Below are 52355 nucleotides of genomic sequence, written 5' to 3' on the forward strand. Positions count from 1 at the left end.
CACCTCATTGACGGACGTGACCCCATTTTCCGGTCAAAATGTCGGTATGCGGGCGGTAATGCCCTAAGGGGGCCTGTTATGCCTGTTATGCCTTAGTGATGCCATCAACCTGACCCTTTCCATCGGTTACACGGGTGATACCCACCCACTATCGATAGGCTTAGCCAGCCATTCGAACTCACAAATCTATGGATGTATCAGCTGAAACCCTGCCTTAGTGGGCCTCAGGTTGCTCAGGAGGATGAAGTCCACGATCGACCACATATCCATCCAGATCAGCCAACGTTGTTTGAAGGGACTAGGGATTTCCTTCTTGGTGGTTGAGCGCTTCCGACTCCCCTCTTCGACAATCCTGGTAGGACGATGTGGCACCCAGCTTTCCAGGCAGTAGGTGATCGGATCGGGAAGGTTGAACAGGGGTTTCTTCACTTGAATCCTGGGGCTGATCGGTAAGCCCTGCTCCAGTGGATCTAGCCGGGCGTTGTCATATTTGCGCATCTTCTTAAGGTTATCGATCGCTTTGATCTTCTCACCGACCACGATGCCGTGGACATGGAAGTCGATGACACCTCCGTAGCGGTTAGCGTCAAAGTCAGCATCCAGGCCGAAGAAACCAAAGCCAGGAGCTGCCGTTATGCCTTGCCTGTTAAAGTCGTTCTGGACCCGCTTCAGCAGATCGGCGGGCCTTACCGAGAAGAGGTCGTCTGCCCGATACAGCATCCCCTGGGGCCGCAGCGTTACAAAGCCCTGGGGCTGGTCTTGGTGCTCTTCGATCAACTTCCACCAGCTACTCAGGATCGGCATCCTGGCCTCACGGTGGTAAACTGCAGACGCTAAAGTCTCGGCTGGAATGCCGGTCTCGTTGGCCCTTTGTAGGCGTTCTTGCAGATCCCTTGCTCGTTCTGCCTCCCAGATGGTCAGCTGGGATGTGTCCTCAAGGAGCTTGGCCCGGCGGATGTCCCGCTTAATATTGGTCTCACGGTCGCGGAATCTGACAATGCCATCCTCGTGACGGGTGTCCTTGTCGAGCCGGTGCGGCTTCTTAGGCTTCGGCAAATCGGAATAGCTTGGGCCTGCCATCATCGGCCACCCTGTTCGATCAGCGCCCGGATCGACTCCATTGTTACGAGAGTCTTTCGGCCGATCTTGATGCGGCGAAGACCGCCATCCTGGTTCAACAGGGCGAAGAGCTTGGTGCGTTTCACCGATAGAAGGAGGCATGCCGTTGGCACGTCCGCGAGGATTGGCTGAATCGGTTCCACTTGGGCTCTCCATGATCTCGAGAACCGACTCAATTAGACCTAAAATCGCTCGGGTCGAGCGAACTATTTGCATTGCTTGGGATTTTTACTATTTTCCGGGACGCAAAAAACATGGCACTTTGTGGCTGTGACAACCGAGGCCGCGCATTGGATCGAAACCTTCGAGTTCGAAAGGCTCGGCCGGTCTAACTTCGTCCTGGATTTCGCTGATGATGATGAGGCGCAATCGGCTGTTGATCGGATGGCGGATGCCGTCATCGACGAGTTTCGCATTCGCAAGGCGCTCTCAAGATTTGACCCTTGCTATGAGGCTCCACTCAAGTGGCTGAGGCCAGTTTGCTACCATGCAATTTTGCACTGTCTGCACGCCGACCTCTTCGAGTTTCTTGAGGCGCGCCTGGAGCACCATGGCCGTTTGGTTCGCGGTCCCAAGTGCGAACGATCGGTATTTATGGTCGGGATAGTAGGGATACTGGCTGATGATAAACCAAGCATCGGGCCCGATGGGAAGCTAGTGAAGCAGCTTACCGACGAAAAGGACCGAATGCGCCTTGCTGACCAGATGTGGTGGGCGTTCAGGCACTATGCGCAGCCAAAGGAGATCTTGAAGTTCAACCGACGGTACCCATTGCATCGCCAAGCCTCAAGGCCGCCCAAAGACTTCCTTTTCCGGGAGCTGTACCAACAGATCATAGCTCGTCGCGGTGATGTCGAAGACGAGAGTCGGAGCATAACATTCGCGCGCGGCGCTTACCCAGATGAAATCAATCTAGCGCTTGCCGATCGCGAAGAGAAAAGACGTCTCGAATGGGAGAACAGCGATTCTGACGTCAATTGGGACGCAGACGACCTCAACTGGGATTGATCCCCCAAAAAGGGTTGCTCGGTTACTGGCAAGGTCAAGGCCCGCCATCCATCTCCTTGGCGGCTTCATCTGCAGCCCTCGCTGCCTCATCGCTTGCTTCTTGGACTGCATCGGCTGCTTGCCTGGCCGTATCAGAGCCCGTTGAACCCGCTTCGTTGGGAGGCGAATTGGCCTCTGCTCCACCTGGGCTAGGTTGTTCGACTTGCGTTTGGGGCTGCGCAGCCTGCTGCTGCTGGAGGTATTCCGCCTGGGGCATACCGTTCACGAACACCGTCCGGAAGAACGACGCCTTGTTCGGGATCAGATAGTAATCCTCGGTGCCGAGATCGGTCGTGCCATTGTTGTAGTGGATCGTGAACTCGACGTTGCGGAACTCAACTGGGGTGTTGTCCTTGGCCGAATTGACGGTTGCGAGATCGACCGTGCAGTGCACCTCGTAGATCTTCTGATCCGCCATCGGGCTATCTGCCACCTTGGGATTCTCAATCGTCGCCCGCGATTTGAAGTCCTCGCTCACAGCAGCAAAGACTTCGGGTCCGCCGAACATCGCAACCAACCCGCCCGCCTTGCTCACGAACGCATTGGCGACCTCGGTCAGGATTTTGTCCTTGACGTCCGCGCGCTTGCAGGCGTCGAGTGCTGTCATGTTGGGCGAGGCTGAGTTGGGCTTGCACGCGACTAGCAAGGCCACCGCGAACAGCATTGTGGCAAATTGAAGCTTCATGTCTTCGTCTCCTAACCCTTGTAGTTCTCGAGGAAGACTGTGCGCTTGATCGTTTCGTCGAGAATGCAGCTTGCGTAGACGACGCCCGACAACGAGCCGCCGCCTGCATCATTCGAAGCGCGAGAGCACCGGGCGTCGCGTTGGCGTATCCAGCTACGCTGAAGGCCGCGAAGTTGGTCCTTCTTGGCGCGTGATAGTGGCCGCATGACCATGACATAGGCTTGGTTTAGGCGGGCATCCTGCCGGTCGATCTCGGCACCGATGCAATCCATCATGTCTACGGTCACACCTTCGGCCGCGTCCATGCACTGGTTGTAGTCGCGGGTGTAGCGCTTCTCGATCTGCGATTGCGTTTGTGCTGCCGTCGGTGTGACAGAAAAGGCTGCGATCAATAGGCCAGCGAAGATTTGTCCGACTTTACTGCGCATCGTTGCCCCCACTTCAATTGGAGGCACCGGGCGAAGCCGGGTGTTTACAACCCTGCGCACGCACAAGGCGCCGCCGCCTTTAGGCGAGCCCTGGACATACGCGACGGCCACCCGGCCGAGAAATCTCGACCGGCGCGTGCGGTTTGAGGTTGTAAAGCCTCCGCTGCGGGACTGACCGCAGCTAAAGATTGTATGCGGCGATAGAGGGCTTTGATCAAGCGCTTGCTGCGAAGAAGTTTGGTGATTCATCATGTTCACCAGTCGCTTGAAAGAAGCACAGTCAGAACTCTTTGAGTGGCCTCCGCGTCGGCAGGATCATCTGATCCAAATTCCATGCGCGAATCATAATAATCGATCTTAAACAGCAGGTTATGGCCGAAAAGCGTCAGATCGCCGAAGTCCCGTTCACCATGCGGATCGTTGTCTGAATCGAACTCATCGTAGTTTGCCAGTGCAGCCGCGAGGGTCACGGCATCAAAGCCACTGATCCGCAAAACGTTCTGGGTAATCACAATGGTGCCACCCATTCCTGTCTTGCGGAGTTGATCGTTCAAGCGAGCAATCGCTTCTGCGCGCGGCACCTCGTTGCACGTTGCTGTTCCGTGGTCGGTCATGATAATTTCATTCCATTGTTGTGAGCAGCCGCCATCCCCTCGCACCAAGTTGCGCAAGCGGGATGGTCGGCGATGTTGTTGGGTTGGACGAAGCTTCCGATTACTTCTTCTTGGCCTCATCGCGGATGCGGTTGATCAGCGCGTCGAGGTCTGCTATGGCTGCGATGGCAGCGGCCACGGCCTGGCTGACCGGCTTCAGAGCTTCATCGAAATCGTTCATTTCGAACGCCTGGGCGACGAGTTCTTTCAGCAGATCAACGGGCTGGAAGAGGCGCGCTTCCTGCTCGTCGCGTGTCCAGCCGCCGAGTTTGAAGAAGCCCGCAACAGCCTTGTCATCTCGAATGACCTTGTCGGCAGCATCGCTCAGTCCCGCTCTGACCTTCAATTCCACACACATCAGAGTGCCGCCGGTCTTGAGGGCCGCTTCGAGCCAGCTGTGATCGTAGTCGTCAGTGGTGATCTCGCTTAGTTCGAGCCAGGCATCGCCAATTCCGCCGACGCCCTTGGTCATTTTCCACTCCGATGCCATCAGGATTGCGGTGCCGTTGGCCTCGCTGGCTATCCAAGGTTCGACTGCGGCCTTGGTGAACTTGCGGACGATTTCGCCCATCAGGCGGTCGCTGATCGGCCCACTGGCAAGTTGATAATCGGGCGCAATGTTGCCCAGTTGGCGGATGATCCGTCCGGCCTCGACCGGATCGAGTTGCTGGGCGGCGATGATCTGTTCGTCGGTATTCATGTAGCGCATCCTTTGCCTAGAAGGAGGACCGCTAAGGGGACCTCCTCCGGCAAAGGCCGGTCTTGCCAGATCAACACTTGCAGCTGATGGGGCAACAGCCCCGATCGCTAGGCGCAAGCGTTCTCTCAGCCAGGAACATCCTGACCTATCCCCTTCGCGGAACTCGTTTGCGAAAGTGCCTCAAGCCCTCTGAAGCTGGTCAAATCGGGCTTAACGCACTGCAATTATTAGCGGATTCTGTCAGAAAAAGCAAAAATGGCTCAAATGCTGCGGTGAGCTTCGATGCCAACTGCCAGCGGCTATGCTGGCCTTAGGAGGTGCCAGGCCGATTCGATTTGAACTTGTCACGCAACCCTTGCTTGCCGCAAAATGCCGCCCAAGCGGCCATCAATTCGCGGCGCTTTTCGACTGCTGTTCCGCGTCGGTAGGCGGCCTCGACTTCGGAGGTCAATGCGTGTGCCAGGGCCATCTCGACCACTTCACGCTCAAAATGGGTCTGCTCGCCGACCCAGTCACGGAACGTCGAACGGAAGCCATGGACTGTGATATCGCTATGGCCCATGCGCTTGAGCTGCTGCGACAAGGCCATATCGGACAGCGGTCCACCGCGCGGCGCTGCAAACACAATATCTTCGGGCTTGGCTGCCTCCGGCCTTACGGTGCGAAGGACTGCAAGAGCAGCGTCACTCAGCGGTACTTTGTGCTCCCTCTTCGCCTTCATGCGTTCCTTTGGTACGGTCCAAAGCTTCGCTTCGAGGTCCACTTCAGACCAGCACATACCGCGCACTTCTCCTGATCGTGCGGCTGTCAGAATGGCGAACTCGAGTGCGCGGGCTGTGCCGCCTGGCCGTTTCCGCAACCCGGTCATGAATGCCGTGATTTCCGAGAAGGGAAGGGCGGCATGATGCTTGACCGCCGATTTGTCACGCCTCAGCAGTGTCTTGTCGAGGTGCCCCTTCCACCGCGCCGGATTGTCGCCTGACCATAGGCCTTTGACCTTGGCAGCATCCAGAATGCGTTCGATGCGCCCCCTCAGCCGCGAAGCGGTTTCCGGCTTGCTCAGCCAGATCGGCTCAAGGACTGCCAGGACATCCGACGTTGATATCTGGTCAATCGGCTTGTTCAGCAAAGGTGCGGCATGGGTATCGACGGTATTGCGCCATTGCTGCCGATGTTTGGGGTTGCGGAACCCGTCCTCGATGCCAGCGATCCATTCCTTGGCGAAGGTGCCGAACGTCACAACAGGAACTGGCTTGGCTCGAGCTTTGGCGCGTTCGATCCGAGGATCAATGCCGTCTAGCAGCTGACCCCGTATCTTTTCGGCCCGCTCGCGTGCCTTTGCGAGCGTAATGTCCAAGTCCGATCCCAAGCCAAGCTCTATCCGCCTTCCACTCATGGTTCCGATGTAAAACCAAGATCTTCCGCTTGGGCGGACCCGCAGGTAGAGACCGCCGCCATCGGACAGCAGCCCTGGTCCGGCGAAGCCAGCGACCTCCTTAACAGTGAGCTTGTTACGCGCGCGCGAGGACATGATTCTCGCAAACTAGCGGGTCTCCGCCATCATGTCAGCCATAATATCAGCCATAAGTTCGGCTCGCGGCTTGTGGCGATCCAGCGCGAACGAATGCGAACGTCAAATCTGTATAATAGCGCAAGAAACCTCAGTTTTATGAGGCTTCTCTGAGTTTGCGATGATGAGTGAAAGGGCGGGTAATGGCGGAGCGGGAGGGATTCGAACCCTCGATACGCTTTTGACGTATACTCACTTTCCAGGCGAGCGCCTTCGACCACTCGGCCACCGCTCCGCATGCACTGGATTGGCGCGCCCTAGCGGCATGGCCGGGATCGTGCAAGCGTTGCAGGCGCGGGCGGAGCGCCTATCTTGGCGGGCATGACCCGCACCTTTGGCCTCGCGCCCAGCCTTTCCGAAATCGAAGCCCTGGCCTGCGCCGCGCTGGCGCAGATGCCGGAGCCGTTTGCGGCGCACCTTGCCGGGGTGCGGCTGGTGGTGGAGGACTTTGCCGACGCGGAAACGCTGGCGGCGATGGGGATCGAGGATGCCTTCGAGCTGACCGGGATCTACGAGGGCTGGCCGGTGGGTGAGAAGCATTCGGCGCCTTCGGGTGCGCTGCCCGACCGGATCCGGCTGTTCCGCCAACCGATCCTCGACGAATGGATCGCGCGCGGGGACGAGAGCCTGGAGCATCTGGTCGCCCATGTGGTGATCCACGAAGTCGGGCACCATTTCGGGCTGAGCGATGCCGATATCGATGCGCTGGAGGCGCAGGGCTGAGCGCGGTTTGACAAAGGGCGCGGCGGTGGCACTGTGGGGCGATGAGAATACTGCTCCCCACGGCTGCGCTGCTCGCGCTGGCCGCTTCGCCCGTCTATCCGCAGGCCTCGGCCAATCTGGCGGCCGGCAAGACCCAGCCTTCGCCGCTCGCACCCAGCGAGATCGTCGCTCAGGCACCCAAGGCGGACTGGACGGCGATTGCCGCGTCGGACCTGCTGGTGATGGACCTGGCCCCTGATGCCAAGGGCAAGCCTCGCCGGGTGGTGATCCAGCTGATGCCGCCGCCGTTCTCGCAAGGCTGGATCGGCAATATCCGCAAGCTGACGGTGGCGAGGTTCTGGGACGGGACTGCGGTCAACCGGGTGCAGGACAATTACGTCGTGCAATGGGGCGATCCCGATGCCGAGGACAAGGTCAAGGCGAAGAAGCTGCCCGAGGGTTTGGCGGTGATGCCAGAGAGTGAGTACGAAACGTCTTTAGAGGATCCATACAAAGCCAAGCCGAAACCGGTCTTTGCGGGCGAACGCGGCCGAGGCTTTGATGCCTATTCACGAACTAACTATCTGTATCGAGGTTGGCCTGTTGCAATGGATTACATCCAGTATGTTCCAATAAAGGATGCAACCACGGGTAGGCCCATTCCGGCGCCAACGACCCGGGCAGCCTGGCCTGTCCACTGCTACGGCATGGTCGGCGTCGGCCGCGACCTGTCCCCCAACACCGGCAACGGCGCGGAGCTCTACGTGGTGATCGGCCACGCCCCGCGCCATCTTGATCGCAATATTGCGCTGGTCGGGCGGGTGATCGAGGGGATCGAGCACTTGTCCTCGCTGCCGCGCGGGCATGGGGCGCTGGGGTTCTATGATCTGGCGCAAGGCGACGAGCGAACCGGGATCCGCTCGATCCGGCTGGGCACCGAGGTGAAGGACCTGCCGGCTTACGAATACCTCTCGACCGAAAGCCAAAGCTTCGCCCAATACGCCGATGCCCGCGCCAACCGCCGCGATGCGTTTTTCATCCGCCCGGCTGGCGGGGCGGACATCTGCAACATCCCGGTCCCGGTGCGGCGGGTGAAGTGAAAGTTTTTTCTCTCGCAATGGCGCAAAGGCGCGAAGCTGCTGTTTCTGGCCGCAGGCCGGCCCGCATTCGCTTGTTTGGTCTCTGCGGCAGTATTCCAAACAAAACCCGGCTGCGCCGGAAGCAGTGCAGCTTCGCGCCTTTGCGCCTTTGCGAGCGCAATCCGTGACCGAACGTGTGACCCACACCGGCCCGCTCTGGCGCTGGACCAGTTCGACCGGCACGGGAAGCTGGCATTTCCTGACGATTGATGGCGAAGCGGGTGAGGCGCTTTCGGGGACAGCGCTGATGCGGCGGCTGGAGAAGAGCATCGGCGGATTCGGCTCGCTCAAGGTCGTGGCAACGATCGGCGACAGCACGTTCAAGACCTCGCTGTTTCCGAGCAAGAGCGCGGGCTGGATGCTGCCGGTCAAGGCCAGCGTGCGCAAGGCCGAGGGGATCGGTGAGGGAGACGTGGTGGAGGTGATGCTGGAGGTTTGAAGAAGAAGGGTGGTTCACGCAGAGGCGCAGAGAAGAAAAAGGGGAGGCGCAGAGGCGTTGCGCTTGCGGCGAAGCCGCTCTCATTTTCCGACTTCGCGATTGCCAATACGAGTTGGAAAAAAGGCGGCTTTGCCGCAAACCTGACTTCTCTGCGGCCTCTGCGTGAACCCCTTTAACCCTGGATCAGCTCGATCCGGTTGCCGAAGGGATCGTCGGCGTACCCGCGTCGGGTACCGTCCTGCGCACCGTCGGGGGTGAAGCCATGCCCTGCCGCTTGGAGCAGGGCCGCCATTGCTTCGAGATCATCGACCAGCAGTGCCGGATGCGCCTTCCGCGCTGGGCGGAAATCCGCCTCGACGCCGAGGTGCAGTTTCACGCGGTCGCTTTCGAACCAGCATCCGCCGCGCGCGGCGAGGTTCGCGGGCTTCGGCACTTCGGGCAGGCCGAGCAGTCCCGCATAGAACGCCCGAGCCAGCGCCTCTCCACCCGCAGGCATCGCCAGTTGCACATGGTCGATGCCCAGAATCGCGACCATCGGTTCAGATCCGCTCCGCCTCGGCCACTGCATCGCTGGCACGCAGCGCGCTGACGATGCGGGTCAGGTGGGCAAGGTCGTTGACTTCGATTTCCACCTCGTAGGTCGAGAACAGGTCGTCGCGGGCGATGTTTTCCAGCGCGGCAATGTTGGCGCGGTTGCCGGCGAAGATCCCGGCGGCTTCGGCCAGGGTGCCAGGGCGGTTGTAGAGGACGATCCGGATCCGCCCGACCGCGCCGGTGGTGGTGTCGCCCCACGACAGGTCGAGCCAGTCGGCATCGACCCCGCTGGCCAGTGTCAGGCAGTCGATGGCGTGGACTTCCACCCCCTTGCCGGTCTGGCGCAGCCCGACGATCCGGTCCCCCGGCACCGGGTGGCAGCATTCGGCAAGGTGAAAGGCCATGCCGGCGGTCAGCCCCTTGATCGAGATCGCGCGTTCCTGCTTGGGCCAGTGCTCGGGCTCGGACAGGTGCTTGGTGCTGCCCGGCACCAGTGCTTCCATCACCGCGCGGTCTTCCAGCTTGGCTGTGCCTATCGCGACCATCAGGTCTTCTTCGTCGATCAGGCCCAGCCGCTTGACCGCGTCCTTGACCGCCTTCTTGCCGATCTTGCTGGGTAGCCGTTCGGTGATCTGTTCGTAGAGCTTGCGCCCGATCATCGCCACTTCGGCGCGTTCCTTGGCGCGGACCGCGCGGCGAATCGCGGCACGGGCCTTGCCGGTCACGACGAAGCCCAGCCACGACAATTGCGGACTGGCGCTCTTGCTTTTGATGATCTCCACCACGTCGCCGTTGGACAGCACGGTGCGGAGCGGCATGTGCCGGCCGTTGATCTTCGCCCCGACCGCGAAGTTACCGAGATCGGAGTGGACCGAATAGGCCAAGTCGACGGGGGTCGAGCCCTTGGGCAGCTGGTGCAACGCGCCCTTGGGGGTGAAGGCGAAGATCCGGTCCTGATAGATCGCCAGCTTGGTATGCTCGAGCAGTTCCTCGGCATCGTGGCTGGCATCGACGATCTCGATCAGGTCGCGCAGCCAGCCGACCTGCCCGTCGGGGCGTTCATGGCTTTTGTAGGCCCAGTGCGCGGCCAGTCCGAACTCGTTGGTGCGGTGCATCTCCTGCGATCGGATCTGCACCTCCATCCGCATCGAATTCTCGAAGATCAGGCTGGTGTGGAGCGAGCGGTAGGCGTTGGACTTGGGGGTTGAGATGTAGTCCTTGAAGCGCCCGGGGATCATCTGCCAGGTGCTGTGCAGCACGCCGAGCGCGCGGTAGCAGTCTTCCGGTGTCTCGGTCAGCACGCGGAAGGCCATGATGTCGGTAATCTGTTCGAAGCTGACATGGCGTTCGGCCATCTTCTTCCAGATCGAATAGGGATGCTTCTCGCGCCCCGAGACCTCGACCTTCAGCCCGGCTTCGGCCAGCGCCTGCTTGATCGACAGCGCGATCGAATCGACCTGCCCGCCTTCGCTCGAGCGGATCTGCGCCAGCCGCCCGGTGATCGTGGCATAGGCTTCGGGCTCCAGTTGCTCGAATGCCAGCAGCTGCATCTCGCGCATATATTCGTACATGCCCACCCGCTCGGCCAGCGGAGCGTAGATATCCATCGTCTCGCGGGCGATCCGGCGGCGCTTTTCCTCGCTGCGGATGAAGTGCAGCGTGCGCATGTTGTGGAGCCGGTCGGCCAGCTTGACCAGCAGGACGCGGATGTCCTCGCTCATCGCCAGGAAGAACTTGCGCAGGTTCTCGGCAGCGCGCTCGTTCTCGCCCATCGCCTCGATCTTGCTGAGCTTGGTCACCCCGTCGACCAGCCGCGCGACTTCGGGTCCGAACAGCTTCTCGATTTCTTCGGTGGTGGCCAGGGTATCCTCCACGGTGTCGTGGAGCAGGGCAGTGATGATCGTTTCCTGATCGAGCTTGAGCTCGGTCATCAAGCCCGCGACCTCAACCGGATGGCTGAAGTAGGGATCGCCGGAAGCGCGCTTTTGCGAGCCATGTTTTTGTATGGTGTAGACATAGGCACGGTTGAGCATGGCCTCGTCCGCATCGGGATCGTAACCGAGAACACGTTCGACAAGTTCGTACTGGCGCAGCATCTTTGCCTAGATGGGGGGCAAAGGGGGCGCAGGGCAAGCGCAAAAAGGGGGCCTTGCGGCCCCCTTTCCGTGTTCCGGTCAGGTGATTGACGCCTAGCGGTTGACGATCCGAGCCTGAGCGAACTGTGCCAGCACCGCCTTGCGCCCTTCGGCCGAGGTGGTTTGCGGGATCATGGTTACGCCGACCGCGAGGTGCCGGGCATCGAGATTGCGGATCACCACGACGATGTCGACCACCGGGCCACCGGCGCTCATGGTCGAATGGAAGGCTTCGGCCGGGCCGCCCGCGAACTGGGTGGCTTCGCGCTTGGTAAAGGGCTTTGCGCCCGCCGCGCCGAGGATCAGCTCTGCGATTGCGGAATTCTCGGGAATGGCCTCGCCCTCACCGGCCTCGATCGTACGGAACAACAGCCCGCCCGACTTGTCTTCCGCGAAAAAGGTGAGGTTGCCGTAATCGTCGTACTTCTCGGTCCAGCCGGCCTGTTTGGCGACCTCGATCGCCGGCACGCCTTCGGCCGGAATGCGGAAGGACTGCGCATGGGCCGAAGCCGCGGTAAGAGCAATGGCAGCAAGCGGCAGGAGCAGGCGTGAGGCAAAAGACATGGAATTATCCCCTGTTGGTATGAGGCCTTCCTATCGCGCCTTGCAGATTGCGCAAAGCTTAATGGCGTCGTCCTAGCTCCAGGTCGCCTCGGGCGGCAGGCTCATCAGGATTGCGTCGACATTGCCGCCGGTCTTGAGCCCGAACAGCGTGCCGCGATCGTAGACCAGGTTGAATTCGGCATAACGCCCGCGCCATTCGAGCTGGCGCAGCTTGTCCTCGGGCGAGAACTCCAGGCCCATCCGGCGGCGCACCAGCCGGGGGAAGACATCAAGAAAGGCCTCGCCGACATCGCGGGTGAAGGCGAAGTTTGCCTCGAAGGCGGCCTGATCGGCGCAGTCGAGGTGATCGTAGAAGATCCCGCCGACTCCACGGTGGACGCCGCGGTGCGGGATGAAGAAGTATTCGTCGGCCCAGGCCTTGAAGCGCGCGTAATAGTCCGGGCCGTGCTTGTCGCAGGCGGCCTGGAAGGCGGCGTGGAACTCGGCGGTGTCTTGCGGGTAGGGGATCGGCGGGTTGAGATCGCCGCCGCCGCCGAACCAGGCCTTGCTGGTGGTCAGGAACCGGGTGTTCATGTGCACCGCCGGCACGTGCGGATTGGCCATGTGCGCGACCAGGCTGATGCCCGTCGCGGTGAAGCCGGGGCTTTCTTCCCCCGCGCCATGGATGGTCTTGGCGAATTCGGGGGCGAAGGTGCCGTGGACGGTCGAGACATTGACCCCGACCTTTTCGAATACCCGGCCCTTCATTACCCCGCGGGTGCCGCCACCGGGATTGTCGTTGCCGGCTTCTTCGCGGTGCCAGGTCAGATATTCGAACCGGGCCGGGCTGCCGGCCTCGGCCTCGATCTGTTCGAAGGCGGCGCAGATCCGGTCGCGCAGGCTTTCGAACCAGGTGCGGGCACGGGCGGTCTCTTGAGTCCAGTCTTGCATCACGCGCCCTTGCCAAGCGAATCCGCATCCGGCAAGGGAAAGCCATGGTTCCCTTTTCGTTCGCAGGTGAAGAACTGGCGCTGGCCGAAGGGCTGGCGCTGTACTGGCCGCGCGAACGGGCCTTGCTGGTCGCCGACCTCCACCTGGAAAAGGCCAGCTTCTATGCCCGCTTCGGGCAGATGCTGCCGCCCTATGACAGCCGCGAGACGCTGGGCCGGCTGGCCGATGCGCTGCGCCAGACCGATGCGCGGCGGGTGTTCTGCCTGGGCGACAATTTCCACGATGCTGCCGGGGCTGACCGGCTGGAATCGCACGCCGCAGGCATGCTCGATGCGCTGACCCGCGCGACCGACTGGGTCTGGGTTTCGGGCAACCACGATCAGGGCCGGGTTCCTTCGGGTACCGCGGTCGACGAGATCGAGGTGAGCGGGCTCATGCTGCGCCATGAAGCGGTGCCGGGCGATCTGCGGCCCGAACTGTCGGGCCATTTCCATCCCAAGCTCAAGGTCACGGCGCGCGGCCGCCGGGTGGTGCGGCCCTGCGCGGTGGCGAGCGAGCGCAAGCTGATCCTGCCCGCGTTCGGCGCGCTGACCGGCGGAATGGACGCGGCTGATCCGGCGATCATCGCCGCGCTGCAACCGGCGCGCGCGGTCGATGCTCTGCTCGGCGTGCAGGGGCGGCTGGTGCAATATCCGTTGTGGCGGGCTGCTGCCTGAATTGGCACGGAAAAGGTCCCGGCTTGGGACGGTGCCAAATTCGCAGTTGCAGCACGCCCCATCCCGGCGCAGGCGCGGCCCATGCTTGGGCGCATTGCAACCCCGATTCTCGTCGTCCTGATCGGCGCAACGCCTGCCCTGGCGCAGAGCACCAGCTGGGTCGTGCCAGAGCCATCGGGCCTGGCGCTGCTGGGCATCGGCCTGGCCGGGGTCGCGGCAGGCCGGATCCTGTCGCGCAAACCCCCGCAGAACTGAACACGCCGCCCCTTGACCTTGCCCGCCCTGCGCCGCATGGCCGCAGGCATGGATACGCTGTCCCGCCTCGCCGCCACGATCGCCGCGCGCCGCGGTGCCGACCCGGAAACCAGCTGGGTCGCCAAGCTTCATGCCCGCGGTGTTCCGGTGATCGCCCGCAAGCTGGGTGAGGAAGCGATCGAAACGGTGATCGCGGCGCTGTCCGGCAGCCGCGAGGAACTGGTCGGCGAGGCAGCCGACACGCTGTTTCACCTGCTGGTCCTGCTCGACGCCAAGGGCGTAAGCCTGAACGAGGTCCTGGCCGAGCTTGAGCGCCGCGAAGGCACCAGCGGGATCGCCGAAAAAGCCGCACGAGGTCAGTAATGCCGATCGACGCCACCCAGCCCTATGATGACCAGAATATCTTCGCGAGGATCCTGCGCGGGGAAATTCCGAACAAGACCGTCTATGAAGACGAATGGGCGCTGGCCTTTCACGACATCAACCCGCAGGCCCCGCTTCACGTGCTGGTGATCCCCAAGGGACCCTATGTAAGCTGGGACGATTTTTCGGCCCGGGCCCCGGCAGATGAGATCGCCGGCTTCATCCGCGCCGTCGGCCATGTCGCGCGCGAGGCCGGACTGGTCGAACCGGGCTACCGCCTGCTCGCCAATATTGGCGGCCACGGCCACCAGGAAGTGCCGCACCTGCACGTTCACCTGTTCGGCGGGCGGCCGCTCGGACCGATGCTGGCGCGCTGATCCGCAGCACCACCCGCGAGTGACGAACGGTGGGATGTTTGGGTCAGGCTGAACGCATTCCCTTGCCCTGCGACTCGTGCCGTTGCTAAGGCCTTGGCGGCATGACGTCTTACCCGCCCTTTCCTGCCGGCCTGATCGAAGGCACGGTCCACCGCTTCGCGGTGCGGGCCTATTTCGAGGATACCGACCTGTCGGGGGTGGTCTATCATGCCAACTACCTGCGCTGGTTCGAGCGCGCCCGGTCCGACTTTGTCCGGCTGCTGGGGATCGACCAGCGCACGGTCAATGAAGCCGGCGAGGGTGCCTTTGCCGTGGCCGACCTGACGATCCGCTATCTCGCCCCGGCCCGGCTGGACGACGGAGTGCGGATCGAGACGACCTGCACCGACCTGCGCGCCGCTTCGTGCCGGATGCATCAGAAGGCATTCCGCGAGGATGGCCTGCTCCTGACCGAGGCCTCATTCCGGGTTGGCTTCGTCGCCCCCGACGGCCGCCCGCGCCGCATGCCCGATGGCTGGCGCGCGGCCTTTGCCCCGATCGTTTCCGAAGGAAAACCATGACCGACCTCAACCTGCTTGCCGCCGCTGCCGCCGAAGCGCCCCGGCACCTCAACCCGGTGAAGCTGTTCCTTGATGCCGATATCGTGGTCCAGATCGTGATGGCCGGGCTGGTGCTGGCTTCGCTGTGGGTCTGGACGATCATCGTCGCCTTCAGCCTGCGCTATGGCCGCCTGAGCAAGGCGAGCGAGGCTTATGAGCGCGATTTCTGGAAGGCTTCCGACATCGATGCCTTTCAGACCGAACGGGGCAAGGGCGAAATTCCCTCCGCGCAGGTCGCCGCTGCCGGCATTGCCGAATGGCGCCGCTCGACCGGCGGCAAGGCCCTGGACCGCGAAGGCACCCGCCAGCGGCTGTCGCTGGCGATGGACAGTGCGATTGCGAACGAAGCGGACAAGCTTTCGGAACGGCTCAACTTCCTCGCCACGGTCGGCTCGGTCGCGCCATTCGTCGGGCTGTTCGGCACGGTCTGGGGGATCATGAACTCGTTCTTCCAGATCGGGCAGCAGCAGAATTCATCACTCGCGGTGGTCGCGCCGGGGATTTCCGAGGCGCTGTTCGCCACCGCGATCGGCCTCTTCGCGGCCATCCCGGCGGTGATCGCCTACAACCGCTTCTCGCACCGGGTGAACCAGCTTGAGGCGCGGCTGCAGCGCTTTGCCGACCGCTTTCACGCCAGCCTCAGCCGGGAACTGGAGGCGCAGTAATGGCGATGGGCCCAGCCCCCTCCCGCCGCTCCCGCCGGGGCCGCGCGCCGATGGCGGAGATCAACGTCACCCCGCTGGTCGACGTGATGCTGGTGCTGTTGATCATCTTCATGGTCACTGCCCCGCTGCTCAGCGCCGGGGTGCCGGTCAACCTGCCCGATGCCAATGCCAAGCCATTGAACCAGAACCCCGAAGAGATCAGCCTGACGATCGCTGCGGATGGCGTGATCTATCTGGGAGACGCCGCGCTGGAGCCGGGCGCGCTCGCGCAGAAGCTGGCAGAGGTGCCGCCCGCACCCGATGGCAAGCCTCCGCAGGTCACACTGCGCGCCGACCGCAATCTGGGTTACGGCCGGGTCATGGCGGTGATGGGCGAGCTTAACCGCGCCGGGTTCACCGCAATCGCGCTGGTCACCACCGGTTCAGTTCCCAGCCCATAGCCAGAGACCATGGAAGCGCGCGCGCTCAACAACGAGGAAATCATCGGCCTGATGCTGGCGGCGATGGCCCATGCCGGGCTGCTGCTCGCGCTGGTCCTTGCCCGGCCCGCAGCGCCTCCGTCGCCGCCCGAGCGGATCAGCGTGACGCTCAGCGACCAGACCGGCGCAGTCTCAACCTCGCCCAATCCGCAAGCCGATCCCCTGGCCGATAAGGGCCCGGAACTGGGCGAGCCCGCACCGGCCCCGGTTCCCCTGCCCCAACCAGAGGCAAAGCCCGAACCCGCCCCGCAGCCCAAGGCCAGCGCCGCGCCCGCTCCCAAAGCTGTGCCCAAGCCGCCGCAGCAGGCGCAGAAGCCGCCCAGCAAGTGGCCCTTCGCCCCGCCCTCCAAGGCACCCCCGGCCAAAACCGCCCCCCCGGCGAAGGCGGGCGCGAGCAGTTTCGATCAGGCTTTCTCCAAGGGCATCCCGGGCGGCAGCGCCAAGGGCAGGGACCTGACTCCGCCGGCGGCGGTTGCCTCGGCGCAGCAGGTTTCCTCATGGTCCTCTCTGATCGGATCCAAGGTGCGCGGGCCGTGGAACGGCTGCCCGGTCAGCGGGCTCGACGTCGGCAAACTGCGCGCGACGGTGCGCTTCACGCTTGACCCGTCGGGGCGGATCCAGTCGATCGAGCCGTTCGAGGTGACCGGGGTGACCGATGCCAATCGCCCGCAAGTCAAGCCGTTCAAGGACTGCGCGGTTCGTGCGATCCGCCTCGCCGCGCCGTTCAGCGGCCTGCCCGCGGAATTCCACGATCAGTGGAAGAGCCGCCGGCTCAATTTCAGGAAAGAGTAGGAAGAATGCCCGTGATGAAGCTCATCCCCTTCCTGTTGGCGGCGATCCTGCCGGCCTCCGCGCTACTGGCACAGGAAGCTGCGCCTGCGCCCACCGCAACCCCGACCGAGGTCGAGGAGGACGTGGTCGGCAGCCTCGACAACGATGCCAAAATCGCCATCCCGGCCTTTGCCACCAATGCCGACGTGCCGACCCAGACCAGCGCGGGCAGCACCTCGACGCTGGGTTTCGCGGTTTCCAACGTGATCTTTGCCGATCTGCGCAACAACGGGCTGTTCAAGCCGACCGGCCCCTCGGCGCTGCCGCGCCCCGCGCTCGCGCAGGTCCAGGCGCCTGACTATCCCGGCTGGCAGGGCCGCGGGGCGGACATGCTGGTCCAGGGCTATGTCCGGGCCGAGGCCGGCGGCAACATCACCGTCGGCTGCTATCTCTACGACGTTGCGCTCGGCCAGCAGAAGGCCAAGGCCGGCTGGACGGTTGCCCCGGGCGAATGGCGCCGCGCCGCGCACAAATGCGCCGACATGGTCTATTCGCAGCTGTCGGGCGAGAACCCGTTCTTCGACAGCCGGATCGCCTATATTGCCGAGACCGGCCCCAAGGATCGCCGGATGAAGCGGCTGGCGATCATGGATTCGGACGGGGCCAACCACACCTTCCTGACCACCGGGCAGACCATCGCGCTGACCCCGCGCTATTCGCCCGATTACAGGTCGATCCTTTACCTCAGCTATTACAATGGCCAGCCCCGGATCTATATCATCGACCCGGTCAGCAAGGCCCAGCGCCTGTTGCTGAGTTCAAAGAACCCGCTGTTCGCGCCGCGCTGGTCGCCGGACGGGCGCTGGATCCTCTATTCGATGGCGACGGGCGGTAATACCGACATCTACAAGATCCCGGCGGCGGGCGGAAATCCGGTCAAGCTTACCGACGCGCCCGGGATCGACATCGGCGGCTCGTTCAGCCCCGATGGCAGCCGGATCGTGTTCGAAAGCGACCGCTCGGGCAGCCAGCAGGTCTATGTGATGAATGCCGATGGCACCGGGCAGAAGCGGATCAGCTTCTTCGGTGGCCGCGCCGCAACGCCCGAATGGAGCCCGCGCGGCGATCAGATCGCCTTCACCCATATCGCGGGCAATTTCCGCGTGGCGGTGATGGACCCGGCGGGAGCCAACCTGCGCTATCTGACCGACAGCTGGCAGGATGAGGCCCCGACCTGGGCACCCAACGGCCGCGTGATCCAGTTCTTCCGCACCGCGCGCGGCAGCGGCAAGACCGGGATCTGGCAGGTCGACCTGACCGGTCGGAACGAGCGCAAGCTCGATACCCCGGTCGATGGCAGCGATCCCGCCTGGGGACCGCTTCGTCCCTGATCTGCATTGACAGGGCGATCAAACACATCAAGCTGAAGGCAAAGGAGAAGCCGATGAACAAGCGCCTTACCCTGACCGTGCTGCTGGCCGCAGGCCTCGGCCTGTCCGCTTGCGCCAAGAAGGCCCCGCAGATTCTGCCCCCCGATCCGGGCGGTGCGCCCAGCCAGTCCGCCGGCACAGATAGCGGCGCGCCGACCCCCGGCAGCCAGGCCGATTTCGCCGCGACGCTGATGGGCCAGGACACGATCTATTTCGATACTGACCGCTACAACATCGACGCGACCGATCAGCAAGCCCTGGCCGCGCAGGCGCAGTGGCTGCTCAAATATCCGGCCAAGCGGCTGACGATCGAAGGCCACGCCGACGAACGCGGCACCCGCGAATACAACCTTGCCCTGGGCGAACGCCGCGCCAATGCGGCCAAGAACTATCTCGCCAGTCTGGGCGTCGATCCGGGACGGATCACCACGGTGTCCTATGGCAAGGAACGCCCGGTGGCGCTGGGCAGCGACGAGGAAAGCTGGTCGAAGAACCGGCGAGCGGTGACGGTCACGGTTGATTGATCGATGCGCTGATCGCTTCCGCGATCAGCTAGCAACACCGGCCCGCTCCCCCGGCCCAACCACCCGTTTGAGGTTACCCTGTGGGTGGTTGGGCCGGGGGAGCGGGCCGGTGTTGCAAAGGACAAGGCGGATGCCTTGTCCGCACCGCCGCAAGGCGGACAACACCCCCTCAATTCGAAATCGGGAAAATCCGCGGCAGGCTGGGCACCGGGGCATAGTCAGCGCTGAGCGGAATGCTTGCCCGGGCATCGCGGGCAAGCTGCACACCCGCTTGCTGACCCAGCAGCGCGAAGCTGACCATGGCCAGTACCGATACGGCGATCGACAGGGCTAACTGCTTGCTCATGGTGCCTTTCCTTCGCTGCGCCATATGGTTGCGCGCCGCGCGCATGACAATATGTCAGTTGGGACACGCTTTCCACTGCTTTTCCGCACTTGCGAAAGCAGGGGCCTTGCGCCTATCCGGGTCCGATGGGCCGAGCGACACGATCCGATAACTGGGGATTCCCGCGCTGGGGCGGCTATGGCGGCAGCCGCGAGGCGACGCAGGTCCGGTTGTGCGATCGGCACGGCTGCAGCGAACCGGGCAATTGCCCCGCGCCGAAAAGCCCCAACAGCCCGGAACGGTGGATGTTCTGCCAGAAGCACGCGGCCGAATACAATGCCGGGTGGGACTATTTCGCCGGGCTCGACGCCGAGGAAGCGGCCCAGCGCGAGGCTGACGAAACCCGCGACAATTCCGGCTATCATGAGGCGGCGCACTATGGCTGGGCCGGATCGGGCGACGGCAGCCGCAGCCGCGACGAACTGCGCGCGCTCGAACTGCTCGAACTGACGCCCGACGCCGATTTCGAGGCGATCAAGAAAAGCTACCGGGCCAAGGCCAAGCTGGTCCACCCCGATCTGCGTCCTGGCGACGAGGACGCCGCCAAGGCGTTCCAGGCGCTGCAGCTGGCTTACGAAGTGCTCCGCCAGGGCGAAGAACGTCGCGAGTGGAAGGGAGCATGATTAATCGGCGCCGGCTGCTGGAGCTTGGCGGGCTGGGTTTGACGCTTGCGGGTGCAATCGGCGCTTCCCGTTTCCTGGCGGCAAATGAGGCTCAAACGGAGGACAATTTGGGCTATCACATGCCGCCGGAAAGCGCCCCGCACGAGCGCACATTCATGCAGTGGCCGGTTTCTGTAGCGGCCTATGGCAAGGCCGATCTCGAAGCCGTGCAGGGTGCGATTGTCGCCCTGGCCAACGCCATCGCCGAGTTCGAGCCAGTGGTTATGCTTGGCGCTGTCGGGCGCAGCGATCACCATCTGCACAGGCTCGATCCCGAGATCGAGCGATGGGACATCCCGACCGACGATCTGTGGTGCCGCGATTCAGGCCCGACTTTTGTGGTGGGCCCGAGCGGCCAGCTGGCCATCGCGCATCTGCGCTTCAACGGCTGGGGCAACAAGCAGCCTCATCCCAATGATGGGCTGATTGCTCAGCGGGTCGCGCAGCGGCTGGGCCTGCCCTTGCTGGAAAGCGGGCTGGTCGGCGAGCAAGGGGGGATGGAGCACGATGGGGCGGGTACGATCCTCGCCCATGCCAGCAGCTGGGTAAATCCCAACCGCAACAACCTGTCGCAAGCCGAGATTGGCAAGCGGCTGCTCTCCGCGCTTGGCGGAACCAACATGATCTGGGCACCGGGCGTCAAAGATGCCGACATCACTGACTATCACATCGACGCCCTGGCCCGGTTTGTCGGCCCGGGCCACGTGTTGATCCAGATCGATGAAGAGGAAGACCCCGATGACCCCTGGTCGCGGGCAGCGCATCAAACATTCGCTGTGCTCAAACAGGCCCGCGATGCCCGGGGCAAGCCGCTGCGGATCACCACTTTGCCCGAAGCAGGTTCAGTCCGTTCTCGCCGCGGCGATTTCGTGGCCAGCTATATCAACTACTACGTCTGCAACGGCGCGGTTGTGGCTTCGCAGTTCGGCGATCGCCGCAGCGATGAAACCGCGCGTGCGACCTTGCAACAGCTCTATCCGGACCGCAAGGTCGTCATGCTCAACGTCGATCCGATCGGCGAATCGGGGGGCGGGATCCATTGCGCCACCCAGCAGCAACCCAAAATCTAAAGCAGCAACGCCGCGCCCAGCCCGACAAAGCAGCATGCGATACTCAGCAGGTAGAGCCGCAAGGTCAGCCGATAGCGGTGGCCGGGCTCGGGCCGAATGCGATTGTCGAGCAGGCGGTAAAGCGTAATTGCGAAGCCCAGCATCGCCAGAGCCAAAGTTCCCGCTACCGCGAAATCTGCGCCGGTCTCAAGCGCGCTCTCGCCATCTGAATCGATTGCCCAGTTGGCCATGAAGGCCAGAACGAAGCCCATCAGGATACCGATCGAGGTAACCATCGGCTGACGGTAGCCGGCAATTTCGTTGTCGAATTGAATTTGTTCGCGCTCGATCATGGTCGATCAGCCCCTTTTTTTCAGTTTCTTGATCGTCGCCGAAAAGGTCAGCACTGGGCGGCCATCGTCGTCGATCGTCCCGCGCACGAAAATGATCGAGAAGCCGGCGCGGACGATTTCGCCGCGCCCGGTCAGCATCCGTCCCGGCTCGGCCGCGCCGATGAATTCGCTGTTCATTGTCAGTGTGACGCCGTGGAGATCAGGATCGGCCCCCAGTGCGGTCATGAACAGCACATAGTCGGCAAAGGTCATCAGCGCCCCGCCGTGGATATTGCCGCCACCGTTGCGGTTCTTGGCATCGGGCATGAAGCCGCAGAGCATTCCGCCGTCCGCTTCGGTCTTGCAATAGAACGGGCCGGAATGCTCCTCGAAATCGTCGACCGGCTCCCAGTGCTGCCAGCCGGCCCACGGCCCCTTGGTGATCGTCACCAGGCGCGAATTGCCGGGGGTATCGGCGTCGGAGGTCAGCTTGTCGTGCGGTTCGTGGCTCATGGCAGCGGCAAAGCAGAACCGGGACTGCGGGGCAAGTGCCGCCTTTGTGCGCGCGGTCAGAATGGTTCACGCAGAGGCGCAGAGGAAGAAGGTGAGGCGCAGAGAAATCGTGTGAGCGGCGAAGCCGCCTTGAAGCTCCAGACTTGGCCTAAACCGGGCATCTGATCAGCAAAGAGCCTACGGCTCGGCGCGAATCCTCTGCGCCTCTATCTTCTTCTCTGCGCCTCTGCGTGAACCCCTCTGCCTTTTTCAAACCGCGGCCAGCGCCTGCTCAAAATCGGCGATCAGATCGTCGGCGTCCTCGATCCCGATCGAGACCCGCACCAGATTGTCCGTGATCCCCAGCTGCGCCTTGCGCGCGTCAGGGACCGACAGGTGCGTCATAGCCGCGGGCAGGCTGGCGAGGGTTTCGGTGCCGCCCAGGCTGACCGCCAGTTTGGCGATCTTGAGGTTGTCGAGGAAGCGGAACGCCTCGGCCTCGCCGCCCTTGATGTAGAGCGAAAAGGTGCTGCCCGCGCCGCTGCAGTGACGGTCGAAGATGTCCTGCTGGCGCGGATCGTCGATCGTGCCGAGGTAGCCGAGTCGTTCGACCTTGGGGTGCCGGGCCAGCCAGGCGCAGACCTTGGCGGCGTTCTCACCGGCACGGCTCATCCGCAATTCGACCGTTTCGAGGCTGCGCATCAGCATCCAGGCGGTGTTGGGATCGGCGATCCCGCCCATGGTGTTGCGCAGCATCCGCACCGGGGTGAGCCACTTGGTCGCGCCGGATACCGATCCTGCAACCAGATCCGAATGCCCGCCGACATACTTGGTCAGCGAATAGACCACGATATCGGCGCCGTGATCGAGCGGGCGCGACCACAGCGGGCCGAGGAAGGTGTTGTCGATCGCGATCGGGCAGTCCGCACCCAGCGCCGCATCGCGGGCATCGCGCACGGCTTCGACATCGACCAGGGCATTGGTCGGATTGGCCGGGCTTTCGAGATAGACCATCGCCACCTTGCCGCCCTGCGCCGCCGCCTGGGCCTTGGCCCGCGCCATCACCGCATCAAGCTCTTCGCGGGTCGCGCCGGCCGGGAAATCGACATAGGTCACGCCGAACCGGCTCAGCGTCTTGGCGATGAAGCCTTCGCTGGCGGCATAGAGCGGGCCGGAATGGACGATCACGTCGCCGGCCGAGGCAAAGGCCATGAACAGCACGCAGATCGCGGTCATCCCGCTCGAAAAGCACAGCGCTTCCTCGGCACCATCCCACAGCGCCAGACGGCCTTCGAGGATCTGCTGGTTGGGGCCGTTGAAGCGCGAATAGACCAGCCCCTCGGTGCCGCCCGGAACCTTGCCGGTGATCCCTTCGAAGAACCGCTTGCCTTCGGCGGCGCTGGGAAAGGCGAAAGTGCTGGTCAGAAAGATCGGGGCCTTGAGGCTGCCTTCGGACAGCACCGGATCATAGCCGTGACCCATCATCAAGGTGGCCGGGGAAAGCTGGTGGTTGCCGATCGCGGTGATCGACGGCTTGGGCTTGCGCGCGGGGGTATCTGCCATGATCGGCATCCTTCCTGAACTACGCTCCGAGGAAGGCCGGAGCCGGGCGGGCCGGGGGCGCTGGCGCGCCTAACCTCCGCAGGCGCGCATCTCCATCCCGGCCGGGACGGAGCCATCAATAGCCAGTGGTCAAACTGATTTCAACTGCAACCGGATCAGAGGATCGCGGCGACGGTCCAGACCACGGCCACCATCAGGAACACGCCGGCCAGATCGAGCAGCAACCCGGCCTTGAGCACGCGCGGCATGGCGATGTGGCCGGTCGACCAGGCCAGCGCGTTCGGCCCGGTTCCGGCCGGCAGCATGAAACCCCAGCTTGCGGCGAGCGCGGCGGGCAGCGCGAGCAGGATCGGATCGGCGCCCAGCGCCAGTACCAGGGCGCCGACCACCGGCATGATCCCGCTGGCGGCGGCGATGTTGCTGGCGAATTCGGTGACGATCACCACGAAGCCGACCAGCACCAGCGCGACGATCGGCAGCGGCACCGCGCGCAGCGGCAGCAGCATCTGGCCCAGCCAATTGGCGAGGCCGCTTTCGGTCATCCCCATGGCCAGCGCGAGGCCGCCGCCGAACATCAGGATCACCCCCCAGGGGGCGCGGTTGGCTTCGTCCCAGTTGAGCAGGGGGCGGCCGGTTCCGTCGGGCAGGAAGAACAGCGTCAGCCCGGCAATCGCGGCGATCGTGCCATCGTCGAGCCCGCCGACCGGGAACAGCGGCTTGAGCAGCGGCATCGAAACCCAGGCGATCACGGTGGCGACAAACACCGGGGCGAGCCGCTTTTCGGGCGTGGTCCAGGCCGGGGGCAGGTGGATCGCGGCGCGGGCGGCGGCGGGATCGAAGCTGTCCTCGTTGATCCGCTGGACCTTGGCGATGATCAACGCGGCCAGCGGCACGCCCAGCAGCACCACCGGCACGCCATAGGCGCTCCATTCGAGGAAGGTGATCTCCACCCCCAGGCTCTTGTTGAGCAAGGCCACCGCGATCGCATTGGTCGGTGTGCCGACGATCGTACCGAACCCGCCCAAAGTCGCGGCAAAGGCCACCCCCATCGGCAGAGCCCCGGCGATCCCCCCGGTCTCACCCTTGGCGATCCCGCCCGAGGCCAGCATGGCCAGCGCCATCGGCATCATGATCAGCGCGGTAGAAGTGTTGGAAATGAACATCGAGATTGTCGCGGTCGCCGCCATCACCGCCAGCAGCAGCTGCCAGTTGGAGTGCCCCGCGCGGGACAGGATCGCCAATGCGAGCCGCCGGTGCAGCCCGGTCCGCTCGATCGCCAAGGCCAGGAACGCCCCGCCGAGAAACAGGAACATGGTGGGCGAATAATAGGCTGCAGCCGTCTTGTTGGCATCGCTGACCCCGATCAGCGGCAGAATGATGAACGGCAGCAGGGCAGTAACCGACAGCGGCATCGCCTCGCTCATCCACCAGGCCGCCATCCACCAGACCAGCCCGGCGGCGGGCCAGGCGAGCTCGGGCATGCCCTGCGGCACCGCGGTCAGCAGCGTGAACAGGAAACCGATCGGCCCCAGCCAGAAGCAGACGCGCTGCGCAGTCATCGTTTCCCCCTCTTCAGCGCCGGACGAGCAAATCGACCTGGCGGCGGCAATCATGTCGGGCGATAACAGGCACATCCGACATTGCGATTGCAGGCTTAGGCAATCCGGCTCAGCTTGGCGAGAGTGGTCCGCCAAATCCGGTGGACGGGGGGAGATAAGGCATGGGTGACAACAATCGGCTGCTGGGCCTGGCCCTGACGGCCTTCGGGGTGATTTTCTGCCTGGTCTATCCGCTGGCGATGGTCTGGCCATCGGGCTGGGCCTGGCACGAAGGGCACCCCGCAGCGAACAGCTATTTCGTGATGATCGTCGGGGTCTATGCGACGCTGGGCGTGTTTCTGGTCCGTGCGGCGAAGAATCCGGCGGCCAATGCCTCGCTGATCTGGTTCACAGTCTGGTCCAGCCTGGTTCATGCGCTGGTCATGGCGGTGCAGTCGCTGCAGGACCCGATGCAGCATGGCCATCTTTAAGGCGATGTGCCGGCGCTGCTGCTGGTGGCGGTGGTGCTGGGGCTGCTGATGAAGCGGCAACCTGCCGCCGGGTAAAAGCCGATCGGGCCCGGCGCATCGCACCGGGCCCGATAGCTTACTTGGGCGAGATCACCATCAGCATCTGGCGGCCTTCCATGCGGGGATAGGCCTCGATCTTGGCGATTTCGTTGGTGTCGTCCTGAACCCGCTTGAGCAGGTTCATGCCGAGCTGCTGGTGCGACAGCTCGCGGCCGCGGAAGCGCAGGGTGACCTTGACCTTGTCGCCTTCGCCGATGAACTTGTGGATCGCCTTCATCTTCGTATCATAATCATGATCGTCGATGTTCGGACGCATCTTGATCTCCTTGATCTCCTGCGTCTTCTGGTTCTTGCGCGCGGCGTTGGCCTTTTTCTGGGCCTCGTAGCGGAACTTGCCGACATCGAGGAACTTTGCCACCGGCGGATCGGCGTTGGGCGAGATTTCGACCAGATCGAGGCCGACATCGGCCGCCTGCTCGATCGCTTCCTTGGTGTACATGACGCCCAGATTCTCGCCGTTCTCGTCAATGACGCGAACCTTGTCGGAAACAATCATCTGGTTGTAGCGTGGTCCGCTCTTCACGGGGGGCGTCATCGCGCGCCGGGGTGGGGGTGCTATAGTAGTGTCTCCTGTTGCAGCCTTTGCTCGGCCGGGTCCTTAAAGCGAATCGAAAACTTAAGCAATCGGCCCAATTGCTAGCCCCTTGCCGGGATTCCCGCAGCGCGCAGCGCGGCATGGGCCTCGGCAATCGTGTGGGTGCCGAAATGGAAGATCGAGGCGGCCAAGACCGCGCTGGCATGGCCCATGGTCACGCCTTCGACCAGGTGATCCAGCGTGCCGACCCCGCCGCTGGCGATCACCGGCACCGACACCGCATCGGCGATCGTCCGGGTCAGTTCCAGGTCATAGCCGCGCTGCGTGCCGTCGCCGTCCATCGAGGTGACCAGCAGCTCGCCCGCACCCAGATCGGCCAGCCGCAGGGCATGCTCGACCGCGTCGATCCCGGTCGCCTTGCGCCCGCCGTGCGTGAAGATCTCCCAGTTGCCGCGCGGGGTGCGCCGGGCATCGACCGAGGCGACCACGCACTGGCTGCCCATCTTCTGGGCGATATCGGCGACCACTTCGGGGCGGGAAACCGCCGCGGAATTGACCGCGACCTTGTCGGCACCGGCCAGCAGCAGCGCGCGGGCATCCTCAACCGCGCGGACCCCGCCGCCCACGGTCAGCGGCATGAAGCAGACTTCGGCGGTGCGGCGCACCACATCGAGCAAGGTCCCGCGCCCTTCATGGCTGGCGCTGATGTCGAGGAAGCACAGCTCGTCCGCCCCGGCCGCGTCATAGGCCCGTGCCTGCTCGACCGGATCGCCGGCATCCTTCAGGTCGACGAAGTTGACGCCCTTGACCACGCGCCCATCGCGGACATCGAGACAGGGGATGACGCGAATGCGGACGGTCAAAGGAACAAACGCCTGATCAAGCTTGCACAATAGAGGATTAACCCAATCAAAAGCAGCACTTCGATCGCCATCATTGCCCAAAAGCCTGACGGTTGGTCCTCGCGCGAGAACTGAAAGTTGAACCAACCCGATCGCCGTTTCCGAAGAGAAGCTACCACTACGTTGGTTTGGCCTGCAATCAGCACGACGGCCAAGAATGTGATTACAAGCGAGACTATCATGACCGTCCTCCGATCGCGATTGCTGCGGCCAGATCGAGCCGCCCTTCGTACAGTGCCCGCCCCGTAATCACGCCTTCGATCCCCTCGTGTGCGTGGAGCGCCAGGATGTGGATGTCGTCCAGCCCCTTGACCCCGCCGCTGGCGATCACCGGAATGTCGACCCGGCGCGCCAGGTCCACGGTCGCGTCGATGTTGACCCCCTTGAGCAGCCCGTCGCGGCCGATGTCGGTGAACAGCAATGAGGCGACCCCGGCATCCTCGAACCGGCGGGCGAGGTCGACCACTGCGACGTCCGAAACATCGGCCCAGCCTTCGGTCGCGACCATGCCGTCCTTGGCGTCGACCGCGACGACGATCCCGCCCGGGAACTCTTTCGCCATGTCACGGACGAATTCGGGGTCTTTGAGCGCCGCTGAACCCATCACCACGCGGCTGACCCCCAGATCGAACCAGCCTTCGACCGCCTCGCGGGTGCGGATCCCGCCGCCGAGCTGGACGTGGCCGGGAAAGGCCTCAAGAATGCTCTCCACCGCGGCACGGTTCTCGGCCCGGCCGGCGAAGGAGCCGTCCAGATCGACCACGTGGAGGAACTGCGATCCGGCCTCGGCGAACAGCAGCGCCTGCGCCGCCGGATTGTCGCCGTACACGGTCGCGCGGTCCATATCGCCTTCGGCCAGGCGCACGACCTGTCCGGCCTTGAGGTCGATTGCGGGGAAGATTATCAAGGCTTCCACTCCAGGAAACGGGCGAGGAGCGCCAGCCCATAGGCCTGGCTTTTCTCGGGATGGAACTGCACCCCCACGACATTGTCCCGCGCCACTGCGGCGACCAGTCCGCCGCCATGGTCGGTCATCGCCACAATGGTACGGCCATCTTCGGGGACGAAGTGATAGGAATGGAGGAAATAGGCCTCGCCCGCTTCGACCAGCGCCGCATGCGGGGTCAGTTCGACATCGTTCCAGCCCATGTGCGGGATCTTGATCGCCGGATCGCTGGGTTCGATCAGCCGCACTTCGCCGCCGATCCAGCCGAGCCCGGGGGTGACGCCGTGCTCAACCCCGCGATCCGCGAGCAGCTGCATGCCAACGCAGATGCCAAGGAACGGCGCCCCGCCGATCAGCACGCGTTCGCGCAGGCAATCCTCCAGGTGGGGGATCGCCCGCAGTCCCTCGGCGCAGGCCTTGAAACTGCCGACGCCGGGCAGGACGATCCGGTCGGCCGCGCGAATCACGTCGGGATCGGCGGTAACGGTAACACTCTCCGCTCCCGCCGCCTTGAGCGCGTTGGCGACCGAGTGAAGATTGCCCGCGCCGTAATCGACGAGGGCCAGGACTTCAGCCACCGAGCTGGCCCTTCGTCGATGGAATGGCCCCCGCCTTGCGCGGATCGAGCTCCACCGCCTGCCGCATCGCCCGGGCAAAGCCCTTGTAGATGCCTTCGCAGATGTGGTGGTTGTTCTGCCCGTAAAGCAGTTCGATGTGCAGCGTGATCCCCACCGCCTGGGCGATCGACTGGAACCAGTGTTCGAACAGCTCGGTATCCATCTCGCCCAGCCGTTCCTGGGTAAACTTCGCGTTCCAGACCAGCCAGGGCCGGCCCGAAATATCGAGCGCGACGCGGGCCAGTGCTTCATCCATCGGGCTGTAGGCGGTGCCGTAACGCCCGATCCCGGCCTTGTCGCCCAAGGCCTGGGAAATCGCCTGGCCGATCGCGATCGCGCTGTCCTCGGTGGTGTGATGCTGGTCGACGTGGAGGTCGCCCTTGATCCGGCACTTGATGTCGATCAGCGAATGGCGGCTGAACTGTTCGATCATGTGATCGAGGAAGCCGATCCCGGTCGAGACCTCATAGGCCCCGGTGCCGTCGAGGTTCACTTCGACGGCGATATCGGTTTCGTGCGTTTTGCGAGCGATTCTGGCGGTACGCATGGCGCCGCTATAGGCGGGAAAGTGACAGGCGCAAGCGCTTTGCCCTTGACCCTGCGCGGTCGCAACGCCACTTGTCCCCTCATGAGCGACACCGCCCCCGACAGCCTGATCCCCTATGACGAAATCGTGCAGGAGGCGCTGCGCGCCGTGGTCGGCCGGGTGCTGGGCCAGGTCGTCGCTTCGGGCGGAACGCTGCCCGGCAGCCATCACTTCTACATCACCTTCAAGACGGAGGCCCCGGGGGTCGAAATTCCCGCGCATCTGCACGAGCGCTTTCCTGACGAGATGACCATCGTGCTGCAGAACAAGTTCTGGGACCTGGTGGTCGAACCCGAACAGTTCTCGGTCGGGCTGTCGTTCAACCAGATGCCGGCCAAGCTGGTAATTCCGTTCTCGGCGATCACCGCCTTCGTCGATCCGGCGGTCGATTTCGGTCTGCAGTTCCAGGCCGTGGTGGCCGAGGAAGATGCCCCCGAACACGACGAGGCGGAGAATGACGGGCCGCCGGTCGGTGCCGACGACGGCTCCAACGTCGTCAGCGTGGATTTCGGCCGGAAAAAGTAATGGCCGACAACCGCCTGATTGCGCGGATCGTGCGCCAGAATGGCGGCAAGCTGCTTAATGCCGCGATCGATACCCTGTTACCGGTCGATGCCGCAGCGGTTGGCAAGAAGTCGCTGCTGGGCGGCGTCATCGGGGCCGTTGCGGTCCGGGTCGCTACCCGCTCGGTGCCCGGCGCGATCGTGGTCGGCGGGGCGGTGATCGCCAAGCGGCTCTATGACAAGCGCCGCGCTGCACCTGCCAAGAGTGCGCAAAAGCGCAAGTCCAAGGCTTGATTTGTCCCCCCGCGATGCGGCATCAGCGCGCATGGCCGAAACTAGCAAGCATACAGGCGACCAGCTCCATCGCCGCGGGCTGATGCTCATCCTCTCTTCGCCCTCGGGCGCGGGCAAGACCACGATCAGCCGGATGCTGCTTGATCGGGATGCCGAGATCGCCCTGTCGGTATCCGCCACCACCCGGCCCAAGCGCGCGGGCGAGGTTGACGGGGTCCACTATCACTTCGTCGAACAGGCCGAGTTTGACCGGATGGTCGAGGCCGACGAGTTCTACGAATGGGCCCGGGTCTTCGGCCATTGCTATGGCACCCCCAAGGCCCAGATCCGCGCTGGACTGAAAGAGGGGCAGGACTTCCTGTTCGACATCGACTGGCAGGGCACCCAGCAGCTTTATCAGAAGGACCAGCAGGACGTGGTCCGGGTCTTCATCCTGCCCCCCAGCCTGGACGAACTGCAGCGCCGCCTGACCGGCCGCGGCACCGACAGCGCCGAAGTGATCGCCGCGCGGATGGACCGCGCCCGCGCCGAAATCAGCCACTGGGACGGCTACGACTATGTCGTGGTCAACGACGATGTCGAACTGTGCTTCGAAAAGGTTCGCGCCATCCTCCACGCCGAGCGGATGAAACGCGCGCGCCAGACCGGCCTGATCGGCTTCGTGCGGGAACTGATGCGGGATTAGGGCCAGCCGGCCCGCGCCGTATCCACCTCAACCACCAGCACCTTGCCGAGCGGTGCCTTGGCCGCTTCGGTGGCATCGCTGCTCGGTGCGACCAGCATGAACAGGTGTTTGCCGTCCGGTCCGCCCAGCATGCAGGCGAAACAGGGCAAGCCGGTTTCGATCAAGTCCAGCACTTCGCCGCCGGGCGCGATCAGCGCGCATTCGGGGGCGAGCGGATTGGCGATCCAGACCGCGCCGCTGGCATCCAGGCAGATCCCGTCGGGCACGCGCGGCCAGGTCGGGGCGAAGAGGCGGCGGCCGGTCAGCGTGCCGTCGGCGCCGATGTCGAACAGGCTGAGCCGCCCGCCCAGCGTTTCGGCCACCACCATGGTCAGCCCGTCAGGCTTGATCACCATGCCGTTGGGAAAGCTGAAGCGTTCGCCCGGCGCCGCATCGCTGACGCTGCCATCCGCCTGGACCAGCGCGAGGCAGGTCTGCGGATGGTCGGCGATCACGCTTTCCGGCCCGCGGGCATGCAATTCGGCGTCGAGATCGAACCCGAAGTTGCCGACATAGGCGCGGCCCTGCCCGTCAACCACCATGTCGTTGCAGAGGAAGGCGGAATGGCCGGTCAGGTCGGCATGGCGTTCGAACCGGCCGTCCGGCCAGCGCCGCCAGACTTCGCGCAGTTCCATCCGCACCACCAGCAGCGAACCGTCGGGCATCCAGCCCAGGCCCGATGGGCGGCCTTCCAGTTCGAGCTCGGTGCGCAGGTCGCCGTCCAGCGAGACCGAGCAGACCCGGCTTGAATAGAAGTCCGAAAGCCACAGCCGCCCGTCATGCCAGCGCGGCCCTTCGCCGAAATGAATACCTTCAGCGACGGTGCGGACCGCGCGGCTCATCTCAATGCCCCGAAGGATCGTTGAACACTTCCGGGATCCAGGCGTTGACGATCCCGCCGTCGATCGGGATCGTGGTGCCGACAACATAATCGCCGGCCCGGCTGGCGAGATAGATCGCGCCGCCGGCGATATCCTCGGCCACGCCGATCCGCTTGTAGGGGATACCCTTGGCGCTGCCTTCGGGGTTCTTGGCAGCGGCCTTGTTCATCTCGCTGGGGTAGGCCCCGGGGGCGATGCAGGTGACCACGATGTTATCCTTGATCAGCCGTGCCGCCATCCGCTTGGTCAGGTGGATCACGGCTGCCTTGGAGGCCTGATAGCTGTAGGTTTCCCACGGATTGGGGCGCAGCCCGTCGATCGAGGCGATGTTGATCACCTTGGCCGGGCGGTCAAAGCTGGCGGCGGCATTCAGCAGCGGGTGCAGCTTTTGCGTGAGGAAGAACAGCGACTTGACGTTAAGGTCCATGACCTTGTCCCAGCCCGCTTCGGGGAACTCGTCGAACTCCGCGCCCCAGGCCGCGCCAGCATTGTTGACCAGTACGTCGAGCCGGGTTTCGCGCTCGGTGAGCGCGTCGGCGACACGCTTGATCTCGTCCATCTGGGAAAGATCGCCGGGCAAGCCGATCACCTTGCCGGGGTATTCGGCCTCGAACTCGGCCAGCGTCTCGGCGATCTGTTCGCGCTTGCGGGCGGTGATGTAGACCTTCTCGCAGCCGGCGGCGAGGAAGCCTTCGAGCAGCATCTTGCCGATCCCGCGGCTGCCGCCGGTGATCAGCGCGATCTTGCCTTCAAGGCTGAACAGTTTGGTGAAATCCATTGTTTCTCTCCTACTCCCCTCCCGCTTGCGGGAGGGGGATTGCGGACTAATACCCGCTCAGTTGCGCAACCTTGTCGGCGTGATAGTACAGGTCGCCCATGAACTCCGCCAGCGCGCGGTCGCGCTTCATGTAGAGGCCGATGTCGTATTCGTCGGTCATGCCGATCCCGCCGTGCATCTGCACGCCTTCCTTGACCGCCAGCCCGGCCGCCTTGCCGGCCTTGGCCTTGGCGACCGAGACCATCAGTTCGGCCTTCTCGCTGCCGGCATCGAGCAGCTGCTGGGCCTTGATCACCGTGGCGCGGGCAATCTCGAGTTCGGAATAGAGGTGCGCCGCACGGTGCTGCAGCGCCTGGAATTCGCCGATCAGCTTGCCGAACTGCTTGCGCTGCTTGAGGTAGGTGGTGGTCATTTCGAAGCTGCCCATGGCAACCCCGACGCTTTCCGCCGCCGCGCCGACCCGGCCGGCATTGAGCACGCGATTGAGCACCGCGCGCCCGCCATCGACCTCGCCGATCACCGCATCGGCATCGAGCTGGACCGCGTCGAGCTTCACATGCGCGCCCTGCGACGAATCGACCAGCCGGACCACGTCCATGCTCAGGCCCGCCGCATCCTTCGGCACCGCGAACAGGGTGACGCCGTCCTGGTCATCGTCCGCTCCGGCCGTGCGCGCGGCGACCACCAGCATGTCGGCGCTGCCACCCTGGACCACGAAGGCCTTGGAGCCTGACAGCTTGAAGCCGTTGCCTGACCGTTCGGCCCGGGTGGCGATCCGCTCGGGCCGGTGCTTCGGCCCTTCGTCGATCGCCACGGCGAAGACGCTGTCGCCGGCCAGCAATCCGGGCAGATAACGGCCCTTGAGATCGTCCGAGGCGGCGGCCAGCGCCGTCGCGGCCATAACCGAGCTGGTCAGGAACGGCGAGGGGGTAAGATTGCGGCCGATCTCCTCGAGCACGATCCCGGCCTCGACATTGCCCATGCCGAGCCCGCCATCGGCCTCGCCCACGAGGATCCCGGTAAAGCCCATTTCGGCGAACTGCTTCCACAAGGCGTGGCCGAAACCGTCCTTGCAATTGATGTCGCGGAAATGGCGCAGCTGCTTGGCGATATTGCCTTCATCGGCCATGAAACCGCGCGCGGTATCGGCCAGCATCGCCTGATCTTCGGTGTGGTAGAGCGGCATTTTGGTCTCTCCAGTCCCCCTCCCGCAGGCGAGAGGGGTTAGGGGTGGGTCTGTGAAGGGGTGTGCGTCGGCTGACTGGCCCACCCCCGACCCCTCCCGCATGCGGGAGGGGAGAATGCGGTCACGCTCCCGGCAGATCGAGAATGCGTTTGGAAATCACGTTGAGCATCACCTCGCTGGTGCCGCCCTCGATCGAATTGGCCTTGGTCCGCAGCCACGAACGCGCCTTGCCGCCGTGGTTGGAACTTTCGCTTTCCCATTCGAGCGCGGCCGAGCCGCCGGCCGCCATCAGCAGTTCGTGGCGGCGCTTGTTGAGTTCGGTTCCGGCGTATTTCATCATGTTCGGCTGGGCGGGGTGCGCCTTGCCGACCTTGATTTCATCGAGGAACTTTTCGCCCATCGCGCTGAAGGCCAGCGCATCGACATCGAACATCGCGAGTTCCGCGCGCAGCAGCGGGTCTTCGAGGCCATTGCGCTTGGCAAAGGCGCCGATGGTGTTGAGCCGGTCGTTGCCGCCCGCGCCCGAAATCATCTCACGCTCATGGCCGAGCAGGTACTTGGCGACGTCCCAGCCGCGGCCCACCTCGCCGACGATCTGGTGCTTGGGCACCGAGACATTGTCGAAGAAGGTTTCGCAGAACGGCGAATTGCCGCTGATCAGCAGGATCGGCTTGGTCGAGACGCCGGGGCTTTCCATGTCGAACAGCAGGAACGAGATGCCCTGGTACTTGTTGGCCTTGTCAGTCCGGACCAGACAGAAGATCCAGTCAGCCTTGTCGGCGTAGCTTGTCCAGATCTTCTGGCCGTTGACCACCCAGTGGTCGCCCTTGTCTTCGCCGAAAGTCTGCAAGCTGACGAGGTCCGAGCCCGAGCCGGGTTCCGAATAGCCCTGGCACCAGCGAATTTCGCCGCGGGCGATCTGGTTCAGGTAGTGGACCTTCTGCTCTTCGCTGCCGAACTTGAGCAGCGCCGGGCCGAGCATCCAGATCCCGAACGAGGACAGCGGCGGACGCGCGCCGATCCGGTTCATTTCCTCGCGCCAGACCTTGGCCTGGGCCGGATCGAGACCCGCGCCGCCATAGGGCTTGGGCCAGTCGGGCACGGTGTAGCCCTTGGCCGCGCAGCGCTCCAGCCAGAGCTTCTGGGCTTCGTTCTTGAACTTGAACTTGCGGCCGCCCCAGCACACGTCGTCATCGTCGCGGACCGGCTCGCGCATTTCGGGCGGGCAGTTTTCTTCAAGCCAGGCGCGAATTTCCGCGCGGAAGGCATCAAGGTCTGACATGGATCAAGACTCCTCTCTTAATCGAGAGGTTAAAGGGACTCGGGGCCAGCGTGCAAGCGCGGATTTCTGCGCCCCGCTTGCCGTAGCGTAAAGGCGAAGAGCGTTGACCGGGACGCTTGCCGTCCTAAGCTGGACGCAAACAAGGGATAAGGAGAGGCCATGCGATTCTCGGGCAAATGCGTCGTCATCACCGGTGCGGCGTCGGGTATCGGCCGGGCGGCGACGCTGCTGTTTTCGCGCGAGGGTGCCACGGTTTTTGCCGCCGACCTCAACCTGGCCGGAGCCGAAGCCGTAGCGCGCGAGGGCGAGAATATTATCCCTGCTTCCTGCGATGTCTGCGACGTGGTCCAGATCAAGTCGCTGATGGACCATGCCGCCGGAACCTGCGGCGGAATCGATGTGGTATTCAACAATGCCGCTGCGGGCGGAGCCCGCGGAACGATCGAAGAAGTCGATGCCGAGGGGTGGGATCGCACCATGGATTTGGTGCTGCGCTCGGTAGCGATGGGGATTCACCATGCCGTGCCGCATATGAAGCACCGCAAAGGGGCCTCGATAATCAATACCAGTTCGGTTGCGGCGATCAGCCCGGGCTTTTCGCCGACTGCCTATGCCGTGGCCAAGGCCGGGGTCTTGCACCTGACCAAGTGTGCGGCGGCTGATTTGGCCAAGCATGGAATCCGCGTGAACGCGGTCCAGCCCGGCTTCATCAATACCAACATCTTCACCTCAGCGCTCGAAATGCCGGCTGAAATGGTCGAACAGGCAAGGGCGATGATCCTGCAGATGACCTCAAATGCCCAGCCGGTTGCCCGGCCCGGCATGCCCGATGACATTGCCAATGCAGTCGCCTTCCTGGCCAGCGATGCCGCTGGTTTCATGACAGGCGTTTCATTGGTCGTCGATGGCGGGATGACGGTCGGCCCCAGGCATAGCTGGGATCCGGAAGCGCCCAGACTGTTCGATGCCTTGCAGGGCATGGCCGAAGCCGCCGGGGTGGCCCCGGCCCAGTGACCGCAACCCACTTTGTCCCCGCAGCCGAGCGGCTGCCGCTGCGCATCAAGCTGGGCAATGGCCTGGGCTCGATGGCCTATGGCGTAAAGGACAACGGTTTCGCCACGCTGCTGCTGCTGTTTTACAGTCAGGTTCTGGGGCTGGATGCGCAGCTGGTCGGGCTGATCCTGCTGGTTGCCTTGCTGCTCGATGCGATGATCGATCCGCTGGTCGGCTATTGGAGTGACAAGACCCACAGCAAATGGGGCAAGCGCCATCCGTGGATGTATGGCGCGATCCTGCCGATGGCGGGCGCATGGGTCATGCTTTGGCATCCGCCCACTACCAGCGCCGGCTGGCTCTATGGCTACCTTCTGCTGTTTGCTTTCCTGATGCGCGCCGCGGTGTCGTGCTACGAGATCCCGGCGCTGTCGGTGGTTCCCGGCCTGACCAGCGACTACGACGAGCGAACTTCGATTACGCGCTGGCGCTTTATTTTTGCCTGGGCCGGAGGCCTTGCCATGCTGATGCTGGCCTTCGGCGTGTTCCTGGTGCCATCGGCGCGCTATCCGGTCGGCCAGCTCAACCTTGATGGATACGGCTATTACGGCTGGACCGGAGCGGGCATCATGGTCTTCGCGGCGCTGATTGCGGCGCTTTCCACTCACCGCCGGATTGCTCGGCTCGATAGCGAGCCGCCGGTCCATCTGCCGCTGGGCAAGACCGTCCGCAAGATCGGCCGAACCCTGGCCAACCATGCCTTTCTGGTCCTGCTGGCAACGACTTTGTTTGGCTACATCAACCTCGGCATGGCCTATTCGACCGCCACCTATATCCTGACCTATTATTGGGAAATGCCGCAGGCCGGGTTCCTGGTATACTCGGTCTCGCTGTTCGTGGGGGTAATCGGCGCGTTCCTGCTGATCGGGTTCCTGCAAAGCCGGATCGAGAAGCGCACTGGCGGCGTTGTCTGCTTGCTGCTTTCGCTGGCCTTTGGGCTTTCGCCGTACCTGCTCCGCTTTGCCGGATTTTTCCCTGAGAACGGGCATGCAGCCTTGATCCCGGTGCTGTTCACACTGGTGACCGTGTCCAACGGTCTGGCAGTGGCGGCCGGGATGCTGATCCAGTCGATGGGGGCGGACATCATCGAGGCCTCGCAGGAACGGACCGGAGAGCGGACCGAGGGCCTGTTCTTCTCGGCCTATTTCTTCACCCAGAAATGCGCGACCGGGGTCGGGATTTTCCTGGCCGGAAGTATCGTCAGCGGTTCGGGGTTCCCGGCCCAGGCGCGACCGGGGGAAGTGTCTGCCGCCGTGCTCGACCAGTTCGCGATCTATTTCGTGATCGCCTATGCCGTGCTGACCGTGCTGGGTATCGCAGCGATCTCGCGGTTTCCGATCTCACGGGCCGATCATGAACGCCGGATCGCAAACCTCGCTACAGCAAGGTCGGCCAGTGACAATTCGACTTAACCGAACGATTAATTCGTCCTTGGCGCGGCCCTCGGGTCGTGGCAGGGAAGCCACCGAGACTCGACAGTATCAGGAAAGGATGACCGATGGATTTTGATCCCACCGAACGCCAAGTCTACTGGCGCGACCGCGTCCGTGATTTCATCGAGGCGCATGTCCGTCCGCGCGTGAGCGACTACAAGCGCGAGGATGCGCAGGGCGAGCGCTGGAAGGTGCTGCAGGTCGTCGAAGAGGAAAAGGCCAGGGCCAAGGCCCAGGGCATCTGGAACCTGTTCATGCCGCCGCAGATGGGCCGCAGCCATGTCGACGATACCTTCGAATTCGAAGGCCCGGGCCTGACCAACCTCGAATATGCGCTCTGCGCCGAGGAAATGGGCCGGGTCGGCTTTGCCAGCGAAGTGTTCAACTGCTCGGCCCCCGACACCGGCAACATGGAAGTGTTCCATCGTTACGGCACGCGCGAGCAGAAGGAACAGTGGCTCAAGCCCCTGATGAACGGCGAGATCCGTTCGGCCTTCCTGATGACCGAGCCGCAGGTTGCTTCGTCAGACGCGACCAACATCGAATGCTCGATCAAGCGCGAGGGCGATGAATACGTGCTCAACGGCACCAAATGGTGGTCGTCGGGCGCCGGCGATCCGCGCTGCAAGATCGCGATCGTGATGGGCAAGACCGATTTCGAGGCCAAGAAGCACGCCCAGCAATCGATGGTGCTGATGGAACTCGATTCCCCCGGCGTCGAAATCGTCCGCCACCTGCCGGTGTTCGGCTATGACGATGCGCCCCACGGGCACATGGAAATCAAGCTCAACAACGTCCGCATCCCCGCTTCGAACATGCTGCTGGGCGAAGGCCGCGGGTTCGAGATCGCGCAAGGGCGCCTCGGGCCGGGCCGCATCCACCACTGCATGCGCACCATCGGTGTCGCCGAAGAAGCGCTGGAGCGGATGGTTCGCCGGCTTTCGAGCCGTGTCGCTTTCGGCAAGCCGATCTCGACCCACTCGATCTGGGAACAGCGCATCGCCGAAGCCCGGATCGAGATCGAATGCTCGCGGCTGCTCTGCCTCAAGGCCGCCGACATGATGGACAAGGTCGGCAACAAGGCCGCCCAGGCCGAAATCGCGATGATCAAGGTCAAGGCGCCCAACATGGCGCTCAAGATCATCGACGATGCGATCCAGGCCCACGGCGGCGGCGGTGTCTCGGAAGACTTCGGTCTCGCCAAGATGTACGCCGGCCAGCGCACGCTGCGCATCGCCGACGGTCCGGACGAGGTCCACAACCGCTCGATCGCGCGGCTGGAAATGGGCAAGTATGCGCCGCAGGCACCCTCGGGCCCGAGCTCGGGTGATCTTGGGGTTGCGCGGTAAGCAAATGTAGCGTGCGGGGTTGACGTTCGGTCGCCTTCGGCCCGACAGGCTCAGCCGGAGCGGGTGTGGTGCTGAACTCCATTTCCCGCTCAGCCTGAGCCTGTCGAAGGCCCCTCGTTTTACGAATGGGAGTTGAAGTGATGAAAGCCGCAGTCCTGGTCGAACCGAACAAGCCGCTCGAGATCGAGCAGCTGCAGATCAGCAAGCCCGGCCCGCACGAGGTGCTGATCCGCACTGCGGCCTGCGGCCTGTGCCATTCGGACCTGCATTTCATCGAAGGGACCTATCCGCACCCGCTTCCGGCCGTGCCGGGCCACGAAGCAGCCGGGATCGTCGAGGCGGTCGGCAGCGAAGTGCGCACGGTCAAGGTCGGCGATGCGGTGGTCACCTGCCTTTCGGCCTTCTGCGGGCACTGCGAATTCTGCGTCACGGGCCGCATGTCGCTGTGCCTGGGTGCTGACACCCGCCGCGCGCCCGGCAGCGAGCCGCGCCTCAGCCGCCCTGATGGCAGCCCGGTCGGGCAGATGCTCAACCTTTCGGCCTTTGCCGAAATGATGCTGATCCACGAACACGCCTGCACCCGGATCGACCCGGAAATGCCGCTCGATCGCGCTTCGGTGATCGGCTGCGCGGTGACCACCGGGGCCGGTACGATCTTCAACGCCTGCAAGGTGACGCCGGGTGAAACCGTGGCCGTGGTCGGCTGCGGCGGGGTTGGCCTCGCCGCGATCAACGCCGCCAAGATTGCCGGAGCGGGCAAGATCATCGCCGCCGATCCGATTGCCGAGAAGCGCGATCTGGCGATCAAGCTGGGAGCGACTCACACCGTCGATGCCCTGGCCGATGATGCCGCCGCGCAGATCATTGAACTGACCAAAGGCGGGGTCGATTATGCGATCGAAGCCGTCGGCCGTCCCGCCTCGGGCGAGCTGGCGGTCAAGTCGCTGCGCCGCGGCGGCACCGCGACGATCCTCGGCATGATGCCGCTCGGCCATTCGGTCGGCCTCAGCGCGATGGACCTCTTGTCGGGCAAGAAGCTGCAAGGCGCGATCATGGGGATGAACCACTTCCCGGTCGACATGCCGCGGCTGGTTGATTTCTACATGCGCGGGCTGCTTGACCTCGACACCCTGATTGCCGAGCGGATCCCGCTTGAGCGGATCAACGAAGGCTTCGAAACGATGAAATCGGCCACGGCCGCGCGCAGCGTGATCGTGTTTGACCAGTAAGCGAGGCAGCGATGACTGAAGCGATCAACGCCGACGAGGCCTTTGTCGGCACGGTCGAGCCCGAAGGCGCCGACAAGCTCGACGAAGGCAAGCTGACAGAATGGATGCAGGCCAATGTCGCGGGCTTCGAAGGCCCGTTGCACCTGACCAAGTTCAAGGGCGGGCAATCGAACCCGACCTACAAGGTCGAAGCGAAGAGCGGCAATTACGTGCTGCGGCGCAAGCCGTTCGGCCCCTTGCTGCCCAGCGCCCACGCGGTTGACCGCGAATACAAGGTCCAGAACGCGCTCAACAAGGCGGGCTTTCCGGCGGCGAAGCAATATGGCCTGTGCACTGACGACAGCGTGGTCGGATCGTGGTTCTACATCATGGACATGGTCGACGGGAAAACGATCTGGGACGGTGCCATGCCCGGCGCCGATCCGGCCTATCGCCGGGCGACCTATTTCGCGATGATCGACACGCTGGCGCAGCTTCACAGCGTCGATGTCGAAGCCGCCAGCCTGGCCGATTTCGGCAAGCCCGGCAATTATTTCGGCCGCCAGGTCGATCGCTGGACCAAGCAGTACAAGCTCTCCGAAACCGAGCACATGCCCGACATGGAGCGGCTGATCGAGTGGCTGCCCGCGACCCTGCCCGAGCAGACCCGGACCTCGGTGGTCCACGGCGATTATCGGATCGACAACATGATCTGGGCCAGGGACGAGCCCAAGGTTCTGGCGGTGCTGGACTGGGAGCTTTCGACCCTGGGCGATCCGCTCGGCGATTTCTCCTACGTCTGCATGGCCTATGTCACCGAGAACGGTGGGCGCTCGGGCGTGCAGGATCTCGATCGCAAGGCGCTCGGCATTCCGGAGCTGGAGGAAGTGGTCGAACGCTATTGCGCCGCTACCGGCCGCAGCAGCGTGCCTGACATGAACTGGCTGTTCGCCTACAACTTCTTCCGCCTTGCCGGGATTCTGCAAGGCATCAAGAAGCGCGTGATCGACGGCACCGCCAGCTCCGCCCACGCCAAAGCCCAGTCCGACCGGGTCCAGCCGCTGATCGACCGCGCGACCGAGTTTGCGAAGAAGGCGGGGATGTAATCCGCGCCGGCAGGCCCGCTTACCCCTGCTTCACCACACCGCGCGTTTCCAGCGCGTCGAGCGCAGCCTTGTCGAGACCCAGCCATTCGCCCAGCAGCTCGCGGGTCTGCTCGCCCACCTTGGGCGGGTGATAGCGATAGTCGGCCGGGGTGGCGGAGAGCTTGCCCGGATAGGCCACGCTGGGAATTTCAACCCCGTCCGCACGCGTGAAGCGGTGGACCGTATGGCGCGCCTCGACAAACGGATCGGCGAACACGTCTTCGACCGTGTTGACCGGGCCGACCGGCACACCCGCCGCCTCAAGCCGGGCGATCAGGCCGTCGCGGGTCTGATCACGCACCAGACCGCGCATGATCTCCTCGATCGCATCGCGGTTGATCACCCGGGCCGAGGCAGTGGCAAAACGCGGATCGCTGCCCAGCTCGGCCACGCCCATTTCCTCGCAGAAAGCGCGGAACTGGCTGTCGTTGCCGATCGCGATGATCACCGTGCCGTCGGTCACCGCAAAGGTGGTGTAAGGCACCACGGTGGGATGGCGATTGCCCATCCGCCCCGGTACCACCCCGCCGACCAGATAACTTGAAGCCTGGTTGGCCAGCATCGCGATCTGGGTATCAAGCAGCGAAATGTCGATCTGCTGCCCCTCGCCGGTCCGCTCGGCATGGCGCAGCGCGGCGAGGATCGAGACCGTGGCGTACATGCCCGTCGCCAGATCGGCCATTGCCACGCCGACCTTGAGCGGCGGACCATCAGCCTCGCCGGTCACGCTCATCAGCCCGCCCATGCCCTGGGCGAGGAAATCGTATCCCCCGCGCGCGGCATAGGGGCCGTCCTGACCGAAACCGGTGATCGAACAATAGACGATTGCCGGGTTGATCGCCCGGATGCTGGCATAGTCGAGCCCGTATTTGGCCAGCCCACCGGTCTTGAAATTCTCCACCAGCACGTCGGCTTCGGCAGCGAGGCGTCGGATCAGTTCGGCCCCTTCGGGCGCGGCAATATCGATCGCGGCCGAGCGCTTGTTGCGGTTGGCGCAGAGGTAGTAGGCGCTTTCGCGGGGGTCGTCGCTGCCATCGGGCAGCTTCAGGAACGGCGGACCCCAGCCGCGGGTGTCGTCGCCCTTGCCCGGCTGCTCGACCTTGAACACGTCGGCCCCGAAATCGGCGAGGATCTGGGTCGACCACGGCCCCGCCAGCACCCGCGACAGATCGAGCACTTTAACCCCTTCGAGCGCGCGCGGCGCGGCCTGGCTATCGGCTTGCAGCTGTTCGTTCATGGCCGATCCCATGCCGCCGGGCGGTGGCGAGCGCAAGCACTCGCTTGCCCCGGCGGCGCGCAGGCTCTAGGCCGCAAGCGCACTGAACTCTGGGAGCCTGCCTTACATGTCTGCCGAACTAGCCGCCGCCATCGAACAAGCCTGGGAGGCCCGCGATGGGGTAACCCCCGCCAGCGCCGATGTGCGCGAAGTGGTCGAAGCTGCGCTGGAACTGCTCGACAATGGCCAGGCGCGTGTGGCGGAACCGGACGGGAGTGGCGGCTGGAAGGTCAACCAGTGGCTCAAGAAGGCGGTGCTGCTCAGCTTCCGGCTGAACGATAACGTGCTGGTGGAGACCATGCCTTCCTACATCGGCGCGAAATGGACACCTGGCCCATGGTTCGACAAAGTCCCGTCGAAGTTCGCTGGCTGGGATGAAGCGCGCTTTCGCGCCGCCGGAATCCGCGCCGTGCCCGGTTCGTTCGTCCGGCGCGGCGCGCATATCGGCCGCAACGTCGTGCTGATGCCCAGCTTCGTCAACCTTGGTGCACATGTCGGCGAGGGGACCATGATCGATACCTGGGCCTCGGTCGGCTCCTGCGCGCAGGTTGGCAGCAATTGCCATATTTCCGCCGGGGCGGGGATCGGCGGGGTGCTGGAGCCGCTCCAGGCCAATCCGACCATCATTGGCGACAACTGCTTCATCGGCGCGCGCTCGGAAATTGTTGAAGGGGTGATCGTCGGCGAGGGCTGCGTCGTAGCTATGGGGGTGTTCATCACCGCGACCAGCAAGATCGTCCACCGCGAAACCGGAGAGGTGATCACCGGCCACATTCCGCCCTACAGTGTGGTTGTGCCCGGCGCGATGCCCGGAAGGCAGCTGCCCGACGGCAGCCCGGGACCCTCGCTGGCCTGCGCGGTGATCGTCAAGACCGTCGACGCCCAAACCCGCGCCAAGACCGCGATCAACGACCTGCTGCGCGATTAGGCAATGCCCCCGCTGATCGCCCAGTTTGCCGTCTCGACCATGATGGCGGTGGCGTGCGTGGTGATCCATGGGGTCGGGCTGTTCAGCCTCGCCCGCGCGCTGCGGACCGAGGCAGCGGTGGAGCGGCTCAAGCGGATCGCCCCGCTGAGCCCGCGCGGGGTGGCCTTTACCCTGGGCATCGTGGTTGCGATCCTGGCGCTGCACGGGCTGGAGATCTGGCTGTTCACCTTCGTCTACCTGGGTCTGGGGGCGATCTCGGGGCTGGAAGACGCGCTCTATTTCTCGACCATCAGCTATTCGACCGTCGGTTACAACGATACCCATATCGATCCGGCCTGGCGCTTGCTGGGGGCGTTCCAGTCGATCCTCGGGATGGTCCTGATCGGCTGGTCGACCGCGTTCTTCTTTCGGATGCTGGGGCGGATCGAGGCGCACTAAAGCGCGTAAGGCAGCATTGCTTCGTAATAGAACCGGCACTGCCGGGCGAGTTCGGCCGCTGTGCCGCCTAGCTCCGGCAAAGGTCCCGGCGGCGGGCCGAAACCGGTCGAGCGGGCGACCTGATCGTACCAGTGGCTCGCCCAGACCCCGTCCTCGGGATGGATTCCGGGTTGCCATGCCAGCATCGCCGGATCGCGGGCGATGCCCAGCCGGTTGCAAAGCAGGCCAAGCTTGGTCGCCGGATCGGCGAGGAAGCTGGTGGTATCGATCACCGGCGGATCAAGCCCTTCACTGAGCGCCCATTCGAAATATTCGAGGAGCCGGGCATAGCCGAGATCCTCGAACCGCGCTTCGCCCCGCTTGACGCCATAACTCGCGATCACCCGCTCCGGCTCGCGGATCAGGAAGGCGTGGGCGTGCCCGGGAAAGTCACGGATCGATATCGGCCCTTCCATGTGATGGGGCATGTGCTTCTGATACCAGACTGTCTTGCTGCCCGGGGCAGGGCCGCGCAGCGTTTCGGCGACGCTGGCCCAGTCGCAGTCCATTGCCGCGATCACTTCGGCGGCCATCGGGTGGTCGGCTCCGGTTTCCTTCAGGAACGCGCCATAGAACGGCTCATCGCTGACCGCGCAATCGGCGCGTGCGCCAAAGCTGCGCATCATCGTGGTGGAGATGTTGCGCGGGCCCGACCACATCGCGATGCGCAGGGTCATGCGGCGTCGCGGTCCATCAGTGCCTTGTAGAGCCCCTGCAGCCGCTCGACCATCGGCCCGCGCCCGTCGGTCAGCTTGCGGCCGTCGATTTCGGTAACCGGCACCACCCCGGCAAAGGTCCCGGTCACGAAGGCTTCGTCGGCGCCGTGGACTTCGGTCAACGAGAAGTTCTTCTCGAACACCGGGATCCCGGCCTCGCGGCAGACCCGGATCACGTTGGCGCGGGTGATGCCGGCGAGGCAATAATCCCCGCTCGACGTCCAGACCTCTCCCTTGCGGACGATGAAGAAGTGGGTCGAATTGCAGGTTGCGACGAAGCCGTGCGGATCGAGCATCAGTGCCTCGTCGGCCCCGGCCTGGGCGGCCTGGATGCAGGCGGTGATGCAGTTGAGCTTGGAATGCGAATTGAGCTTGGGGTCCTGCACTGCAGGATCGCCGCGGCGGACATGGACGGTGAACAGGCGGATGCCCTTTTCGATCGTCGCGGGTAGCGGCGCCTTGAATTCGGGGATGATGACGACCGTCGCCGGAGAGATCACGACGCGGGGATCCTGATAAGGAGTCGAACGGATCCCGCGTGTCACCATCAGGCGGATATGCACGCCCTGTTCGCCGCGCATCGCATTGGCATCGATCGTCTCGTCCAGCCGCTGGATCAGTTCCTCGCGGCTCAGGCCAACGTCCATCATGATCGCCTTGGCCCCTTCGTAGAGCCGGTCGAGGTGGGCATCGAGGAAGGCGAAACGGCCCTTGTGCAGCCGCAGCCCTTCCCACACCCCGTCGCCCAGCATGAAGCCCGAATCGAACACCGAGACGACAGCCTGGGGGCGCGGCACCAGATCGCCGTTGATATTGATCAGGATGCCCGCGTTGCGCGGATCGTCGTGATAGCTGTGCGTGCCCAGCGCCTGCTGCTCGGCCATCAGAAGCTGACCGGATTTTCGTATGGAACCACCCCGCGCTGGCTGGCGGCATAGGCTTCGGCCGCCTTCAGCACCCGCATCATATTGCGGCTGGCGAGCTTTTCGAGGTCCTGCTGGCTCCAGCCGCGCCGGGCGAGTTCGGTGAACAGCGCGGGATAGGCCGAAGCATCTTCCAACCCGGCAACTGCAACCTCGATCCCGTCGAGATCGCCGCCAAGTCCGACGTGATCGACGCCGATCCGCTTGGCGATGTAATCGAGATGGTCGGCGACATCCGCAACCGAACCGCGCGGCATCGGGTTGGCCTTGTCCCAATCGGCGAGCGCCGCCTTGACCAGATCGGGCCGGCCGCGGTTGAGCGCCTTGAAGCGGGCTTCGGCGGCGTCGCGTTCTGCGCCCCACAGCCGGGCCGCTTCGACCACATAGGGCGGGTAGAAGTTGACCATCACGATCCCGCCGTTGGCCTTGATCGCATCGAGCACGCCGTCGGGGACGTTGCGCGGATGGTGGTTGAGCGCAAAGGCGTTCGAATGGCTGACGATCACCGGCGCCTTGGCCACCTCCAGCGCGTCGTACATGGTCTTCTCGCTGACGTGGGCCAGATCGACCAGCATGCCAAGCCGCTGCATTTCCCGCACCACATCCTTGCCCAGCGGGGTCAGCCCGTTGTGCGCCGGAGCGTCGGTCGAGGAATCGGCCCAGGCGTTGTTCTTGAAATGGGTCAGCGTCATGTAGCGCGCGCCCAGCGCATACATCTGGCGCAGCACGGCCAGACTGCCGCCGATCGAATGGCCGCCTTCCATGCCCATCAGGCTGGCGATCCGGCCCTTTTTCCAGGCCGCTTCGACACAGGCCGAATCCATGCACAGCATCAGCGCATCGGGATAGCGCGCGACCAGCCGCTTGGTCACGTCGAGCTGTTCCAGCGTGGCCTGCACCGCCTGCTGGTCGGTCAGGTTGGCCGAGACATAGACCGACCAGAACTGTGCCCCGATCTTGCCGGCGCGCATCCGCCTGAGGTCGGTTTGCATCGCGCCGACGTTGGCGGCCGGATCGGCGGTGTTGGTGGTATCGGTGAAATCGAAATTGCCGAGCACGTTCTTGCGCCGGTCGCGGAGCTGCTCGGGCACGTCGTTGTGCCCGTCCCACACCGGCGCGGCGGCCAGCGCGGCCATGGCGACCTGCTCGGGCGAGCGGGCCGGGGCGGCGGGCAGGGCCGCGCCGAAGGCAAAGGTGGCAAGCAGCGAGCCGGCAAGCAGCAAGGGATGGCGCATGATGTTCTGGTCCCGGATGGTTTCGGGCCGAACCTAGCCAAGCTCTCCGGCCAGGTCGAGCAGCTTGAGCATCACCGCGCCGCCGCATTGCTTGGAGCGGGCATTGGGATCGAACTTGCCATCTGCAACGAACTTGCCGCGGCTGTACAGCGAGGAGAATGACCACAGATAGGGGCTGGCCCGCCCGGCCCGGCGATAACCGAAACCGTTGTAGGCTTCGAGCCGGTGCAGCATGCGCGGCACCGACCAGTCGCTCTGGCCGGCGAAGCCAAGCAGCCGCAACGCATCGGCCGCGCTCGATTCCCAGTCGCTTGGCGGCAGCCAGACCGAAGGCCGCCCGGCCGGAACCTGACGGGTTCGCTGGCTTAGTGGGAAATCGCCGTTGTGGAGGTGCGCGCGAAAGTTGAAGCTTGCTTCCAGCCCGTGAATCGCGGCGATGAACGCCCAGGGAATGGCGAAGCGTTTGCCAAGCCGTTCATAGCGGGGCCGGGCCTGCTTCATCTGGGCCAGATGCCAGTCCGTACTTTCCTTGTATTCCGGACGCAGCCGCGCGGCGGCGAACCAGGCAGCATATTCATCGGCCAGCGCGTCGAATTTGATCGCGGTCGTGACCGGCGGCAGCGCGGTTTCGATCGGCGGGGGCGTGGTGCCGGGCAATTCAATCGGGCCAGTGATGACCGGCTGCGGCTCGACTTCTTCGGGTAGCAGTGGCGCGGCCAGCCGGGCCGGGCGGTAAGCGGACGGGAAAGACAGCCCGGCATTGGCCTGAGCCGACGCAGGGGAGGAGAGGCTTTCGCCGAACCATGCGTCGGGCGGATCGTATTCACTCCGATGGAGTTTGGCGAGCAGGCCGCCGGCCCGCTCGGCCAGCAAGGGCGCGCGGCGCTCTGACCGGTCGATCAGGGCGACCAGCCGCGGCATCGCGATCTGGTAAAGCTGGTCGGGCGAGACCTGCAGCTGGCCTTCGTGGAACGACAGCGGCGAAGCGGGCAGGCGCAGCGCCTTGGCCTGCTGCTCCAGCTGGGCGATCTCGCCGATCAGGCCGACTGCTTCGAGCGCTTCGCCCGGAACCAACGAGCGCAGCGGCGCGGGCAGTTTGGATTCCAGCACGCCGCGCAGATCCGGTGCGGCCAGCGCGGCGGCCATCGCCGCGCCGCCGGTCAGGAACTGGCGCCTGTCAGAGCGTGATTGCATCGACTCGTCTCCGGGGCGAAGTCTAGCACTGACAAGCGCTTATGCCGAGTCAGCCTTCGGCTTCGCGCTCGAACGCAGCGCCGCCGCCGACCTTTGCGGCCAATCGGCCCAACATCGCCAGCACCACCACTGCGATTACGGTGGCGAGAATGGCATAGGTGTAAAGCCCGGCCAGGTCCTCTCCCAAACCCATTAAGGCCAGTGTGGTCTTGATGGCTTCGTTCCAGGCGAGTGCCGCCACCAGCCCCAGCGAGGCAGAAGCGAGCGAGATCATGGTTTGCACCATTGCGCGCGGATCGGTCATGGTAATGCTCCCCTTGGTCAGTAAAATCCGCCGGTCAACCTATTCGCAGCCGCGCGCCGGGCAAGCCGTCAAATGCGCTTGCGCACAGGGAATTTCCGTGGCTGGGGTGCAGGATGGACTTACTGGCCGATCCCTTCACCCTGACCATGGCGGTGCTGGCCGTCATGATCCTTGGGCTCGCCAAAGGCGGTTTTTCCGGACTTGGCGCGCTGGCGACGCCCTTGCTGGCGCTGGCCTTGCCGCCGGTCACCGCCGCTGCGGTCTTGCTGCCGGTGTTGCTGGTCCAGGATGTGGTCAGCGTCAGGTCTTACCGGAAAAGCTGGGACGGCTGGATCATCGCCTGGATTCTGCCCGGCGCGCTGGTCGGGGTGGCGCTGGCCGCACTGCTCGCCTCGGCCGTGCCCGAGGAACGGCTGCTGGTGGTGCTCGGCGCGATCACCCTGGCCTTCGGGCTCTACCGGTTGTGGATCGAGCGCGGCGGGCGGATCGTTGCCGCTTCGAATTCGCCCGGCTGGGTCGGAACCCTGTTCGGAGTAGCGACCGGCTTCACCAGCCAGATCGCCCATGCCGGCGGGCCGCCGTTCCAGATGTGGGTCACCCCGCGCCGCCTGCCGCACCAGACCTTCGTCGGCACCAGTTCGCTGACTTTCGCCGCGATCAACTGGATGAAGGTGCCGAGCTACCTGCTGCTCGGTTCGTTCGACCGCAGGGTGCTGGAGGCTTCGGCACTGCTGGTGCCGCTGGCGATCGTCGCGACCCTGGCCGGGGTCTGGCTGATCCGAAGGCTCGACAGCGCACGATTCTATACGCTGATCTACCTGCTGATGGTCGCGCTGGGGGCACGGCTGATCTGGCAGGGTTTCTAGGCTATTCTGCCGAGTAGCCCGCTGGCATTGCGGGCCAGGCTGGGCGAATCCATCGCCCCTGCCTCACGCGCGACGCTGGCGGCCGTACTGCAGAACTTCGCCGGATTGCGCTGGTTCGAAAACCGGTTGTAAAGCTGCGTCTGGTGGCGATCGAGCCCCTTGCCGTAGCGACGCTGCTCATTGCTGTAGGCTTGCGCAAGCAGCGCCTTGTGGTGCGAAAGCAGGCGCGCATAATGTGCTGCAACCGGGGTCCGCCCGCTTCCCCGGCAAGACAGCGCCGCAACGTTGAGCCCGGCGCGCAAGTGCCAGACCGCCTCGCTTGGTTCGACCTGCGGGGCCGGGCGCATGGCCTGCGTTGGGGGCGGGGCCGAGGTCGCGCGCGGTGGCAACGAATAGCCGCCGTTGACTTGACGATGCGGCTCACCGGCACAGCCGGCCAGCGCGGCCAGCAGGCCGATGGCGAGTGCGACCCTCGACATAACCCTCTCCCTTTTCCCGAGCCTGTGATGCGCGCCGACGGACCGGCGATCAAGCTGGAGGGAGAATGCCTGCGTCTGGTTGCCCCGCGGTTGCGGTGAATGCTGAATCGCGGATTCAGGCTGCCGATTGGCGGCCCTTGATCAGGCCAATCAGCACCAGCGCGATCCCGGCAATCGTCGCCAGGGACAAGGCGATCAGCAGAGCGGCCACAAGACCTTCCCGCCATGGCGCGGCGCTGTGTCCGGCCCCGGCGATAGGCATGGTCTCGCTGCCCGCGCCCCACATGGCGGCCAGCAAGGTGGCCAGCCAGTTGGCCGTGAAGCCGAACCCGAGCAGGCCCACGGCCCAGCCCCCGGCCCTTGGCGAAAGCCGCACCATGGGCCAGATCGCGGCCAGGGCGAGCAGCAGCGTCCCGCCCATCATTCCTGCGAGATGCGAGGACAGCCCCATCCGCGGATTGGCCATCTGTCCCGAAACCAGCCCGGTCAGCAGGCCAATCAGGACCAGAGCCGCACCCAGTATCGCCAGCTGCCGCGCAGATTTACCAGAATTCAGAGCCATTGCCCCGCTCCCCCCAGGTTCGGATATTGCGCCGACTATGCCGGGAAACGGGCAGCGTTGAAAGATGAGGGCTTCAATTGTCGCGGACTGGGCTGGTGCTGTCCATCTGGGGCGTAGTTTTGAGCAGGGCCAGCGCGGCCAGCGTGATCAGTGCGGCGATCGCATAAGGTACGCCCGGGAACTGGAACGGCGCGGCGGGAGAGGTGAACCAGGCCATCGGCCAGACCAGCACCATCGGGCCCAGGATCGATCCCAGACCCATCATCATCGCGGCGAGGCCCTGCACCTCGCCCTGCGTTTCCGGAGTGGCCCGGCGCGAAAGCATGGCCATCAGGCTTGGCTGGACCAGCGATTGCACCGCTACCGCCGCCAGCAGGGCGAAGGCGAGCGAGGTCGTCGAGGTGAAGGCATAGCCAACAAATCCGGCTCCGGCCCCGATCATCCCGACGGTCGCCGCGCCGCGCTCACCCAGACGCCGCACCACGCGGCCGGTCAGCAGCGTCTGGCTGATGGCAATAACGATCCCGACCGCAGCCAGGCTCAGCCCGATCATCTGGTCCGACCAGCCCAGCGCGGCGATCCCCCAGAAGCTCCAGGTCAGCGGATAGACCAGGCTGGCGAGCTGCCACAGCAGTAGCACAAGCGCGATCCGGCGCATGCCCAGCGCTTGCCCGGCGGTCTTCCACGCCCCGAACGGGTTGGCCCGGGCGAGGGTGAAGCGGCGGCGCAGTTCCGGCTTCAGCGTTTCGGGAAAGGCGACCAGGCCATAGAGGAAATTGCCCAGCGACAGCGCGAGGGCGACCCAGAATGGCGCGCGTTCGCCGTACTGGGCGAGGAGTCCGCCCAGCGCCGGTCCGGCGACAAAGCCAAGCCCGAACCCGGCGGAAACCAGTGCGAAATTCTTGGCCCGATCCTCGGGCGCGGTAACATCGGCGATGGCGGCCTGGGCCGGTCCATAGGAGCCGCCGAAGACGCCGGTCAGCACGCGTCCGATCACGATCAGCGTCACGCTGCCCGCTACTGCCAGCACCGCATAGTGCGCCGCCATTCCGCCCAGCGCGATCAGCAACACGCGCCGCCGGCCGAACGAATCCGAGAGGTTCCCCAGGATCGGCGCCGAGAAGAACGCGGCCAGCGCCATCAGCAGGCTCATCCAGGCACCGATCTCGATCGCGGCGTTGAGCTGGATATCGCCGACCCGCATCAGCAGCCGCGGCAGCACCGGCATGATCAGTCCGAAGCTCATCGCATCGAGCAGGATCGTGGTGAAGACGAACGGCATCACATGGCGGCGCGGCTCGATCATCGGCCCGTTGCCATGGTCCAGAAATGGGGTCCGCCACCCGCGACGTCCCATTCGCTGATGATCGCATAGCCAAGCCGCTGGTACAGCCCGACATTGGAGGGGGTCGCCGTTTCCAGCACCGAAGGCACTCCGCGTTTCGCGCCCCGCGCCAGTCCGGTGCGGATCATCGCCCCGCCCAGGCCCTTGCCCTGGTGCTCGGGATGGACCCCGGCCATCTTGAGATAGATCCACTCCTCGCCCTTCGGGAGGTGCGTGGTGATCCCGTCATCGGTCCGCAGTGCACGCGGCAGGTGCCTTCCGAAGATCGGCAGGAAGCGCACCGCGCCCGGATGCCACAGCGGTTCGTGGTAATGGACCCGGCCCGGCTCGCGCCACAGCGTCACCGCCGAAACCTCGGGCGTGCCCAGCACCAGCCCGATCTTGAGATGCTGATCGACCATCCAGCCGATCAGCCGCGCCAGCCGCCGCGCCCGGCTGGCCGGATCGGGCAGCATGTAAACCATCGCCGGATCGTCGTGAAAGGCCGCGGCAAGTGTCGCCACCGCACGGTCACGGTGCGCCGCGCCCAGCTGGATGATCTCGGGTTCCATCGGCTTGACCTGCCAGCCTTGCAGGACGAGGGCAACCGCCCTAACGAATTGGCCATGGCTTTCCGCTCGTTCCGCCCGCGTCTGCGCGCCTTTCAGTCGATGCGCGGCTCACCGCCCGATCCGGGCTTCGTGGCCGATCTGGAGTTTCTGGAGAACCGCGATCTGGATCTGTCGATCCGGCTTGGCGCGATGCTCGGCTTCAATGCGCTGCTGATCACCATCGGCACCCATCCGGTCTCGGCCAGCCCCGGCGCGCCGCTCAGCCTCGATGCCGCCAGCCAGCCGCTGCTGACCCTGCTCAGCCTCGTCGGGCTGCTGCCGATCGTCGCGTCTTGTGTTTTCGCGCTCAGGGCCTTGATGCTGGGCGAAGAGTTCGACAGCGAAGGAATTGCCGACGACGACGCAGCGCGGCAAAGGCTGTTCGCGACCTTCATCCATTCGATCGACGTCCAGGCCCGCTATCTCGGCCTCGCCATCCGCTCCACTCTCGCTGGCGGAGCACTGACCATGCTGTGCTGGGCCGCCATTCTTCTGGTCAAGATCGGATAAGCGATGAGCGACGAAGACTATGTCTATGACGAAGATAGCGGCGAATGGCTGCCGGCTTCGGAACTGGCGGCCAAGCGCGCTGCCGAGGATAGG

65 protein-coding genes and 1 tRNA gene (1 of these 66 running past the window's edge) are annotated in these 52355 nt (G+C 64.3%); 30 read left to right on the plus strand and 36 right to left on the minus strand.

Going from position 1 to position 52355, the window contains the following annotated elements; all coding sequences use genetic code 11:
- Window positions 1-186: 186 nt before the first annotated feature.
- Complete coding sequence (locus tag B2V17_RS04210; protein ID WP_292995522.1) at window positions 187-1083, minus strand: hypothetical protein; 897 nt, start codon at window positions 1081-1083, stop codon at window positions 187-189.
- Window positions 1080-1205, minus strand: a complete 126-nt coding sequence (locus B2V17_RS04215; protein ID WP_292995524.1) for an excisionase — start codon at window positions 1203-1205, stop codon at window positions 1080-1082. The genes B2V17_RS04210 and B2V17_RS04215 overlap by 4 nt, the downstream gene beginning before the upstream one ends.
- Window positions 1206-1389: 184 nt before the next feature.
- Between B2V17_RS04215 and B2V17_RS04220 the strand changes: the two genes are divergently transcribed.
- Window positions 1390-2127, plus strand: a complete 738-nt coding sequence (locus B2V17_RS04220; protein ID WP_292995526.1) for a hypothetical protein — start codon at window positions 1390-1392, stop codon at window positions 2125-2127.
- A 34-nt stretch (window positions 2128-2161) separates the two neighbouring features.
- On the opposite strand, the gene B2V17_RS04225 is transcribed toward B2V17_RS04220, so the two are convergent.
- From B2V17_RS04225 to B2V17_RS04250, 6 genes are all read right to left on the minus strand, one after another.
- Complete coding sequence (locus tag B2V17_RS04225; protein WP_292995528.1) at window positions 2162-2851, minus strand: hypothetical protein; 690 nt, start codon at window positions 2849-2851, stop codon at window positions 2162-2164.
- A gap of 11 nt (window positions 2852-2862) precedes the next feature.
- Window positions 2863-3279, minus strand: coding sequence for a lysozyme inhibitor LprI family protein (locus B2V17_RS04230; RefSeq protein WP_292995530.1), 417 nt, complete (start codon window positions 3277-3279; stop codon window positions 2863-2865).
- A 254-nt stretch (window positions 3280-3533) separates the two neighbouring features.
- On the minus strand, window positions 3534-3893 hold the full coding sequence (locus tag B2V17_RS04235) for a DUF3768 domain-containing protein (RefSeq protein ID WP_292995532.1): 360 nt from the start codon (window positions 3891-3893) through the stop codon (window positions 3534-3536).
- A 100-nt stretch (window positions 3894-3993) separates the two neighbouring features.
- A complete protein-coding gene (locus B2V17_RS04240; protein WP_292995534.1) occupies window positions 3994-4632 on the minus strand; it encodes a hypothetical protein in 639 nt (212 codons plus the stop codon).
- A gap of 310 nt (window positions 4633-4942) precedes the next feature.
- The gene (locus B2V17_RS04245; protein WP_292995536.1) at window positions 4943-6163 is read right to left on the minus strand and encodes a tyrosine-type recombinase/integrase; all 1221 of its coding nucleotides are present in this window, start codon (window positions 6161-6163) and stop codon (window positions 4943-4945) included.
- 183 nt (window positions 6164-6346) lie between these two features.
- Window positions 6347-6437, minus strand: a tRNA-Ser gene (locus B2V17_RS04250).
- A gap of 86 nt (window positions 6438-6523) precedes the next feature.
- On the opposite strand from B2V17_RS04250, the gene B2V17_RS04255 reads away from it, so the two are divergent.
- The 3 genes from B2V17_RS04255 (at window position 6524) to B2V17_RS04265 (ending at window position 8482) form a co-directional block, all read left to right on the plus strand.
- Window positions 6524-6925, plus strand: coding sequence for a metallopeptidase family protein (locus tag B2V17_RS04255; protein WP_292995538.1), 402 nt, complete (start codon window positions 6524-6526; stop codon window positions 6923-6925).
- A 41-nt stretch (window positions 6926-6966) separates the two neighbouring features.
- Window positions 6967-8004, plus strand: a complete 1038-nt coding sequence (locus B2V17_RS04260) for a peptidylprolyl isomerase (protein WP_292995540.1) — start codon at window positions 6967-6969, stop codon at window positions 8002-8004.
- 175 nt (window positions 8005-8179) lie between these two features.
- Window positions 8180-8482 (plus strand): DUF1905 domain-containing protein, encoded by a 303-nt coding sequence (locus tag B2V17_RS04265; protein ID WP_292995542.1) that lies wholly within the window; start codon window positions 8180-8182, stop codon window positions 8480-8482.
- A gap of 172 nt (window positions 8483-8654) precedes the next feature.
- Here B2V17_RS04265 and B2V17_RS04270 read toward each other — a convergent pair whose 3' ends face one another.
- From B2V17_RS04270 to hemF, 4 genes are all read right to left on the minus strand, one after another.
- The gene (locus tag B2V17_RS04270; RefSeq protein ID WP_292995544.1) at window positions 8655-9017 is read right to left on the minus strand and encodes a VOC family protein; all 363 of its coding nucleotides are present in this window, start codon (window positions 9015-9017) and stop codon (window positions 8655-8657) included.
- A 4-nt stretch (window positions 9018-9021) separates the two neighbouring features.
- Window positions 9022-11112, minus strand: coding sequence for a RelA/SpoT family protein (locus B2V17_RS04275; RefSeq protein ID WP_292995546.1), 2091 nt, complete (start codon window positions 11110-11112; stop codon window positions 9022-9024).
- Between the two features lie 93 nt (window positions 11113-11205).
- A complete protein-coding gene (locus B2V17_RS04280; protein ID WP_292995548.1) occupies window positions 11206-11715 on the minus strand; it encodes a hypothetical protein in 510 nt (169 codons plus the stop codon).
- A gap of 72 nt (window positions 11716-11787) precedes the next feature.
- On the minus strand, window positions 11788-12645 hold the full coding sequence (gene hemF / locus B2V17_RS04285; protein ID WP_292995550.1) for an oxygen-dependent coproporphyrinogen oxidase: 858 nt from the start codon (window positions 12643-12645) through the stop codon (window positions 11788-11790).
- Window positions 12646-12689: 44 nt separating this feature from the next.
- Between hemF and pdeM the strand changes: the two genes are divergently transcribed.
- The 10 genes from pdeM (at window position 12690) to pal (ending at window position 18824) form a co-directional block, all read left to right on the plus strand.
- A complete protein-coding gene (pdeM, locus tag B2V17_RS04290; protein WP_292995552.1) occupies window positions 12690-13361 on the plus strand; it encodes a ligase-associated DNA damage response endonuclease PdeM in 672 nt (223 codons plus the stop codon).
- Between the two features lie 81 nt (window positions 13362-13442).
- Window positions 13443-13616: a PEP-CTERM sorting domain-containing protein gene (locus B2V17_RS04295; RefSeq protein WP_292995554.1), complete on the plus strand. Its 174-nt coding sequence runs from the start codon at window positions 13443-13445 to the stop codon at window positions 13614-13616.
- A gap of 48 nt (window positions 13617-13664) precedes the next feature.
- Window positions 13665-13979: a phosphoribosyl-ATP diphosphatase gene (locus tag B2V17_RS04300; protein WP_292995556.1), complete on the plus strand. Its 315-nt coding sequence runs from the start codon at window positions 13665-13667 to the stop codon at window positions 13977-13979.
- Window positions 13979-14356 (plus strand): histidine triad nucleotide-binding protein, encoded by a 378-nt coding sequence (locus B2V17_RS04305; RefSeq protein WP_292995571.1) that lies wholly within the window; start codon window positions 13979-13981, stop codon window positions 14354-14356. Before B2V17_RS04300 ends, B2V17_RS04305 begins: the two co-directional genes overlap by 1 nt.
- Window positions 14357-14457: 101 nt before the next feature.
- The gene (locus tag B2V17_RS04310) at window positions 14458-14916 is read left to right on the plus strand and encodes a YbgC/FadM family acyl-CoA thioesterase (protein WP_292995572.1); all 459 of its coding nucleotides are present in this window, start codon (window positions 14458-14460) and stop codon (window positions 14914-14916) included.
- Window positions 14913-15620: a protein TolQ gene (tolQ, locus tag B2V17_RS04315; protein WP_292995574.1), complete on the plus strand. Its 708-nt coding sequence runs from the start codon at window positions 14913-14915 to the stop codon at window positions 15618-15620. The genes B2V17_RS04310 and tolQ overlap by 4 nt, the downstream gene beginning before the upstream one ends.
- The gene (locus B2V17_RS04320) at window positions 15620-16060 is read left to right on the plus strand and encodes an ExbD/TolR family protein (protein WP_292995576.1); all 441 of its coding nucleotides are present in this window, start codon (window positions 15620-15622) and stop codon (window positions 16058-16060) included. The genes tolQ and B2V17_RS04320 overlap by 1 nt, the downstream gene beginning before the upstream one ends.
- 9 nt (window positions 16061-16069) lie before the next feature.
- Entirely contained in the window at window positions 16070-16891 is an 822-nt protein-coding gene (locus B2V17_RS04325) for a hypothetical protein (protein WP_292995578.1), read from the plus strand.
- A gap of 5 nt (window positions 16892-16896) precedes the next feature.
- Window positions 16897-18261, plus strand: coding sequence for a Tol-Pal system beta propeller repeat protein TolB (gene tolB, locus B2V17_RS04330; RefSeq protein WP_292995580.1), 1365 nt, complete (start codon window positions 16897-16899; stop codon window positions 18259-18261).
- Between the two features lie 53 nt (window positions 18262-18314).
- Entirely contained in the window at window positions 18315-18824 is a 510-nt protein-coding gene (gene pal, locus B2V17_RS04335) for a peptidoglycan-associated lipoprotein Pal (RefSeq protein ID WP_292995582.1), read from the plus strand.
- Between the two features lie 169 nt (window positions 18825-18993).
- On the opposite strand, the gene B2V17_RS04340 is transcribed toward pal, so the two are convergent.
- Window positions 18994-19170 carry a hypothetical protein gene (locus B2V17_RS04340; protein ID WP_292995584.1) on the minus strand — a complete coding sequence of 59 codons (177 nt, stop codon included), beginning with the start codon at window positions 19168-19170 and terminating at the stop codon, window positions 18994-18996.
- Between the two features lie 125 nt (window positions 19171-19295).
- On the opposite strand from B2V17_RS04340, the gene B2V17_RS04345 reads away from it, so the two are divergent.
- Both B2V17_RS04345 and B2V17_RS04350 read left to right on the plus strand, forming a co-directional pair.
- Complete coding sequence (locus tag B2V17_RS04345) at window positions 19296-19832, plus strand: J domain-containing protein (RefSeq protein WP_292995586.1); 537 nt, start codon at window positions 19296-19298, stop codon at window positions 19830-19832.
- Window positions 19829-20941, plus strand: a complete 1113-nt coding sequence (locus B2V17_RS04350; protein ID WP_292995588.1) for an agmatine deiminase family protein — start codon at window positions 19829-19831, stop codon at window positions 20939-20941. The genes B2V17_RS04345 and B2V17_RS04350 overlap by 4 nt, the downstream gene beginning before the upstream one ends.
- Here the strand turns inward: B2V17_RS04350 and B2V17_RS04355 are convergent.
- The 4 genes from B2V17_RS04355 to B2V17_RS04370 form a co-directional block, all read right to left on the minus strand.
- Window positions 20938-21273 (minus strand): hypothetical protein, encoded by a 336-nt coding sequence (locus tag B2V17_RS04355; RefSeq protein ID WP_292995590.1) that lies wholly within the window; start codon window positions 21271-21273, stop codon window positions 20938-20940. The genes B2V17_RS04350 and B2V17_RS04355 overlap by 4 nt on opposite strands.
- A gap of 6 nt (window positions 21274-21279) precedes the next feature.
- Entirely contained in the window at window positions 21280-21765 is a 486-nt protein-coding gene (locus B2V17_RS04360) for a PaaI family thioesterase (protein ID WP_292995592.1), read from the minus strand.
- A gap of 249 nt (window positions 21766-22014) precedes the next feature.
- Window positions 22015-23307 carry a cystathionine gamma-synthase family protein gene (locus B2V17_RS04365; protein WP_292995594.1) on the minus strand — a complete coding sequence of 431 codons (1293 nt, stop codon included), beginning with the start codon at window positions 23305-23307 and terminating at the stop codon, window positions 22015-22017.
- 155 nt (window positions 23308-23462) lie between these two features.
- Window positions 23463-24866, minus strand: coding sequence for an SLC13 family permease (locus B2V17_RS04370; protein ID WP_292995596.1), 1404 nt, complete (start codon window positions 24864-24866; stop codon window positions 23463-23465).
- 161 nt (window positions 24867-25027) lie between these two features.
- On the opposite strand from B2V17_RS04370, the gene B2V17_RS04375 reads away from it, so the two are divergent.
- Window positions 25028-25336, plus strand: a complete 309-nt coding sequence (locus tag B2V17_RS04375) for a DUF6632 domain-containing protein (protein ID WP_292995598.1) — start codon at window positions 25028-25030, stop codon at window positions 25334-25336.
- 115 nt (window positions 25337-25451) lie between these two features.
- On the opposite strand, the gene infC is transcribed toward B2V17_RS04375, so the two are convergent.
- The 5 genes from infC to hisB form a co-directional block, all read right to left on the minus strand.
- Entirely contained in the window at window positions 25452-25970 is a 519-nt protein-coding gene (gene infC / locus B2V17_RS04380) for a translation initiation factor IF-3 (protein WP_292995600.1), read from the minus strand.
- A gap of 101 nt (window positions 25971-26071) precedes the next feature.
- Window positions 26072-26833 carry an imidazole glycerol phosphate synthase subunit HisF gene (gene hisF / locus B2V17_RS04385; protein WP_292995602.1) on the minus strand — a complete coding sequence of 254 codons (762 nt, stop codon included), beginning with the start codon at window positions 26831-26833 and terminating at the stop codon, window positions 26072-26074.
- A 217-nt stretch (window positions 26834-27050) separates the two neighbouring features.
- Window positions 27051-27779, minus strand: a complete 729-nt coding sequence (gene hisA, locus B2V17_RS04390) for a 1-(5-phosphoribosyl)-5-[(5-phosphoribosylamino)methylideneamino]imidazole-4-carboxamide isomerase (protein ID WP_292995783.1) — start codon at window positions 27777-27779, stop codon at window positions 27051-27053.
- A complete protein-coding gene (gene hisH, locus B2V17_RS04395; protein ID WP_292995604.1) occupies window positions 27776-28396 on the minus strand; it encodes an imidazole glycerol phosphate synthase subunit HisH in 621 nt (206 codons plus the stop codon). Before hisH ends, hisA begins: the two co-directional genes overlap by 4 nt.
- Entirely contained in the window at window positions 28389-28982 is a 594-nt protein-coding gene (hisB, locus tag B2V17_RS04400) for an imidazoleglycerol-phosphate dehydratase HisB (protein ID WP_292995606.1), read from the minus strand. Before hisB ends, hisH begins: the two co-directional genes overlap by 8 nt.
- A gap of 81 nt (window positions 28983-29063) precedes the next feature.
- Between hisB and B2V17_RS04405 the strand changes: the two genes are divergently transcribed.
- Genes B2V17_RS04405 through gmk form a run of 3 tightly spaced genes read left to right on the plus strand, consistent with a single transcriptional unit; the run spans window position 29064 to window position 30503 of the window.
- Window positions 29064-29546 (plus strand): SspB family protein, encoded by a 483-nt coding sequence (locus B2V17_RS04405; protein ID WP_292995608.1) that lies wholly within the window; start codon window positions 29064-29066, stop codon window positions 29544-29546.
- Window positions 29546-29818, plus strand: coding sequence for a hypothetical protein (locus tag B2V17_RS04410; RefSeq protein ID WP_292995610.1), 273 nt, complete (start codon window positions 29546-29548; stop codon window positions 29816-29818). The genes B2V17_RS04405 and B2V17_RS04410 overlap by 1 nt, the downstream gene beginning before the upstream one ends.
- A gap of 31 nt (window positions 29819-29849) precedes the next feature.
- Complete coding sequence (gmk, locus tag B2V17_RS04415; protein ID WP_292995612.1) at window positions 29850-30503, plus strand: guanylate kinase; 654 nt, start codon at window positions 29850-29852, stop codon at window positions 30501-30503.
- On the opposite strand, the gene B2V17_RS04420 is transcribed toward gmk, so the two are convergent.
- The 4 genes from B2V17_RS04420 to B2V17_RS04435 all read right to left on the minus strand — a co-directional run bounded on the left by B2V17_RS04420 (window position 30500) and on the right by B2V17_RS04435 (window position 34669).
- The gene (locus B2V17_RS04420) at window positions 30500-31384 is read right to left on the minus strand and encodes an SMP-30/gluconolactonase/LRE family protein (protein WP_292995614.1); all 885 of its coding nucleotides are present in this window, start codon (window positions 31382-31384) and stop codon (window positions 30500-30502) included. The genes gmk and B2V17_RS04420 overlap by 4 nt on opposite strands.
- Before the next feature lies 1 nt (window position 31385).
- Window positions 31386-32201, minus strand: coding sequence for an SDR family NAD(P)-dependent oxidoreductase (locus B2V17_RS04425; RefSeq protein WP_292995616.1), 816 nt, complete (start codon window positions 32199-32201; stop codon window positions 31386-31388).
- A 46-nt stretch (window positions 32202-32247) separates the two neighbouring features.
- Window positions 32248-33387 (minus strand): acyl-CoA dehydrogenase family protein, encoded by a 1140-nt coding sequence (locus B2V17_RS04430; protein ID WP_292995618.1) that lies wholly within the window; start codon window positions 33385-33387, stop codon window positions 32248-32250.
- Between the two features lie 121 nt (window positions 33388-33508).
- On the minus strand, window positions 33509-34669 hold the full coding sequence (locus B2V17_RS04435) for an acyl-CoA dehydrogenase family protein (RefSeq protein WP_292995620.1): 1161 nt from the start codon (window positions 34667-34669) through the stop codon (window positions 33509-33511).
- A gap of 159 nt (window positions 34670-34828) precedes the next feature.
- Between B2V17_RS04435 and B2V17_RS04440 the strand changes: the two genes are divergently transcribed.
- From B2V17_RS04440 to B2V17_RS04460, 5 genes are all read left to right on the plus strand, one after another.
- Complete coding sequence (locus B2V17_RS04440; protein WP_292995622.1) at window positions 34829-35683, plus strand: SDR family NAD(P)-dependent oxidoreductase; 855 nt, start codon at window positions 34829-34831, stop codon at window positions 35681-35683.
- Window positions 35680-37134 (plus strand): MFS transporter, encoded by a 1455-nt coding sequence (locus tag B2V17_RS04445; protein ID WP_292995624.1) that lies wholly within the window; start codon window positions 35680-35682, stop codon window positions 37132-37134. The genes B2V17_RS04440 and B2V17_RS04445 overlap by 4 nt, the downstream gene beginning before the upstream one ends.
- A gap of 86 nt (window positions 37135-37220) precedes the next feature.
- Entirely contained in the window at window positions 37221-38504 is a 1284-nt protein-coding gene (locus B2V17_RS04450; RefSeq protein ID WP_292995626.1) for an acyl-CoA dehydrogenase family protein, read from the plus strand.
- Window positions 38505-38641: 137 nt separating this feature from the next.
- Complete coding sequence (locus B2V17_RS04455) at window positions 38642-39733, plus strand: Zn-dependent alcohol dehydrogenase (protein ID WP_292995628.1); 1092 nt, start codon at window positions 38642-38644, stop codon at window positions 39731-39733.
- A gap of 11 nt (window positions 39734-39744) precedes the next feature.
- A complete protein-coding gene (locus tag B2V17_RS04460) occupies window positions 39745-40818 on the plus strand; it encodes a phosphotransferase family protein (protein WP_292995630.1) in 1074 nt (357 codons plus the stop codon).
- A gap of 19 nt (window positions 40819-40837) precedes the next feature.
- On the opposite strand, the gene B2V17_RS04465 is transcribed toward B2V17_RS04460, so the two are convergent.
- Window positions 40838-42094, minus strand: a complete 1257-nt coding sequence (locus B2V17_RS04465; RefSeq protein ID WP_292995632.1) for a CaiB/BaiF CoA transferase family protein — start codon at window positions 42092-42094, stop codon at window positions 40838-40840.
- A gap of 106 nt (window positions 42095-42200) precedes the next feature.
- Between B2V17_RS04465 and dapD the strand changes: the two genes are divergently transcribed.
- Both dapD and B2V17_RS04475 read left to right on the plus strand, forming a co-directional pair.
- Entirely contained in the window at window positions 42201-43061 is an 861-nt protein-coding gene (gene dapD, locus B2V17_RS04470; RefSeq protein WP_292995634.1) for a 2,3,4,5-tetrahydropyridine-2,6-dicarboxylate N-succinyltransferase, read from the plus strand.
- A gap of 3 nt (window positions 43062-43064) precedes the next feature.
- Window positions 43065-43499, plus strand: a complete 435-nt coding sequence (locus tag B2V17_RS04475; RefSeq protein ID WP_292995636.1) for an ion channel — start codon at window positions 43065-43067, stop codon at window positions 43497-43499.
- On the opposite strand, the gene B2V17_RS04480 is transcribed toward B2V17_RS04475, so the two are convergent.
- The 5 genes from B2V17_RS04480 to B2V17_RS04500 are packed head-to-tail and all read right to left on the minus strand — an operon-like array spanning window position 43496 to window position 47910.
- Complete coding sequence (locus B2V17_RS04480; protein WP_292995638.1) at window positions 43496-44215, minus strand: HAD family hydrolase; 720 nt, start codon at window positions 44213-44215, stop codon at window positions 43496-43498. The genes B2V17_RS04475 and B2V17_RS04480 overlap by 4 nt on opposite strands.
- Window positions 44212-45138: an aminotransferase class IV gene (locus tag B2V17_RS04485; protein ID WP_292995640.1), complete on the minus strand. Its 927-nt coding sequence runs from the start codon at window positions 45136-45138 to the stop codon at window positions 44212-44214. The genes B2V17_RS04480 and B2V17_RS04485 overlap by 4 nt, the downstream gene beginning before the upstream one ends.
- Window positions 45138-46412, minus strand: a complete 1275-nt coding sequence (locus tag B2V17_RS04490) for a dipeptidase (RefSeq protein ID WP_292995642.1) — start codon at window positions 46410-46412, stop codon at window positions 45138-45140. The genes B2V17_RS04485 and B2V17_RS04490 overlap by 1 nt, the downstream gene beginning before the upstream one ends.
- 33 nt (window positions 46413-46445) lie before the next feature.
- On the minus strand, window positions 46446-47606 hold the full coding sequence (locus B2V17_RS04495; protein ID WP_292995644.1) for a hypothetical protein: 1161 nt from the start codon (window positions 47604-47606) through the stop codon (window positions 46446-46448).
- Between the two features lie 49 nt (window positions 47607-47655).
- Window positions 47656-47910, minus strand: coding sequence for a DUF5654 family protein (locus B2V17_RS04500; protein WP_292995646.1), 255 nt, complete (start codon window positions 47908-47910; stop codon window positions 47656-47658).
- A gap of 113 nt (window positions 47911-48023) precedes the next feature.
- Here B2V17_RS04500 and B2V17_RS04505 point away from each other — a divergent pair, with 113 nt between their 5' ends.
- Window positions 48024-48776 carry a sulfite exporter TauE/SafE family protein gene (locus B2V17_RS04505; protein ID WP_292995648.1) on the plus strand — a complete coding sequence of 251 codons (753 nt, stop codon included), beginning with the start codon at window positions 48024-48026 and terminating at the stop codon, window positions 48774-48776.
- On the opposite strand, the gene B2V17_RS04510 is transcribed toward B2V17_RS04505, so the two are convergent.
- The 4 genes from B2V17_RS04510 to B2V17_RS04525 form a co-directional block, all read right to left on the minus strand.
- Complete coding sequence (locus tag B2V17_RS04510; RefSeq protein WP_292995650.1) at window positions 48773-49255, minus strand: hypothetical protein; 483 nt, start codon at window positions 49253-49255, stop codon at window positions 48773-48775. The two genes, B2V17_RS04505 and B2V17_RS04510, sit on opposite strands and share 4 nt — an antisense overlap.
- Before the next feature lie 115 nt (window positions 49256-49370).
- Window positions 49371-49817 (minus strand): hypothetical protein, encoded by a 447-nt coding sequence (locus B2V17_RS04515; RefSeq protein ID WP_292995652.1) that lies wholly within the window; start codon window positions 49815-49817, stop codon window positions 49371-49373.
- 73 nt (window positions 49818-49890) lie between these two features.
- The gene (locus tag B2V17_RS04520) at window positions 49891-51123 is read right to left on the minus strand and encodes an MFS transporter (protein WP_292995653.1); all 1233 of its coding nucleotides are present in this window, start codon (window positions 51121-51123) and stop codon (window positions 49891-49893) included.
- Window positions 51120-51713: a GNAT family N-acetyltransferase gene (locus B2V17_RS04525; RefSeq protein ID WP_292995655.1), complete on the minus strand. Its 594-nt coding sequence runs from the start codon at window positions 51711-51713 to the stop codon at window positions 51120-51122. Before B2V17_RS04525 ends, B2V17_RS04520 begins: the two co-directional genes overlap by 4 nt.
- Before the next feature lie 54 nt (window positions 51714-51767).
- On the opposite strand from B2V17_RS04525, the gene B2V17_RS04530 reads away from it, so the two are divergent.
- Together B2V17_RS04530 and B2V17_RS04535 are read left to right on the plus strand one after the other, a co-directional pair.
- The gene (locus tag B2V17_RS04530; RefSeq protein ID WP_292995657.1) at window positions 51768-52262 is read left to right on the plus strand and encodes a hypothetical protein; all 495 of its coding nucleotides are present in this window, start codon (window positions 51768-51770) and stop codon (window positions 52260-52262) included.
- A 3-nt stretch (window positions 52263-52265) separates the two neighbouring features.
- Window positions 52266-52355 carry the 5' end (the start) of an alkylphosphonate utilization protein gene (locus tag B2V17_RS04535; protein ID WP_292995659.1) on the plus strand. Its footprint extends 213 nt past the window's final position, so 90 of the gene's 303 nt are visible here — the first part of the coding sequence; it begins with the start codon at window positions 52266-52268; its stop codon lies off the right edge, out of view.

Origin of the sequence: Novosphingobium sp. UBA6272 (assembly GCF_002440635.1) — a bacterium.
GTDB lineage: Bacteria > Pseudomonadota > Alphaproteobacteria > Sphingomonadales > Sphingomonadaceae > Novosphingobium.

What these genes read in the sequence shown, in the direction of transcription:
- B2V17_RS04450 (WP_292995626.1), top strand. Translation starts at nt 37,221, where the DNA reads ATGGATTTTGATCCCACCGAACGCCAAGTCTACTGGCGCGACCGCGTC.
- tolB (WP_292995580.1), top strand. Translation starts at nt 16,897, where the DNA reads ATGCCCGTGATGAAGCTCATCCCCTTCCTGTTGGCGGCGATCCTGCCG.
- B2V17_RS04490 (WP_292995642.1), bottom strand. Translation starts at nt 46,412, where the DNA reads ATGCGCCATCCCTTGCTGCTTGCCGGCTCGCTGCTTGCCACCTTTGCC.
- B2V17_RS04280 (WP_292995548.1), bottom strand. Translation starts at nt 11,715, where the DNA reads ATGTCTTTTGCCTCACGCCTGCTCCTGCCGCTTGCTGCCATTGCTCTT.
- B2V17_RS04275 (WP_292995546.1), bottom strand. Translation starts at nt 11,112, where the DNA reads ATGCTGCGCCAGTACGAACTTGTCGAACGTGTTCTCGGTTACGATCCC.
- B2V17_RS04510 (WP_292995650.1), bottom strand. Translation starts at nt 49,255, where the DNA reads ATGTCGAGGGTCGCACTCGCCATCGGCCTGCTGGCCGCGCTGGCCGGC.
- B2V17_RS04340 (WP_292995584.1), bottom strand. Translation starts at nt 19,170, where the DNA reads ATGAGCAAGCAGTTAGCCCTGTCGATCGCCGTATCGGTACTGGCCATG.
- B2V17_RS04240 (WP_292995534.1), bottom strand. Translation starts at nt 4,632, where the DNA reads ATGAATACCGACGAACAGATCATCGCCGCCCAGCAACTCGATCCGGTC.
- B2V17_RS04235 (WP_292995532.1), bottom strand. Translation starts at nt 3,893, where the DNA reads ATGACCGACCACGGAACAGCAACGTGCAACGAGGTGCCGCGCGCAGAA.
- B2V17_RS04230 (WP_292995530.1), bottom strand. Translation starts at nt 3,279, where the DNA reads ATGCGCAGTAAAGTCGGACAAATCTTCGCTGGCCTATTGATCGCAGCC.
- B2V17_RS04325 (WP_292995578.1), top strand. Translation starts at nt 16,070, where the DNA reads ATGGAAGCGCGCGCGCTCAACAACGAGGAAATCATCGGCCTGATGCTG.
- B2V17_RS04345 (WP_292995586.1), top strand. Translation starts at nt 19,296, where the DNA reads ATGGGCCGAGCGACACGATCCGATAACTGGGGATTCCCGCGCTGGGGC.
- B2V17_RS04300 (WP_292995556.1), top strand. Translation starts at nt 13,665, where the DNA reads ATGGATACGCTGTCCCGCCTCGCCGCCACGATCGCCGCGCGCCGCGGT.
- B2V17_RS04350 (WP_292995588.1), top strand. Translation starts at nt 19,829, where the DNA reads ATGATTAATCGGCGCCGGCTGCTGGAGCTTGGCGGGCTGGGTTTGACG.
- B2V17_RS04465 (WP_292995632.1), bottom strand. Translation starts at nt 42,094, where the DNA reads ATGAACGAACAGCTGCAAGCCGATAGCCAGGCCGCGCCGCGCGCGCTC.
- B2V17_RS04365 (WP_292995594.1), bottom strand. Translation starts at nt 23,307, where the DNA reads ATGGCAGATACCCCCGCGCGCAAGCCCAAGCCGTCGATCACCGCGATC.
- B2V17_RS04225 (WP_292995528.1), bottom strand. Translation starts at nt 2,851, where the DNA reads ATGAAGCTTCAATTTGCCACAATGCTGTTCGCGGTGGCCTTGCTAGTC.
- hemF (WP_292995550.1), bottom strand. Translation starts at nt 12,645, where the DNA reads ATGCAAGACTGGACTCAAGAGACCGCCCGTGCCCGCACCTGGTTCGAA.
- B2V17_RS04355 (WP_292995590.1), bottom strand. Translation starts at nt 21,273, where the DNA reads ATGATCGAGCGCGAACAAATTCAATTCGACAACGAAATTGCCGGCTAC.
- dapD (WP_292995634.1), top strand. Translation starts at nt 42,201, where the DNA reads ATGTCTGCCGAACTAGCCGCCGCCATCGAACAAGCCTGGGAGGCCCGC.
- B2V17_RS04530 (WP_292995657.1), top strand. Translation starts at nt 51,768, where the DNA reads ATGGCTTTCCGCTCGTTCCGCCCGCGTCTGCGCGCCTTTCAGTCGATG.
- B2V17_RS04460 (WP_292995630.1), top strand. Translation starts at nt 39,745, where the DNA reads ATGACTGAAGCGATCAACGCCGACGAGGCCTTTGTCGGCACGGTCGAG.
- pal (WP_292995582.1), top strand. Translation starts at nt 18,315, where the DNA reads ATGAACAAGCGCCTTACCCTGACCGTGCTGCTGGCCGCAGGCCTCGGC.
- B2V17_RS04370 (WP_292995596.1), bottom strand. Translation starts at nt 24,866, where the DNA reads ATGACTGCGCAGCGCGTCTGCTTCTGGCTGGGGCCGATCGGTTTCCTG.
- B2V17_RS04500 (WP_292995646.1), bottom strand. Translation starts at nt 47,910, where the DNA reads ATGACCGATCCGCGCGCAATGGTGCAAACCATGATCTCGCTCGCTTCT.
- B2V17_RS04440 (WP_292995622.1), top strand. Translation starts at nt 34,829, where the DNA reads ATGCGATTCTCGGGCAAATGCGTCGTCATCACCGGTGCGGCGTCGGGT.
- hisB (WP_292995606.1), bottom strand. Translation starts at nt 28,982, where the DNA reads ATGCGTACCGCCAGAATCGCTCGCAAAACGCACGAAACCGATATCGCC.
- B2V17_RS04305 (WP_292995571.1), top strand. Translation starts at nt 13,979, where the DNA reads ATGCCGATCGACGCCACCCAGCCCTATGATGACCAGAATATCTTCGCG.
- B2V17_RS04525 (WP_292995655.1), bottom strand. Translation starts at nt 51,713, where the DNA reads ATGGAACCCGAGATCATCCAGCTGGGCGCGGCGCACCGTGACCGTGCG.
- pdeM (WP_292995552.1), top strand. Translation starts at nt 12,690, where the DNA reads ATGGTTCCCTTTTCGTTCGCAGGTGAAGAACTGGCGCTGGCCGAAGGG.
- B2V17_RS04505 (WP_292995648.1), top strand. Translation starts at nt 48,024, where the DNA reads ATGGACTTACTGGCCGATCCCTTCACCCTGACCATGGCGGTGCTGGCC.
- B2V17_RS04425 (WP_292995616.1), bottom strand. Translation starts at nt 32,201, where the DNA reads ATGGATTTCACCAAACTGTTCAGCCTTGAAGGCAAGATCGCGCTGATC.
- B2V17_RS04495 (WP_292995644.1), bottom strand. Translation starts at nt 47,606, where the DNA reads ATGCAATCACGCTCTGACAGGCGCCAGTTCCTGACCGGCGGCGCGGCG.
- gmk (WP_292995612.1), top strand. Translation starts at nt 29,850, where the DNA reads ATGGCCGAAACTAGCAAGCATACAGGCGACCAGCTCCATCGCCGCGGG.
- B2V17_RS04520 (WP_292995653.1), bottom strand. Translation starts at nt 51,123, where the DNA reads ATGATCGAGCCGCGCCGCCATGTGATGCCGTTCGTCTTCACCACGATC.
- B2V17_RS04430 (WP_292995618.1), bottom strand. Translation starts at nt 33,387, where the DNA reads ATGCCGCTCTACCACACCGAAGATCAGGCGATGCTGGCCGATACCGCG.
- B2V17_RS04310 (WP_292995572.1), top strand. Translation starts at nt 14,458, where the DNA reads ATGACGTCTTACCCGCCCTTTCCTGCCGGCCTGATCGAAGGCACGGTC.
- infC (WP_292995600.1), bottom strand. Translation starts at nt 25,970, where the DNA reads ATGACGCCCCCCGTGAAGAGCGGACCACGCTACAACCAGATGATTGTT.
- B2V17_RS04295 (WP_292995554.1), top strand. Translation starts at nt 13,443, where the DNA reads ATGCTTGGGCGCATTGCAACCCCGATTCTCGTCGTCCTGATCGGCGCA.
- B2V17_RS04375 (WP_292995598.1), top strand. Translation starts at nt 25,028, where the DNA reads ATGGGTGACAACAATCGGCTGCTGGGCCTGGCCCTGACGGCCTTCGGG.
- B2V17_RS04485 (WP_292995640.1), bottom strand. Translation starts at nt 45,138, where the DNA reads ATGGCCGAGCAGCAGGCGCTGGGCACGCACAGCTATCACGACGATCCG.
- B2V17_RS04320 (WP_292995576.1), top strand. Translation starts at nt 15,620, where the DNA reads ATGGCGATGGGCCCAGCCCCCTCCCGCCGCTCCCGCCGGGGCCGCGCG.
- B2V17_RS04410 (WP_292995610.1), top strand. Translation starts at nt 29,546, where the DNA reads ATGGCCGACAACCGCCTGATTGCGCGGATCGTGCGCCAGAATGGCGGC.
- B2V17_RS04475 (WP_292995636.1), top strand. Translation starts at nt 43,065, where the DNA reads ATGCCCCCGCTGATCGCCCAGTTTGCCGTCTCGACCATGATGGCGGTG.
- B2V17_RS04210 (WP_292995522.1), bottom strand. Translation starts at nt 1,083, where the DNA reads ATGATGGCAGGCCCAAGCTATTCCGATTTGCCGAAGCCTAAGAAGCCG.
- B2V17_RS04515 (WP_292995652.1), bottom strand. Translation starts at nt 49,817, where the DNA reads ATGGCTCTGAATTCTGGTAAATCTGCGCGGCAGCTGGCGATACTGGGT.
- B2V17_RS04270 (WP_292995544.1), bottom strand. Translation starts at nt 9,017, where the DNA reads ATGGTCGCGATTCTGGGCATCGACCATGTGCAACTGGCGATGCCTGCG.
- B2V17_RS04245 (WP_292995536.1), bottom strand. Translation starts at nt 6,163, where the DNA reads ATGTCCTCGCGCGCGCGTAACAAGCTCACTGTTAAGGAGGTCGCTGGC.
- B2V17_RS04360 (WP_292995592.1), bottom strand. Translation starts at nt 21,765, where the DNA reads ATGAGCCACGAACCGCACGACAAGCTGACCTCCGACGCCGATACCCCC.
- B2V17_RS04255 (WP_292995538.1), top strand. Translation starts at nt 6,524, where the DNA reads ATGACCCGCACCTTTGGCCTCGCGCCCAGCCTTTCCGAAATCGAAGCC.
- B2V17_RS04480 (WP_292995638.1), bottom strand. Translation starts at nt 44,215, where the DNA reads ATGACCCTGCGCATCGCGATGTGGTCGGGCCCGCGCAACATCTCCACC.
- B2V17_RS04420 (WP_292995614.1), bottom strand. Translation starts at nt 31,384, where the DNA reads ATGAGCCGCGCGGTCCGCACCGTCGCTGAAGGTATTCATTTCGGCGAA.
- B2V17_RS04260 (WP_292995540.1), top strand. Translation starts at nt 6,967, where the DNA reads ATGAGAATACTGCTCCCCACGGCTGCGCTGCTCGCGCTGGCCGCTTCG.
- B2V17_RS04405 (WP_292995608.1), top strand. Translation starts at nt 29,064, where the DNA reads ATGAGCGACACCGCCCCCGACAGCCTGATCCCCTATGACGAAATCGTG.
- B2V17_RS04435 (WP_292995620.1), bottom strand. Translation starts at nt 34,669, where the DNA reads ATGTCAGACCTTGATGCCTTCCGCGCGGAAATTCGCGCCTGGCTTGAA.
- tolQ (WP_292995574.1), top strand. Translation starts at nt 14,913, where the DNA reads ATGACCGACCTCAACCTGCTTGCCGCCGCTGCCGCCGAAGCGCCCCGG.